Genomic DNA, 56718 nt, shown 5'->3' on the forward strand with positions numbered 1-56718 from the left:
ATCGGAATGGACGGAGCCCACAAAAGAGAGCACTTTTTGAGGGCGATAATGGAAGGCATCACATTCTCTTTATATGAATCAATTGAACTATTCCGCGAAGCGGGAAAATCAGTTGATACGGTTGTCTCTATTGGCGGGGGAGCTAAAAATGAAACGTGGCTTCAAATGCAGGCTGATATTTTCAATACAAGGGTGGTTAAGTTAGAGAATGAACAAGGTCCCGCCATGGGGGCTGCAATGTTAGCTGCCTTCGGAAGCGGGTGGTTTGACTCTCTTGAAGAATGTGCAGAGCAGTTCATTCATGAAGCAGCTGCATTTTATCCAAAAAAACAAAATGTTCAAACATATAAAACACTATTCGAGTTGTATAAGAACATTTACGTTCACACAAAAGATCTCAATACAGCTTTAAAGAGCTTTCGACAAAAATGAAGAAAGAACCTCGCCAAATTGGCCAGGTTCTTTTTGTTTGAAAAGTCATAGTTATCCATCTTATATTATGATTATATCATGCTGAAAAGCTCTTGTCAAATTTTTTTGAAGGGGAGATATAGAATGAGTTCTTTGGTTCTCGGCATTCACGAAATTGAAAAAACACGCCCTTTGCTCGTTGGAGGAAAAGGGTTACATTTAGGGGAATTATCAAAAATTCAAGGAATACAAGTACCGGAAGGATTTTGTGTCACAACCGCAGGATATCAAAAAGCCATTGAACAAAACGATACGTTACAAGCGCTGTTGGATCAACTGACCATGCTGAAAGTGGAGAATCGGGATCAAATTGGTGAAGTCAGCAAAAAAATCCGGCAAACCATTATGGAAACAGAAATTCCTTCAGATGTAGTCAAAGCAGTTGCTTATCAACTCTCCCGGTTCGGCGAAGAACATGCCTATGCCGTACGTTCCAGTGCGACAGCTGAGGATTTACCGCATGCCTCTTTTGCCGGTCAACAAGACACCTATTTAAATATTACCGGCGTCGATGCGATCTTGCAGCATATCAGTAAATGTTGGGCGTCCCTATTTACGGATCGCGCGGTCATTTACCGTATGCAAAATGGATTTGATCACAGCCAAGTTTATTTATCCGTTATCATCCAAAGGATGGTGTTCCCACAGGCTTCGGGAATTTTATTTACCGCTGATCCGATGACCGGAAACCGAAAGCTGCTATCCATCGATGCCGGTTTTGGACTTGGTGAAGCACTGGTCTCCGGCTTAGTCTCTGCCGATTGTTATAAAGTACAGGACGGGCAAATCGTCGATAAGAGAATAGAAACTAAAAAATTGGCTATCTATGGACGAAAAGAAGGCGGAACAGAAACACAGGAGATCGCTCTTGATCAGCAAAAGATTCAAACACTGACTGATGAACAAATTTTACAGCTGGCACGTATCGGGAGACAGATCGAAGCTCATTTCGGCCAGCCGCAAGATATCGAATGGTGTTTGGACCGCGATACTTTTTATATTGTCCAAAGCCGGCCGATCACAACGTTATACCCCGTTCCTGAAGCGAACGATCAAGAAAATCACGTCTATATCTCTGTTGGTCATCAGCAAATGATGACGGATCCCATAAAACCCCTTGGATTGTCTTTTTTTCTGTTGACGACTGCTGCACCTATGCGTAAAGCCGGCGGAAGGCTATTCGTTGATGTCACACATCAATTGGCATCTCCTACTGTCAGAGAAGTTTTCTTAAAAGGCATGGGGCAGCACGATCCGCTCTTAAAAGACGCACTTATGACCATAATAGAGCGAGATGATTTCATTAAGCCGATACCTGATAAAACGGCACCGATTCCCGGCAAAGGCAATGCAGATATGCCGGAACAAGCTGAAAACGATCCGGCAATTGTTTCTGATTTGATTAAGAGCAGTCAAGCATCGATAGAAGAGTTAAAACAAAACATCCAGACGAAATCAGGAGATGATTTATTTCGTTTTATTTTGGAAGATATCAAGGAATTAAAGAAGATTCTATTTAACCCAAAAAGTTCGGTGTTGATTCGAACTGCAATGGATGCTTCATCATGGATTAACGAAAAAATGAACGAGTGGTTAGGTGAAAAAAACGCAGCAGATACGCTTTCTCAATCTGTACCCCATAATATTACTTCAGAAATGGGGCTTGCGCTATTGGACGTCGCCGATGTGATCCGCCCTTACCCAGAAGTCATTGCCTATTTAGAGAATGTAAAAGATGATCACTTTTTGGATGGGCTGGTGACGTTTGAAGGCGGGCGGGAAACCCGTGACGCTATCTATGCTTATCTCAACAAGTACGGAATGCGATGTGCCGGAGAAATTGATATGACAAGAACTCGATGGAGCGAAAAGCCAACTGCACTTGTCCCTATGATTCTTAATAATCTCAAAAACTTTGAGCCAAATGCCAGCCAGCGGAAATTTGAGCAAGGGCGGCAGGAGGCGTTGAAGAAAGAACAAGAGTTATTAGACCGATTGAAGCAATTACCGGATGGTGAACAAAAAGCCAAAGACACTAAACGAATGATCCGCATCATCCGGAACTTCAGCGGGTTCAGAGAATATCCAAAATACGGCATGATCAGCCGCTACTTCCTTTATAAGCAGGCTTTACTGAAAGAAGCCGAACAACTCGCAGATGCGAGCGTTATTCATGAAAAAGAAGACATATACTATCTCACTTTTGAAGAACTTCAGGAAGTCGTACGCACACATAAATTGGATTACCAAATCATCAGCACACGAAAAGGCGAGTATAAAGTATATGAAAAACTAGCTCCGCCGCGTGTTATCACGTCTGACGGTGAAATCGTTACAGGCGAGTACAAACGAGAAAATCTCCCGGCCGGAGCGATTGCAGGGCTGCCTGTTTCCTCGGGAGTCATAGAGGGGCGGGCACGGGTTATTTTAAACATGGAAGATGCCGATTTGGAAGATGGGGATATATTAGTTACCTCCTATACTGATCCCAGCTGGACACCATTGTTTGTATCCATAAAAGGCCTGGTCACTGAAGTTGGCGGACTGATGACCCACGGAGCGGTTATCGCGCGTGAATACGGCTTACCTGCAGTTGTCGGAGTTGAAAATGCAACCCAATTGATAAAAGATGGGCAGCGAATACGCGTTCATGGAACAGAAGGCTCTATTGAAATATTATAATAGCGGGTGTGTGCAGCACGTCACCAGATATTTCCCGCATTTTACTAAGAAAAGCCGGAACCTCTTAGAGGAGGAATCCGGTTTTTTTTATGTGAAAATGACTTAATGTGTGAACACCGCATTTTGTGGACGGACTCTTTTTAAATGAGTGTGGAAGGCCGCTAAGATACCAAACAAAAAAGATTCAGTGACTAAATCTAACAAATGACAATTTTATAAAGGTGAGTAATATCCTTTTTAAGTTCACAACATCTGTAATCCTGATGAATTAATAACGCCTTAGTTTTTTAACAACTATTTAGGAGTTTTGTTCATGAACAAGTTTTTATTCCGAATTGGATTGTTCGCCTCATTCTTTATAGCGGCAATATTGGCGCAGGCAGGGGTGGAAACTCCCCCGCTTACCAGGTAAAAATAAAAAATGTTTATCTCAGATTGGTTTTTTTAAAAAGTAAAAACGCCATAAAACTTCTTATGGCGTCTGTCCGAACTAAGGGATGCAATGTTTGGGAGACGAATATAAATCGTCAATGTGCTAGAAAAGGAATGCAGCACCTACAATGATTAACAAAATGAACAGCACAACAATCAATACGAAAGAGTTTCCGCCATAATTTCCACCGTAGTTCCCCATATTATTGCCACCTCCTGTTGTTAGGATAGTACATAATATGCCGGACGATAAAATTCGACATAGATTTAAGTCTAAATAAGAAAAAATGGATGTTATCTCTAAAATGAAGAGCTTCTAAAAATGGGAGGTTAACTGAAAGAGAGAAATGGATGGGACGGTTTGCTGTTTAAAGAGGAGGGATATGGCTAAACATGCAATAAAACTGTGTATGAAAGTGGTGAGCATGAAGTTACTTCATCATGCAGAGTCACATACGAAGAGGTACAGGGAAATTATAGTTAACGAAAATATTCATCATTTCCCGGGCAAGCGCAGTATACGACAAATCAAAACAAATCACAAAGGAACGGAAGGTACGATACAAGGAGGCTGCTTGCGGGTTTGTGGTGCAGATAAAGTTTCCGTTTCAAAAAGGTCGTATGTTTATTCGGAACTTTACGTTTATTCCTGAAGAATGCTTGTAAAAGAAAGTCGGCAAAACTGCCGACTTTCCTAACGGAATTTAGATCTCAACAGATCTCTAAAGAAACCATCGACACTATCACCGGTGCCGCTATCATATTTCAGGATGTATTCTCCTTTTTGGTTAACGCTGAATTCCTGAATGAACGTTTTCCCCGCATTTAATGTCGTGGAGGATATAAGGAAGAAGCTTCCTGATTGAGCGAGGGTATAACGATGCCGGGGCGGCTGCGGATCAACTGAAACGAAGTATATTCCCAGGCAAGGAGTATTTCTTTAACCTGAAACTTTTATAAAGCATTAACGTATTACTTTATAAAGGTAAATAAGGAGGCTTATGAATGGGATTAAAAAATTTCTTTAATACTGAGTTAAAATGCTCTATCTGCGGAAAAACATTAAAATCAGGGGATGAGATAACAGCTTATCTTACACTTCCGAGTGAGAAGAAGATGCCTGTGGGGAGAATGGATAAAGTGTTAAGCAAACACTCTGATAAGGTCTGCTGTAAAAAGTGCAGTGAGTAGGTTTTTAGTGTTATGAGGAACCTCTGGCGGGTTTCCTCATAACAAATATCAACCAATTAAATTAGAAAAAAGCGAAATTGTGATGATTAAAGTAGATAAAGAACTGAGGGATACCAAAGGGATCATTTTTCGTTTACTTTGCTTTTTTGAAGGTTTGTTTAGCTCGTGGATCACTGCACCCCATAAAAGCATGGATGCTAAAATGATAAGACTCATATGTAACAACACTCCTTTGTTTCTATAAATTTTACCATATTTATCACAAGGATGTCGATAGAACGAACATCTCTATAAAAAGAAGATGTTTATCTAAAATTGTTGAGAGATTCAGTGAACTATTATGTAGATTAAATTAGAGAAGTTCGAAAAAGGCCTCAAATTACGTTCAGTCACATCTGCGCGGTGGATGTTATGTGGCTGCAAGTGCTTAAAGGGATAGACATGCAGGAAGCATTGGAAGGTTCTATGGCTTATGCGGAAAGGGCTCATTTATATTCTGCAGATGAATTTGCGGCGTCTTATGAAGAACTGGCTTCACAGTTTGAAGAATGGATGAATAGCCAAACAGATGTAGAACAAAAAATGAACTTAAATAATTCTTGGTTAGGTTACAGAGAAACTGCTTACTCAGAAATTTTATTCCATGTTGCCAATCACGGAACTTATCATCGGGGCAGCATAACAACTATGTTAAGACAGCAGGGCTACGCTTCGGCAATGAATGACCTTGCATTATATTGGTATCAGGATTAGTTCAGAGAGTACTTGCAAAATGCATAACCGCCGAATGGTCTGTAGAGCTTCTTTTCTGAACTAAATGACAAAGTCTCATTCAGTCTGGGTGGGGCGCCGAGCAAGAATCGAGATCAAAGGCTGCCGTATCATTCCCGGCAGCCTTAATGATTAGGAAGTAAAATCGATAACCATGCGGCCGGTCACTTTACCTTGCTCCATTTCTTCAAAAATATCATTCACATCTTCAATCGGGCGTTTTGTCACTTTAGGTACAACTTTACCGTCTGCAGCAAATTGAAAAGCTTCCTTCAGGTCTTCTCTGGTACCTACTAATGAACCTACTACCTGAATTCCATCTAACACGAGACGGGGAATATCTAAATCCATTTTGTCCACCGGTAAACCGACAGCGACTACACGGGCTCCTGCTTTTACAACATCAATCGCTTGATTAAAAGGGGCTTTAGAGACAGCCGTGATGACCACAGCATCAAGCCCTAAATCGTTAGTCACTTCTTTTGCTTTAGCGACGGGGTCTTCGTTTAAACTGTTTACAACCGCATCAGCGCCTAAGCTCTTAGCAAAATTCAATTTTTCGTCGCTAATGTCGAAAGCAATTACTTTAGCGTTAAAGACATTTTTTGCATATTGAACAGCCAAGTTGCCTAAACCGCCGACTCCAAATACACCGATCCATTGACCTGGTTTAATTTCACTGACTTTAACCGCTTTATAAGTTGTTACACCTGCACAAGTAATGCTGCTTGCTGCTGCAGGATCTAAATTTTCCGGCACCTTTATTGCATAATCAACCGCTACGATTGCTTCTTCAGCCATTGCGCCGTCAACTGTATAGCCGGCATTTTTTACATCACGGCACAAGGTCTCACGGCCAGTTAAGCAATATTCACAGCAGCCGCAGCTTTCAAACATCCAGGCAATAGAGACGCGGTCACCTTTTTTCAGGCTTGTTACGCCTTCACCAATCTCAGTTACAATGCCTATTCCCTCATGACCTAAAGTGACGCCTGTAACATCCCCGAAATCAGCATTTTTAACATGCAAGTCAGTATGACATACACCACAGTATTCCATCTTAACTTTGGCTTCACCATGTCGCAAAGGACGTAATTCTTTTTGTACGATCGCTATACTTTTGTCTTTTGTTGCTACTACTGCTTTCAAATCATGCACCCCTTTCGAATATTAGCAGAAAATTTTTACTTATCTTACAATTTAGCACACTGCTCTCCTTTTGAAAACCCTTACATTTTTTGCGGACAAGTGTCTCTACAAAAGTTGAGGGAGCTATGCAGGGAGGATTATATGGATATTATGTGTCATCTCCAAATGCACAGAATTTACATATATACATAAATAGATGCGTTTTCAAAGGAGGCTTTTTTTGAGCGATAAAAAGCTGACGGAAGATAAATTTGACAATCACCGGCTCACTAACTTTTTGCCCTTTATCAGCCCTAACCCTGTTACATCATGTAATCCGGTTCAAAGATACCTTAAAATCGATAAAACTTCGTTCATAAGTCCGTTTTCCAGCGTGAAAGGAGACGTGAGTTTAAGTAGCGCCAAATGCTGCTATTCGTGCGATTGGTTCAAATACAAATCTTCAAGAGGGAGTCATTTTACATGATTTGTTAAAACAATTTGTTTCAGTCAAAGATAAGATGATCTCATTCATGGCCCTTGTTATCTTGGAAATCACACGTTCATCGGACGAAAAGCAAAATGCGAATATCCTGAATTAAATTGATGCATGAGAATTGGGGCTCCACGATGCAAGGCCAGATCAGTTTTGGGAAGAGTCAGATTTCGCTCAGGGATCCACAAAGGGAAGAGATAAAAGCTGTTCATCGGATATTTGTGGGGGAGCTGCAAGAAGGGTCGAAGGTGAGCAGGGCGGCGGATTAAAACTGACCTTCCCGCAAATTTATTCCAGAAGGACTGACAGGAGGATACAATCATAAAAATAAAATGATAAAGCTGCGGGAATGAGCCTAAAAGCTGCTCTTTTATGATGCTTCTTTAACGCTTTAATGGGAAACGCAGCACTCATGGTTCTACTGGATAAGACAACTTTTCTTATACAATTAGCATATTGCAGTTACTTATTTTTACATAACTGTTGGAAATGGTCTTTCCATCTGAGATAATAAAATTCGTCTTGATTGATACATGGGGGAGTAAGGATGGGCTGTTTTTATCAAGCGGCACGCAAACCATTTTACAAACAAATTCCTCAAGCGGTTTTTTATAACCGAAGAAATTAGTGCTTTGGATAAACGCTGTAAGAAGGACTCTCTGTTTAAATAAACGAGGTGAAAATCAATGAATGGTATAGAATTCTTAGAATCTGTGTCGCGACTTGGACAACTCATTTTGGTGTTTTCCTGCTACGCCGTTTATTGGAAATTGGGTAAAACGAAAAGGGAGCGAAGACTTACAAAATTCGAAGCTTTGCTTAGGTTCTTTGTAATGTTGGGTCTATCCGCATGGGGGCTGTCGTTTCTTGCTTTGAATTTGTGGTCGTAATCTTTCTGCCGATAGCTGAGCTTAAACTGCAGAGAATTACACTGGCAGGAGATGATTTTACCCTTAGTGAAAAGAATTTCACGGGTAATCATTTGAACTTGAGCGCGGCTGATAAGGTGAATGGTGATGCAAACAGAAATCATTACTTATTGATCACAAAAGGAGCCGGCTGCGGAGATGTGTGGATTAAAGGCTTTTACGGATTCGAACACGATGAGCCGGATGCAGATTGGTGAGCGATACACAGTCAAGGTATTTCCTTGACCTTTTTTAATGGCAATAAAATTTCTGGATATTAAGATAGTGAATTGATGATCTGCCAAAAAAACATAGATCTTTTAAAGTGATGGATATATACTGATTTTAAACAATAGGAAAAAAATGAAAAATGTATTTTTATAAAAAGCAGGTGAAATATATGGGAGCGGCGTCTTGGAGCAAAAGTCAAAGCTATACTTACACATTGGCTTTTTCAAGTTTGTCGTATGGTTTGATCTTCGGGCTATATATGTTTGTATACTCGGGTTTTGTGCCATTTGCATTGGTTACTGTAGTTATCATTGCTTTTTACGCATTTATTACTTACTTTTTGTTTGCTGTTCCTGTGCAACTATGGTTAAGAAAGAAGCCTAAAAAGTTTAGTTTGGTTCATCTTTTCATTTATACAGCAGTCGCTTTTTTAGCTGTGTTCTTGTTCTGGTACATAGATAATCCGCCAATTGATTTCACAGTTTTCAGAATGCCCATTTATTACATAATGAGCATTGTTGCTGCGTTCATATATTGGTTCTGGGACTCTATATTTCTGAGAAATTACAATGTTCACTGCAAGTAAAGCTGATGTTTCCAAAAGAAAGCGGGTGAGGAAAAATGGAGTACATTGAGTTGACTAGGGACAATATTGATGACAATCATATTTGCTGTGCATTAGGTACGAAACAATATGAGGATGCGGTAAATGAAAAGAAGAGCTGGCTCAAAGATCGGATGATTGATGGCTTGGTGTTCTATCGCCTAAACGAACGGGCAAAAGTTTTTATTGAATATTTACCTGCAGAAGAAGCGTGGGTTCCGGTAAGCGCACCTCATTTTATGTTTATTAATTGTCTTTGGGTCTCAGGTAAATATAAGAATAACGGACATGCGAAACACTTGTTAGAAAAATGTGTGTCAGATGCAAAATCCCGCGGTATGGATGGGATAGTTCATATAGTGGGGAAGAAAAAGCTCCCTTATTTAAGTGATAAGCATTTCTTTGAACATATGGGATTTGCTGTGCAAGATGAAGCAGAACCCTATTTTCAGTTGATGTCACTGACGTGGAATGAACATGCACATCCTCCTGTATTTAAAAAACAGGTGAAAAGTAATTTCGTTAATGATGAGGGAATCACAATATTTTATACAGCCCAATGCTCATTTGCAGTCGGATTGTTAAAGGATTTAAAGGAACTGACTGAAAAGAAAGGACTTCATTTTCAGGCCCGGCGAATAACGTCAAAAGATATGGCGCAAAAATCCCCGGCAGTTTGGACGACTTTCAGCGTGTTTTATAATGGGACATTTCTCACTCATGAGATGATGAGCGTGAATAAGTTTGAAAAAAAACTCAATAAGCTTGTAATGGCTTAACTTTGTTTTATTACTATTCCTCGTTTCTATATTCGATACTGAGGGTTTTTCACGAAAATTGTTCAGTACTTTTCATCGCGGGCGGCAAATGAATGATTATTGTTTTTGACAAAGATGATAGCATCCATCATTATAGTAAAAATAGATTGAGACAAGTTCTTCAACAAACGAAGAAGTTCTTTTCAAAGATCGATAACAATGAAACAGGAGACTGCAAATGCAAAAAATTGAAACCCTTCGCTTAATTTTAAGAAATTTTACCGAGAGAGATGCGCAAGGTCTGTTGGAATATTCGGCACATCCGAGAGTGAATTGCTTTCTTGATGACAGAATATCTACGTTAGAAGAAGCTGCAGCAAACGTTCAAAAAAGAAGCCGAGATGACTCTTATATTGCAGTTTGTTTAAAAGACAGTAATGATCTAGTCGGAGAACTATTTTATTTAAAAGAAGAGCCAGATACCTATTCCGTTTGTTGGAATTTCAATGCCCGTTTTGAAGGGAAGGGATACGCAAGTGAAAGTGCGAAGGCTTTCTTTGAGTATCTCTTTATGCAAAAAGAAGCAAGAAGGCTTTATGCATATGTTGAAGATGATAACTGCAGGTCACAAAAACTATGTGAAAGATTAGGAATACGTAAAGAAGGTTATTTTCTTGAATTTATTTCATTTACTGCACACGAGGATGGAACACCTAAATATGAAAACACTTACCAATACGCATTGCTAAAGAAAGAATGGTTAAAACAAAAACATAGTTAATAGAATTTGTGGGAAATAACCTCTCCTTTACTGAAAAAACCCTGCTGAAAGCAGTTTTTTTTGTATTTAGGTTACCTAGTAACGATCAAAAAGATTCAGCTTGAAGGTTGGGAAAAACATGAAAATCATTATAGCAATGTTGTAAAATTAGAGAGAGGATGATTGTGATGAACATTTTGCAGTTTAGCGACAGAAGGTGCAGGAAGTAATTCGAATCAGCAATGTTCAATTCATTTTGATGAATTTAAAGAAGCGCTTGAGAATGGAAAAGTGGTTGATACTCAAAATGTGAAAAGCTGTTCAGAGTTTAGACCTATTTTACAGTGAGACCGGAAATATTCTCTTAAACTTCTGATGTTGTTCAAAGCTGACACCTTTTGATGCTTATGTATAAGAAAATAAACCCATTGAATTATATGTATAAGGTTGGAAACGGAGGGGTTCAAAGTTGGGGCGATCTTGTGTAAAAGAAAGGATCAGGATGAATGTGACCAGCATCCACCCTGATCAATGGGGTTCACAGTGTTCTATTTCATTGTATTCCAATCGGAATAATATTACAAGGGTGAAAAAGAAATAAGCGGAATGTTTTCGGCTTCTTCTGCTTCTGGAGCGGGAAAGGGAAAGTGAGATGTTTGAATGAAAATAAATGATTATCTGAAGGAAAGGTTTCCGACTTTAAAATTAGTGCCCGGCATTTATCATCAATGGGATGTGGGAATTCATTTTTCTCTCGGCGGCAATATGTATCAATTTAATGAAAGCGGTGCTTTGAATCTTGAGTATTTTCAGCTTGTTCATCATCAAACCGCCGCACTTTTCAATGAGCTGTTTGAACATAGCGATGACTTGTTTCTTGTTGCCAACGTGTATAAGCACAAAACTCAAGGTAATCATGCGAGAAAATTAAAGGTTTATCAGCCGTTTCTGAAGTGTAAGGATGATTTATATCGGATTCAAGTGAAGACCTGTCCATGCCCGGTCGAAGAAGAATATGAAATACAGCAGTTTTCTTTATTATGTAAACGGAAAAATCTGCGTATCCCCCAATTACTTAAGGCAGCCGTCCACGAAGATTTTCCGCTGAAGCCAAGGTTCGGGGGCTGTTCCGTTGGGTATCCTGATGTTTTCTTTGTGAATATGACAAAAGATATTATTTTCTTTCTGTATGATGACAGAGGGTGTGAAGTCATTGCTCTTGATGCCGGAAGAATACGAAAGCTTTATGATCAATATCACGATTGGATTGAATTGGACTGAAAATGAACACATGAATTCGAATCCGCTTGTGCCGGCTTTGTTCTTGCCTAGTCCGGCTGCATGAGTATAATGGGCAGAATTGAAGGACGCCTGAAACTTTTTTTTCTCTCATACCGACCTTCTGCATGTTAAGCTTCTGTATTTATTTTGAACGAATTCCTATTTGTAAAACGGCTGAATAGAATAACATAAAAGCTTTTTTACACAGTGCAGGAGGAGAGACATGTGAGGGCTGAACACCGTGATTGTATGGAAATTGGAATTTATTCATTTGCAGAATTATATCCCGATCCTCTGACAGGGAAAACAGTCAGCGCAAAGCAGCGGATAGATGAATTGATGAAGCTGGCGAAACTGGCTGACGACGCAGGGCTTGATGTATTCGGTGTAGGCGAGCATCATCGTCTTGATTATGCGGTATCTTCGCCGCCGGCCATCTTATCAGCGATTTCACAGATCACTGAAAATATTAAGCTGACCAGTGCCACGACTGTATTATCCACCGCAGATCCCGTCCGTTTATTTGAGGATTTTGCAACGCTTGATCTGATTTCAGACGGCCGGGCGGAAATCATTGCGGGACGGGGCGCATTTTTAGACTCGTTTCCTCTTTTCGGTTATGACGTAGGCCATTATAAAGAACTTTTTGAAGAACACATTGACCTTTTTTTGAAATTAAATTCCGGGGAAGAATCGGTTACCTGGAAAGGACGTTACCGGCCGCCGCTGCGCGAGGCAGAGATTTCTCCGCGGCCTTTTCGCGGAAGCATTCCGCTATGGTTAGGTGTTTCGGGGACTCCGGAAAGCGCAGAACGGGCCGGGCGTGCAGGTGCGGGGTTGGCATTAGCTGTACTGAGCGGTGATCCGGTGTCATCTAAGCCGCTTGTTGACAAATACCGGGAAGCGGCTTCTAAAGCCGGTCATCCTCCGGAAAATGTGAAGGTTGCCGTAACCGGACATATGTTCATTTCAAAAACGAATGAACAGGCAATACAAGAATTTTACCCGTATCATTCAAATTACTGGTCTCACGTTCATTCATATCACGGGATCGATGAGCCTTTAACGAAGGAAGATTTTGAGCGGGCGTCCGGAAAAGAAACAGCTTTATTTGTGGGAAGCTCACAGCAGATCATTGAAAAAATCATGCATCAATACGAGTTGTTCGGACATCAGCGATTTCTCGCGCAAATCGATATAGGAGGTATGCCGTTTAAAAAAGCCGCGGAAAACATAGAACGATTAGCAGCGGAAGTAGCACCGGTTATCCGAAAGGAAACCGGCAAATCCAGCGAATGAAGTTCTGAGCAAAAGGGGCGGGCCGGTCAACCGCGGATTCGATAACAGAATCGGCCCGGCTTTTTCTTTATGATTATAAAAAACAAAGGGAAAAGCGCCAATCTCATTGCTTTTTCCTATCAAGAAAAGGAAGGTCATTTCATCCTCCATCGTGAAGTGTATACACTGAAGGGTTTTTATTAACAAAAGAGGGAGGATGATGCAGTAATGAAAGGTTTAGTAAAAGCTGCAGTTTTAACTGTTACTCTTGGTATTGGAGGCGCTTTCTATTCAAGTGATGCATCTGCACACGGGTATATAAAAGAGCCCGTCAGCAGAGCGTACATGGGAGCATTAGAGAAACAAACATTGGGCTGGACGGCCGCGGCGCAGAAATATGGCTCCGTCATTGATAATCCTCAGTCTGTAGAAGGGCCGAAAGGATTTCCGGCTGCAGGTCCGCCGGATGGAAGAATCGCGTCTGCAAATGGGGGATCGGGACAAATTGACTTCGGTTTAGACAAGCAGACTGCAGATTATTGGGTGAAACAAAACATCCGCGGCGGTTTTAACACCTTTACTTGGTACTACACGGCCCCTCATGCGACATCAAAGTGGCACTATTATATCACCAAGAAAAACTGGAATCCGAATAAACCTTTGTCAAGAGATGAATTCGAATTAATCGGAACGGTAAACCACGACGGTTCCAAGGCAGATACGAATCTGACTCATAAGATTTTTGTGCCGACTGATCGAAGCGGGTATCATGTCATTTTAGGGGTATGGGACGTTGCGGATACTTCCAATGCCTTCTATAACGTCATCGATGTAAACCTTACACAATAATCTATGAATTACTGATCGGCTGCATGTTGATACATCGGCCGATCTTTTTAATTTTAATGTGTGAATGAAAAGGGGAAAAACAGCAGAGCGCCATAAACATTTCATTTATGGCGCCGTACGATCATGGAGGTGCTGCTGACATGGATGCGGAGGTAAGAGGATTCTTAATAACCGCCGAGGAAAGAAGCCCCAACGATGATTAATAAAATGAATAGCACCACGATTAACGCAAAGGAGCTACCATAACCACCTGAGAATCCCATATAATCTCACCTCCTAAAGAGGATTAATACATATTATGCCGAAATGAAAAGTTTGATAGGGATGCTAGTTTACTTTTTGAAAAAAAGTTTTTTTAGTCTGCATATATTTTCTTCTCACATTTCTTTTAAAGGGGGACCGTAAATGCTTCCTGTAATAGAAACGGACAGACTTATTCTTAGAGAAGTTGAAAAGAAAGATGCAAAGCAAATATTTGCTTGTTTTTCAAATGCAAATGTAACACGCTATTATGGTTTGGAACCTTTTGATTCAATGGAACAGGCTGAAAAAATGATTGGCTGGTTTAAAGATCAATATCATGATAAAAAGGGAATGCGATGGGGAATCGAGAGAAAAGATGCGAAGGGAATAATCATCGGAACTATTGGTTTTAACTCTTGGGTGCCCAAGCATAAGCGGGCGGAGGTCGGTTATGAGATTCATCCGAATTATTGGAGGAATGGCTATGCTTTTGAAGCGTTGGAGAATGTTCTTTCTTTTGGGTTTGAAAAGCTTGGGCTGCACCGTATAGGCGCTGTTGTTTTCATTGAGAATGCAGCGTCTCATCAATTACTGATAAAGGCGGGGTTTCAATCTGAAGGAATTCTGAGAAGATATATGTATCAAAACGGACTGCCCCATGATACACGTGTATATTCTATACTGAATGAGATCGTTAACGAATAAATTGAAAATTCGTCGTTTTGTCAAGTGTTCTGCGGTAAATAAAAAAAGCCGATGAAGGCTTAACATTGATTAGACGCTGTAAAGCATTTTTTTTGCTGCGCTTTCTGCAGACGGAGTTTGATTGTAAGAAACGATTCCGATAATCACTAACAAGATGATGAACACCAATATGCTCCACAACACTATTTTTAAAGACTTTGACATGGTATACCCTCACTTTGAAAGACTTTACCGGGGCTGCGATCGGAGCCCGCACTTCAAGTATAGTCGTTATAACGGTGAAAAATGTGCAGTCCAGTTAAAAAAAACTTGCGGGCGCTGCCGCAAGTTTTCTCCGTATTAAGGTCTGTGGAATTCAATATGCTGATTATCACGATCGAACCACCCTCTGAATGCCCAATTGATCCAGCCCCCGTCTCCTTTGTTATCGAAGGACCCGTCTTCGAAGACCCAGATTCCGTAAGTAATACCGTCATAAACGGCTGATCCGTAAAATTGAACGCCGTTAAACCGGTCTTCATATTCTTGATTTAAATTGAACACCATGACATTGTACTTCTGTCCTGATGCGTAAAATGTTGTTTCCATGACATTTTTTACCCAGCCGGTTCGGTTTTGATCTGACTTAACCGCTTCAGCAATGCGATCTGAGATTCCGAGAACATCTACGTTTACGTTCAGCCCGGCATCAACACCTGCTGCTTTTACGTTTTGGTCTGCTGTTTGGGATAATTTACTTTCTAACGGATTTGCAACGGGTGAAACGTGAGGCGCGTTTGCGTGTTCAGACTGACTGGCTGCTGAGGCACTGGCTGTGAAAGGAATTGTTAGAGATAAAGCTAAGCATGATCCGACAATCGTTCTGGCGATTTTCATGGCTATGACCTCCTGAGGAAATTTTTAAAATTGTTGCAAATTCATGTTATCGCAGAAAAATTGACCAAGCAAAGAGTAGATTTTCTCAAAAGTCATGTCATTCTATTTGTGTTGTTTTCTGTAAATGAAATACTTTTCATTAGGCGAAAAGGGAAGAAAATAATAGAGTCTTTTTATGTATTGTGATAGGATGACCGGATTTTGGGTGAAAATAGCCCGGAGAAACGCCATAATAAGAAAAACACCCGGAGTTTACCGGGTGTAAAAAGTGTTGATATGTCAAGTTAGCAGCATTTTTTACATTTTCTTTTATAAACAACGATGTAATCATAATCAAGATGCTTTTTATCTTGTTTCTTCTTTTTTTGTTTAGGCTGTTTTGGGTGGTGATCATAATGTCCGTTCATATCCATATCCATTCCCATACCCATATCCATACTCATATTCCTCCTTTTTTCATCTGACGGTAGTATTCTATGACAGAAAGCATGGATGGCTTGGACAAATGAAACGGTATGCTGAAAAAGAGGCATCTCATTCGGTATAAAAAACAGGATCATACCCGCCCGATAGAAAAGAGAGGAGATGATCCTGATATTGAGACCCTATTTGATAACCGCAATTGCAATGCCGTACCCTTTTTCAGAACTGTATAAGGCTGTCAGTTTCAATACCTTCCAGCCTTCCGCGGCTTTAGTCCCGATTCCGTTATGAGCCGTGATATAATCTCCCGGGCTGACCGTACTGTCGACCCGTACGTAATGCCGGCCGTTGAGTCCGACAATGTGCCATTCGTCTCTGGCCGCGCGTGCTTCATAGTCAGCTTCAAGAGCCGGACTGCAGTCTGGGTTTTGTTTCGGCACGCGTACCGTTTCTCCTGTTTCCTCGTCAGTCACATTTTCGTATATGAAACCGCCGAACTCGTTTGTCAAAAAGCGGCTTTGCCATCCGAAGCTTGCGGCTCCTGAGATAAAAGCGGCTGTTTCTGAAATGACGCCGAGCATGTAATCTCCGACGTGAGCCGATTCAATTTTTTCGCCTTTCACTGTGACGATTGTCCCGGCGGGAATTGTCTGGCCGGTTACACTTTCAAAATATTCTCCGTACCCTGACAGGGAAGAGGTGACAGCTCCGGCGAACGTACCGTGGCCGCCCGCTGAATCCAATTTCCATTTGATGGACTGATGCCCTCCGGCAACCGTGTATGGTTCTTCCAATGTAATGCTTTCTGATGACAGAATCGTTCTGGAGACTTTGCTGCCCGTAATATGGGCATTGTTTGAAGCGGCGATAAATGCCCTTGAACCTTCAGAACTTGAACCTCCGGAAGAGCTGATGATCGCATTTCTGTCACCTCTGGCCGTAATATCGCCTGTTCCCGCAATAACGGCGCTTGTCGGGTTGAATGCAAAACCGGAGCTGGTCGCGAGCTGTGCGCCTCCCTTTAAATTGACGGGGATCTGATCATAAGTCTGTCCTTTTATAGATGCGGCCGCGCTGTAACCTTCCGCTTGCACCCCGAGAATGACGGCCTGACTGTTAGGGGACGTAATTCCGACGGAACCGCCGTCTCCGATCATCGTACCGTTTATAATATTTACGTTATATTGGCCTCCGCCGATTGAGATGCCTTTAGGAGATGACTTGTATATATCAAAATTTAAAATTTTAACATAATCGGTTTTATTTGATCCGCCGGATATATTGATGTCAACACCGGCTTGTGTAAAGCCGCGTATTTTAATGCCGTTGATCGTAATATTTTGACTGCGGTATTGAAGAGCTACGACTGGATTCCCGCCATAGTCGTATGAGGGATCACCAATAGCTGTGAATCCGTTTACATTAACGTTTTTATAGGCAGAGATGACCAGCGCCCTCGGGGTCACACCGTCATAGAGAGCATTGAATACCGGTTCAATCGCGGTGCAATCGGTTAAAGTAACATCATAAGCCGTCGTGCTTTCGGGATCTGAGGCCTGATGATGGCCGATATGACGAATATCAAATGAACGTACATCACGATACGAAACATGACCGATAATATGAACATTTTGAGAAGCCGGCCACAGGCTGTGCGCCTTTACCTCAATCCCGCGGATATTACCGCTCGTATAGTTATTTAAAAGCCAAACATGTTTAGAGCCGTCGTCAATTTCAATGCCGTTCGAGTTTGCGCTGCCCTCAGCATGCTCTGTGCCGCGGGGGTTTCCGGAATGGCAGTTGGAAATGAAAATATACTCGCTGTAATGGGTGGTAATGCCGTCGTCTCCGGCGCCGTATGCCACACAGTTATCAATCCATATATATCGGCAGCCGTCTTTCGTCCATTCTGTTTCAGGCAAATGATCGTAAGTCGGAGATGTAATATCAATACCATGGAGACCCGCGTTAACCGTTTCAACATTCTTAATCCAGCCGTATTGCACATTAGCAAACGTTAAACAGCTGGAAAACTGTCCTCCGGGGTTCCTGACCCCGCATTGACGATCAGGATTCCAGTCTAAAGTCATGTTCTGGACAAAAATATTACGGTTTCCATTTTCGTAATCATCGTTAGTAATGACCCATTCGTATGCGGGAGTGTCCTCATGAAGCTTAAGCACGGTAATCCCTTGTCCCTCACCGGAAATGGTAGTCCATGAGGGGAGTTTTATCCCTTGAACCAAAAATTCTCCTGCGGGAACATTTACTTTGACCCGGCCGTTCCCGATCGCTCTCCGAAAGGCTTCCGTATTGTCCCGGCCGTCAGGGACCGCTCCGTAGTCCTCCACATTCACTTCCCGGGTGATTTTATTCATAAGCATTTCGTATTCTGTATCAAGCCGTTCTTTTAAAAGTGAGGTGACCATTCCTTCCGCCGTCACCCGGGCATCTGCGATCTCAAGATTATCATCCGTTGCGGAATGCTTAATAAAATTCTGCATCCTTGCTTTGAGATGCTCCAATTCAGAGGGCTGTGCAGGGCGAGACTGCAATGGGGCGTTTAAAGACGGATCAGGAAAGTTTTTAAATTGAACCATTCTAAAGACACCTCTTTCTTTTGATATAAGCGCCCGAGGCAGGGGACAGAAAAGAGTCGCGCGCCCTTTAAGCGCTTATTCTTCAAATTCTTTATTCAGAACGAAATTCCTTTTGAAACCAAGGTGAAATTTTAAAAAAGCTCTGTTGAAAGAACGGATATAAAGCTTTGCATTATTGTAATTGCAGCTGTCATGTGAAAATGGAGGAAAAAACTGATAGGAGGGGCCCTCATTTTAGGTTTATTCTCATTGGCTTCGCAGTGCTTCCTCTTCGGCTGCATATACACCAAAATCAACATTCTTATCAGTTAAATGATATAATGGGGCACGGATTGGTCATCAATACGACTGAAATAGGGAAGCAAAAGGAGCAGCGAACATGACTTTACAAATCAAAATTAAATATTCAGATGATACGCAAACGAGAATCAGTAAAATTGAACAGGGCGATTGGATTGATCTGCGGGCAGCTGAAGATATAACAATCAAAAAAGGTGAATTCAAACTTATCCCGCTTGGAGTTGCGATGGAACTGCCGGAAGGATATGAGGCCCATGTCGTTCCGCGTTCAAGTACATATAAGCATTTCGGTATCATTCAGACAAATTCAATGGGAGTCATTGATGAATCATATAAAGGCGACAATGACTTCTGGTTTTTTCCTGCATTCGCGCTTCGGGATACTGACATTTCCAAGGGGGAGCGGATCTGCCAATTCAGAATCATGAAGAAAATGCCTGAAGTGGAGCTGATCGAAGTAGACAAGCTCGGGAACAATGACCGCGGCGGACTGGGATCAACAGGCACGAAATAAAACGAAAAAAGACTGCTTAACAGCAGTCTTTTTTTATGGAAACAGCAGTTACATTCAATTTGTGTCGGGGATTCTTGAATTGAGAAATCATACGTCACGTTCGAATTTGGCTTCGAAATAACCGGCCGCTCCGTAACCGTCTATGCCGGAGCAAATATTTGAGCCGGACGTCAGCCCAGCTCAGCATATTGATAAAATGATTTCCCTGCAGTCTTCACTCTCCTCCAAAACTGGAGAAGGGTTTCATTTTTATCATTTAAGCCTTCCGTCTCTTTGAACAGAAAGACTTTTTTAGGTTAAAGGATAGAAGTTGTTTTGATGTTTTTATTCTTCAAGATGAACGGAGGTTTTGTCCAACGTATATAATATTGTGACAAAAGTGTAAACAAAAGAAAGGATGATGTTATGGCAAAAAGGGTTAGAAGAATAGGCCGTAAAGCAGCTGGCAAAGAGGCAGAGCAGAAGAAACCGTCCAAAGTCACCCTGTTCTGCCGTTCGCTTCAAAGACTGAAGCATTTGTATTGTAACATAAACATACAAATGCCATCAATAACCAAAAAAGGAATTTTAGTTTTAATTTTACCGTTTTTGCTTCTGCCGTTCTTTCGGGCTGATGCCGCTTCAGATATTTACGGCAGTTTCGAGGAATTAAAGCTGAATGAAGATCCTTCCGATTTCTCCATTTCAACGCGAGAGCATGACCCTTCTGTCCTCATATTAGCTATACACGGAGGAGGCATAGAGCCGGGGACCAGTGAGTTAGCCAGAGAAATTGCCGAAAACCGGAGTTTATATTTATTTGAAGGGTTAAAATCAGCCGGTAATGCGGCTCTGCATTTGACAAGTTCGCATTTCGATGAACCTAAGGCCGTGCAAATGGTGAAAGAGCACTCTCATGTCATTTCATTGCACGGTTACGGCAGTGACGATAAAAAGATAAAAATCGGCGGTACGGACAGAGAACGGGCCGAACTTTTGACCGATGTGCTGAAACGGCACGGGTATCCTGCCGTTCTTCTTGGCATAAATGATCAATATGCGGGCGTCAGTCCGAACAACCTTGCCAATCAATCTTCATCCGGATTGAGTATTCAAATCGAAATGAGCACCGGCTTCAGAAAATCACTATTTGACACTTTTACGCTGAAAAGCAGAGCATCCACACAAAATGGGACCTTTTATCAATTCACAAAAACGGTTTCTGATTTTATCAGTGACAATTATTAATAAGCTCGCCTATTTTGCCGGCGGGGCTTTTTCTTTTGAAATTTATGAAACTTTAAGTTCTTAAGATCGTATACATAATTGACAGGATGAAAGAAAAGAGGTGGGCAAATGAAAGTGATGATCGGGTCTATCATTCTTCTTGTCATCATCGGATTCGGTTTATGGCTGATGCTTAGTCCAATCTTTAAACAAGTGGGAAGCGGAGCCAAAAAATTCAAAAAGTCATGGGAGGAAGAAGATCAGCATGAGCGAAAATAAGCGCGGAAACACAAAAAAAATTATCGGCGGTGTGATTATAGGTGCAGCCCTTTTAATTGCGGGCGTTACAGCGTCACTATTCATTGAAAAAATACCGAACGGTTATGTCGGGGTTGTATACTCACCGAATGGCGGGGTAAAATCCGACACATTGGACCAAGGCTGGCACTTAGTCGGGTTATTTAATAAAGTAACGGAATATCCGGTGCGTATGCAGACAGTGAATAATGAAAATATAAAAGTGGCAACCTCAGACGGTAAAAATATAGAAATGGATATCGCTTACAACTATGTCGTGCAGCCTGATAAAGTAGTCGATCTGTTTAACAAATTCGGAGCGGTAGACGTTGAAACGATTGAAAATACATATTTAAAAACAAGGCTGTGGGATGCGGCGCGAAAATCAATCAGCAAATACTCGGTTATTGACACATACGGGCAAAAATCTGCAGAAGCCGCTGCCGATGTTCAAAAGAGATTTGCTGATGATATGAAGAGTCTTGGATTTTTAATTGATGATCTGACGCTTGGCGTACCGAAGCCGGATAAAGCCACACAGGAGGCTATCGATGCAAGGGTGAAGTCTTCACAGGAACTTGAACGGACACAAACTGAAATTAAAATAGCCGAAGCCGAAGCGAAAAAGAAAAAAATTGAAGCGGAAGGGATCGCTGATTATAACGAAATCATAAAGAAATCAATGTCCGATGAAATGATCAAATATAAATGGATTGAAAAATGGGACGGAAAAACGCCGAAAGCGACAGGCACAGACTCACTGCTGCAGCTGCCGCTGGACGATCAGAAGCAAAAATAAAAAGAGAAGGAGGCGATTGCCTCCTTTTTATGTTTTTTCCTGAGGGTCTTTTTCCGGCACTAATTCTTCAGACGCCTCGGTTTGATAGCTCCATAGCGTGCTATCCGTCTCTGTTGTGTCCTGATAATCTTCGGGAAGTACATATTGCTGCAAATACCGGTGAAAAAATGCCTCAAAAACAGAAATGCAAAGTGCAGAGATAACCGATGCCGCGGCAGGCGAGACATTAAATCCGCCAATGTTCATAAGGAATATCCATAATATAATGAATGAAATCCCGAAATCAGCTGCAACGGCTGTGAAATTGCTTGTTCTCGGCAGAATCATGCAATCACCCGCAAAATAAGTGATTAAACTTAAGATCACTGTAATAAACAGAACGTTTAAAAAGGTTACTTGGTACATAAGATCCAGAACAATGTACAGTAAAGCAAGTGTGAGCGCCGTTTTAGAAGCGAAAGCAATTACGTGTTTCATTTGAACCACCTTCGTTATTTCGTTTAGTCTTCATTGTAAGCAATCCGCAAATTTTTAAACTGGTATATAGTGGTTATAAAGTATACGTTTTAATAAAATGTGAATAGACATCACAGGATTCACAAGTTAAAATATGTAAAAAGGGGGATGCAAATGAAAAAATACTGGTTATGTATTGCTGTTTTTTTATTATGTTTTAGCGGAATACACTCAGCTGAAGCGGCTACCACTGAATTCGGCTCAAAAACAAGCTTCACTTTGGAGGGAAATGCAAAAGAGTTTCATATTGAAAATCCGGGGGCTGTAGCTGCCGACGATTACTTTTTAGGATATAAGTTCACCATAATGAACAACTCTTCGTGCGGTTTAAGCATGAAACTCCAGCGGATGGCGCTGAACGGGAATTTTTATACATTAAGTTCTAAAAACTACAGCGGCAGCTGGTTAAACCTCAGTGCCCAGGATAAAAAATCAATTGATCCGTATCACAAATACAGAATTCTGGTTGAAAGTTCTTCAAACGTCTGTGGCCCCGTCTATATTAAAGGGTTTTACGGTGTAGAATATTATCATTTTGATTGAAAATAGATACTCGCTAAAGGCAGCGGGTTTTTTTATATTTAAATATAACTTATTGCACTATGTACTAAATATTCATAGATAAATTTTAATGCATCCGCCCAAAGGAAACATAAATAAAAGTAAATTCATCACGCACAAATATACAAAGTTAAAAAATGAATGAAAAGTTTCTCTAAGGAAACATTATTAGTTGACTTCAAAAGTGTGATGTCGGATAATAAGGATGTAAGTTTTTCCTCCTTAGCAGATTCGTTTCTTAAGCCAGGGCGAATCTGCTTTTTTTATGCAAAAAAAACCCCTCTTTAAGGGGTTTTTTACAATAAATGAAGTTTAATAGAATTAATGTACGGCTCTGAATACGCCGATAACTTTCCCCAAAATGCTTACGTTTTGCAGGATAATCGGCTCCATCGTCGGATTTTCCGGCTGCAGCCGCACATAATTGTCTTCTTTATAGAAGCGCTTGACCGTCGCTTCATCATCTTCGGTCATAGCTACGACGATTTCTCCGTTATTGGCCGTGTTCTGCTGTTTGACAATGACGTAATCTTTGTCAAAAATACCGGCGTCGATCATACTTTCTCCCATGATTTCTAACATAAAGACATGTTCGCCCGGAGGAACCATCCGGTCAGGAAGCGGAAAATACTCGTCGATATTTTCAACAGCCGTAATCGGAATACCCGCCGTCACTTTCCCGATGACCGGAACGTTTACGACCTGGCTTTTCGGAATGTGGACTTCTTCTTCATCCAATACCTCAATCGCCCTCGGTTTAGTTGGGTCCCGTCTGATCAGGCCTTTTGTCTCCAGCCGCGCCAAATGGCCGTGCACGGTTGAACTGGAAGCCAGTCCTACTGCTTCTCCTATCTCTCTTACAGAAGGCGGATATCCTTTCGTTTTTACCTCTTCTTTAATAAAACGCAGGATATCAAGCTGCCTTTTTGATAGCTTCGTCATATTTCGCACCTCAAAACGTCGATTTTAAGTAGATTATAGCATGATTTTCCTGACAGTACAAACATAGGTTCGAAAAAAACGATTGACAGAAACGTTTGTTCGTATATACTGAAAGGTATAAAAAGCGAACAAACATTCTTATCGGAGGTTGTTTACATGGCGAAAGAATCTATTATATTTGTCGGGCTGTTTACTGCGATTTTAAGTGCCGCTATTTTACTTGTCTCATGTGCGGGAAATGATCAGTCCCTCAGCCAATATGTTAAAATAAAGGTTCAGGACGGCGATACACTCTGGTCACTTGCGGATCATGTAGCAGAAAAGAAACACATTAATAAAGAAGATTTCATTGAGTGGGTGACGGAGAATAATCATCTCCAAACTGCTGATATAAAGCCCGGAGACGAACTTATTCTTCCGGTTAAGAAAAAGCATCCGGCCGTATATCAGCTGGCCATTGTCAATTAGAGAGGAAAGAGAGAAATGAAGGCGCTCATTTATGCCCGCGTAAGCACAAACAAAGAACAGCAGCAAACGTCATTAAAAAGACAGGAAGAGGAGCTCAGTGAGATCGCTGCTGCAAACGGCATGGAAGTCGTGAAAGTCATTTCTGAGAAAGCCAGCGGTTACGAAATGGATCGCGACGGAGTATTTGAAATGCTTGATGAAATTAAAAAATCACATATTGACGCGATATTGGTGCAGGACGAAACGAGATTAGGAAGAGGAAACGCCAAGATTGCGCTTTTGCATTGCATTTACAGGGAGAACGTAAAAATATATACGACGGCTCATAAAGGTGAACTGGCGCTTTCCGAAGCTGATTCGATGGTACTCGAAATCGTCAGTATTGTTGAGGAATATCAAAGGAAAATTCACAATATGAAAATCCGGCGGGGAATGAAAAGAGCCGTGAAAAACGGCTACAAACCTGAACGGAATCTGAAAAACAGACATGAAAACAGCGGAAAAGAAAAAAAAGAGGTTCCGGTTTCGGAAATTATCAGGCTGAGAGCCAACAAGCTTACCTTTGCAGAAATCGCAGCGACCTTAAGGGGATTCGGCTACGATGTGTCCAAAGCCACGGTTCACCGGCGGTTTCAGGAATATACCGCAGACACAGAAGGCAGCTGACGCGCATCAGTTGTAAAAAAGACTGCGTTTTAGTAGTATATAATCAACACGCACCAAAGGAGCTTATTATGATTTCTAAAGAAAAAATCGCAAGAATTAACGAATTGGCTCAAAAAGCTAAATCAAACACGATAACGGATGAGGAAAAAGCTGAACAGCAAAAGCTTCGCCAGGAGTATTTGAAAGGATTCCGCTCCTCAATGAAAAATACGTTAAAGAGCGTAAAAGTGATTGATCCGGAAGGCAACGATGTCACCCCTGAAAAATTAAAAAGAGAACAACAGAAAAATAATCTTCATTAAACAGAAAGAATACGGCAATACGTATTCTTTTTTCGTATATACTAATATCAGGATGTGATTTACGACAATTTTCAACAAGTTTATCTCAAATTTAAGCTGAAAGAGTTGAGAAAAAGTCAGCATCGCTTTATGATGAAAAGGTACAACAATAAGGAAGGGGATTATAATGGATACAATTGAAAAGAAATCAGTTGCCACCATTCGTACACTATCTATAGACGCAATTGAAAAAGCGAATTCCGGACATCCGGGCATGCCGATGGGAGCCGCTCCGATGGCATATACGCTGTGGACGAAATTTATGAATGTAAACCCGCAGAATCCGGGCTGGTTTAACCGCGACCGCTTTGTTTTATCAGCAGGCCACGGTTCAATGCTTTTATACAGCATGCTGCATTTAAGCGGATATGACCTCAGCATTGAAGACTTGAAACAGTTCCGTCAATGGGGAAGCAAAACACCGGGACATCCGGAGTTCGGGCACACAGCCGGAGTAGACGCAACGACCGGGCCGCTTGGACAGGGTATTGCAATGGCAGTGGGAATGGCAATTGCAGAACGCCATCTGGCTGAGACATATAACCGTGATTCTTTCAACGTAGTTGATCATTATACATACAGTATTTGCGGAGACGGTGATTTAATGGAAGGCATTTCTTCCGAAGCCGCTTCTCTTGCAGGCCATCTTGAATTAGGCCGCCTGATCGTATTATACGATTCTAATGACATTTCCTTAGACGGCGATTTAGACCGTTCTTTCTCTGAAAATGTAAAGCAGCGTTTTGAAGCAATGAACTGGGAAGTTCTTTATGTTGAGGACGGAAACAACATCGCTGAATTGACGGCTGCAATTGAAAAAGCGCGCCAGAATGATAAAAAACCGACTTTGATTGAAGTGAAAACCACGATCGGTTTCGGCTCTCCAAACCGTGCGGGCACATCCGGCGTTCACGGCGCTCCGTTAGGACTAGAAGAGAGCAAGCTGACAAAAGAAGCGTATGCTTGGACGTTTGAAGAAGATTTTTATGTTCCGGAAGAAGTATACGGGCATTTCAATCAAGCTGTAAAAGAAGCCGGCTCGAAAAAAGAACAGGAATGGAATGAACTGTTCGCGGCTTATAAAGAAAAATATCCTGAGCTTGCTGAACAGCTGTCACTCGGCATGAAAGGCGAGCTTCCTAAAGACTGGGATCAGGAAGTTCCCGTTTATGAAAAAGGCAGCAGCCTTGCTTCCCGCGCATCTTCAGGTGAGGTGCTGAACGGGATCGCCAAGAAAATTCCTTTCTTTGTCGGGGGATCTGCTGACCTTGCGGGTTCAAATAAAACGACAATCAAAAATGGAGGAGACTTCACGGCCAAAGACTACGCCGGGAAAAACTTCTGGTTCGGTGTCCGTGAATTTGCGATGGGCGCTGCATTAAACGGAATGGCGCTTCACGGCGGCCTCCGCGTATTCGGCGGCACATTCTTTGTGTTCTCTGATTATTTAAGACCTGCCATTCGTCTGGCGTCATTGATGGGTCTTCCCGTCACTTATGTATTCACGCATGACAGTATTGCCGTAGGAGAGGACGGGCCGACTCACGAACCGATTGAGCAGCTTGCTTCTTTACGCGCACTTCCTAACCTTTCTGTGATCAGACCTGCTGACGGAAATGAAACCGCAGCTGCATGGAAGGTTGCCGTTCAAAGCCAAGATCATCCGACAGCTCTTGTATTGACACGCCAAAACCTGCCGACGATTGATCAGCAGGCTGAAGAAGCGTATGCGGGCGTGGAAAAAGGGGCTTATATCGTTTCAAAAGCCCAAACGGAATCACCGGCCGCTCTTCTTTTAGCGACAGGTTCTGAAGTCGGACTTGCGATCGAAGCTCAAGCGAAACTGGCTGAAGAAAACATTCACGTATCTGTAGTCAGCATGCCGAGCTGGGACCGCTTTGAAAAACAATCGGCCGAGTACAAAAACAGCGTGCTTCCTCCGAATGTGACGAAACGTCTTGCGATCGAAATGGGTTCAAGCTTCGGATGGGGCAAATTTACCGGTCTTGAAGGAGACGTTCTCGCAATTGACCGTTTCGGTGCTTCAGCTCCGGGAGAAACAATTATGAAAGAATACGGGTTTACTGCAGAAAACGTGGTTGACCGCGTGAAAAAACTTTTAAACAAATAACGAGACAAAAGAGGATGAGTCAAATCATCCTCTTTTTCCTGTTTATGCGACAAAAATAGAAGGGGCGGCGTAACAGTAATAGACAATTCTTTCTTTTCTCCTTTTGTATAATAGAAAGCAATAACGAAGCGCTGTAAAAGGGGATGAGGAAATGGAACGTCATTACTATACGCACCTGATAAAGGATGAGTTTGCGAACCACTACTTCGGGCGGGAAACGGCTATGTTTGAGTTGTTTCGAGACTATCATTGGACAGACCTGACACCCCAGGAATATCAAATGACAGAAAAGCAAGTTCAATATATAACGGAACCGATTCCGGTGATACATATGCATCAGCGTCTCCAGCTGCATTTAAACCGAATGAGTTACAGCCGTTTGGATTCCATTTACCGGCTTACACTGCCCGGAGAAAAGGGCCGCGCCACCTTCATGATGAAAGACAGTTTAATTGAGATTGCGGCTTCGGGAGATTATGAGGCGGAAACGATTTTCTTTGAGATTCTGCGTAAAATCAGCCCCTGTTTTCTTGCAATGGATTTCAAGACACGGCGCTACGGGTGGTTAAATCCGGTCAGAGAAAGAAATTTTGTCTAAAAACGAGGAAAAAGAGATGTAAATGTTGTATAATAGCCTTTGGTTTAGTACACTTTAAACTAGACAACATGAAGGAGGAAATAAAATGACTTTATGGGTTGGCATCCTAGTGGGCGTTGTCGCATTGCTCATAGGTGTTGCACTCGGGTTTTTTATTGCTCGTAAATATATGATGAGCTATTTGAAAAAGAATCCGCCTATTAATGAACAAATGCTACGCATGATGATGATGCAAATGGGAATGAAACCTTCTCAAAAGAAAATTAATCAAATGATGAAAGCCATGAATAATCAAGCGAAATAATACGTACAGATTATGATATAGAGATACATGGTTATAAAAATAAAAAACCCGGAGAGGGTTTTTTATTTTGGCGTCATGTTTCACCCCAACTGCCGGTGTGCAGTTCTTTTTGATATTGTATGAGAAGGTGGTCAAGCTCCTGGCTGAGTTCTATCGTAATGTTTGATGTCATTCCGTTTGTCATGACGATTTTAAGCAGCTCTGCCCGTTTTTTTTCAATTTCATTTAATAGATGCTCTCTAATCACAGGGATATATCCTTTCATACATAAATCTTTCACCTGAGTCGCTATTATTATATCCACATTTATACTGTTTTTCAAATAAGAAGGAGTATAATATCTCGATGTCAAATTAAATTATATAAGCTTTTTCTATAAAAAGTAATCCTTCTCGGGAAAGTGTTAAAAAAATGAAATGATTTTGTCATAACTCGAAGGGAGTGTGTCATCGTGAGTTTTAATTACTTTTTGACGTTTGGGGCCGGATTTTTGTCTTTCATTTCTCCATGCTGTCTGCCGTTGTACCCCGCCTTTTTATCTTACATAACTGGTGTCAGTATGGACGAGGTGAAAACAGAAAAGGTGATGCTGCAAAAGCGCGGCCTCGTGCATACACTTTGTTTTTTGCTTGGTTTCTCCGTGATTTTTATCGCATTGGGATATGGAACTTCGTTTATCGGCAGTTTTTTTACCCAATATCATGAAGCGATCCGCCAGTTTGGCGCTATCATGCTGATCCTTTTCGGGCTGATTACTGCCGGTGTGTTTCAGCCGAAATTCATGATGAAAGAGCGGCGCATTCACTTTAAGCGCCGTCCGGAGGGGTTTATCGGTTCGGTTCTGATCGGTCTTGCATTTGCAGCCGGCTGGTCGCCGTGCAGCGGGCCTATTTTAGGAGCCGTGTTTTCGCTGGCCAATACAAATCCTTCTTCAGCAGTGCCGTATATGTTTTTATATGTTCTCGGGTTTGCGATTCCTTTTCTTGTTCTTTCATTTTTTATTACCAGAATGAATTGGATTCGCAAGCATCAGCTGCTTATCATGAAAATCGGCGGCATTCTTATGATTCTGATCGGAGTTATGCTGTTTTTTAACTGGATGAGCTACATTCTGATCGTTCTGTCAAATCTTTTCGGAGGATTTACCGGTCTGTAACGGATTAATAACTTTTGAACTATTATATACCCTTTTGTTTTTGGTACAATAAGACTAGTTAATGTTAAATATGTGGAGGGGAATATGACACGAGTTTTAGTTGTAGATGACGCCAAGTTCATGAGGGTGAAAATCAGAGAGATTCTGGAATCGGCGAATTACACAGTGGCCGGGGAAGCGGCTGACGGTGAGGAAGCTCTGGCAGTATATCAAAAAATCCGTCCCGACCTGGTGACAATGGATATTACCATGCCGGTCAAAAACGGTATACAGGCCCTGCAGGATATTTTAGCTTTTGACCCGAAAGCCCGGATCATCATGTGCACCGCCATGCGGCAGCAGCGGATCGTTCTGGAAGCGATTGAATTAGGCGCTAAAGACTTTATCGTTAAACCGTTTGAAGCATCTAAAGTGCTGGAGGCCGTTGGCCGGGTAACGGGAACGTAAACGTGTTCTCTTTTCAAATTGGTTTTTTTTATGTTTTTGGAGTATAGTATATAGTATCAAACTCCGTGCAAGCAAAGGAATGATAAAGATGATGATTATAATTTCATCCGTTATTGCAGCGGCCATGGCAATTTCCGTGATGATCGTCAGGATTAAATCCTCCGACAAGCCCGCTTCACCTAAAAAAATAATTCTCCCGCCGATTTTCATGAGTACGGGAGCGCTTATGTTCCTTTTTCCGATTTTCAGAGTGACGGGCGAAGAATTTTTGGAGGCCATTACGCTGGGCGTGATCTTCTCTATTTTTCTGATTAAAACATCTAAATTTGAGATTAAAAATAATGAAATCTATTTAAAACGGTCAAAAGCGTTTGTGTTTATCCTGATTGGTCTCTTGGTTATCAGAATCGCTATGAAATCCATTTTGAGCACGACGATTGATTACGGAGCTTTAAGCGGAATGTTTTGGATTCTGGCTTTCGGAATGATTGTCCCGTGGCGCATCGCGATGTTTTTGTCTTACCGCAAACTTTCGAATGAACTGAAGACCGCTGATATTCAGATGAATTAAAACCTTTCCGTCCGCCGGAAAGGTTTTTTATTTGAGCAGGGCTTGATAAGGAGTAAGATCAATCTGTTTTTCACGGAGATGCTTTTTTAAAAATTGATGATCACGCTTAGGAGTGGCCAGTATGTAACCCCTGATGATTAAATCACGGTTTATTTGTTCAGCTTCCTCCGCTAAGGAAAGTTCACCGATTTTTCCGGCGATTTTCGCTTTGGCTACATCCCGAAAGAGCTCCGGTACGGGGGCGACCAGTTCATCCAAAAACACCTTGTCACCCTCATTCCATAAGTGCCTGCTTTTTTCAATATAATAGTCCTGCCAATCCAGTTCTGACCGGCCGTCTTCTTTCGGTAAGCGTTTTAAAAATTTTCGAAACATAAAAAACCCGCCGATAGACAGCAATCCGATCATCACGATGACCCAAAATAAAATAAACCACATAAACCAGCCTTCCAGCATTGTTCTATCTCCTCCTTACTTTAACCATATTGTAAACGAAGACAGAATAGAAGAACACATGAAAAAAAGAATAGAAAAAATGATAGATGTCCAGTCATTTCAGTTGCTAGAACATATTCTATCGTATAGTGATTCTGCTATTTGGCCATGGGAGATTCACTTTGAGGGTATATGACTGATATGACCGGACAAAAAAAGCCGCTTCCATTGAGGGATGAAAGCGGCTTTTTTATGTTATAGAGGAAATTGAAAGGAAAAAGAGGCAGGAGTCTCATTTGGCTCCTTGTTCATGGAGACGGTCAGAATATGGTTGGTGAAATCAGTGAAAATATGTTTGTCATTCAGATAAAAAGGAAGCATCATTTGTTTGTTTAACGTCCGTTCAAGCGTTTTAACAGAGAGCATAAACTCATTCCCCGAAAGAGTGACGGTTATCGCTTGCACCTGCTTCAGCGCCGTCAGGTCGGCTTCAATGATATATTGACGGCTTGTTTCATATAGATCGATCGGCAGCGTCTCGTCATACCAAGCATACGGGTCCTCGTAAAACTGCCGCAGCCATTCTTCCGTATCATCAAATTCTTCAGCGTTTTTTGAGTGATTCATGGAAGCATCCCTCCATATTAAAAAGCCTTGCTATAACGTATGCAGAAGCTTTGAATGGGTGAATGGCACAAAAAAACAGACACGGGGTCTGTTTTACATATCGTGGCTTGTATTATGTTTTTGTCTTGTATGGTTGCGGTTTTTCACTTTTTTGCTTCCGCTCAGCGGTTCCGGCTGGCCGGGGTTATGGCCCTTCGGAGCATTTTTATGCATATCTTTACTCGTATTTTTATTTGTCATGTTAAAGCCTCCTTTTTAAGGTGTTCCGGCTATTGGTTTGTTTTTCTTTTTTTATTGTTCTGCCGTTCTTCTTCCGTCAGGACGAGCTGGTCATTTTCTATATAACCCGCGCCTTTGCCTTGGCTTTTCGCATCATTCATGCCGTTAATGACATGATTGGCTTTCCGTTTTACCATGATCATCACCTCAACATTAATATGGCTCTTTACAGCCCGTTGTATGAGGCGGAAAATCGGACAAAATTTACCGAAAATCATGCTGATAAGACGATCTTATTGTATTTAATAAAAACATTGATATTTACTTATGTATGATTTTATACTAAGATGAAATTGTGAGAAAATTGTGATGGAATGTGAACATTCATCTAAAGAACGATCTTGATCATTGAAGGGGGATTTTGGAGAATGACAAATCAGCAAAAAGTCGCAACACAAGACGTTTTCCAAGCAAGAAAAACATTTTCTTCAAATGGGAAAACATACAACTACTATTCATTAAAAGCATTGGAAGACGCAGGGGTCGGCAATGTTTCAAAGCTTCCTTATTCTATTAAGGTTCTTTTGGAATCCGTTTTGCGTCAGGTAGACGGACGCGTCATTACAAAAGAACATGTTGAAAATTTAGCAAGATGGGGTACTGCTGAATTAAAAGATATCGATGTGCCGTTTAAACCGTCACGGGTTATTCTACAGGACTTTACAGGCGTTCCGGCCGTAGTTGACCTGGCATCTTTAAGAAAAGCCATGGCCTCTGTCGGCGGAGACCCTGATAAAATCAATCCTGAAATACCGGTTGACCTGGTCATTGACCACTCCGTACAAGTCGACAAAGCCGGTACGGAAGACGCGTTAGCCATTAATATGGACTTAGAATTCGAAAGAAATGCAGAACGTTATAAATTTTTAAGCTGGGCAAAGAAAGCGTTTAACAATTATCAGGCCGTTCCGCCTGCAACAGGTATCGTTCACCAGGTAAACCTTGAGTTTTTGGCAAGTGTCGTTCATACGAAAGAGGAAGACGGAGAACTTGTGACATATCCTGATACATTGGTGGGAACAGATTCCCATACAACAATGATTAACGGAATCGGCGTCCTCGGCTGGGGTGTCGGCGGTATTGAGGCGGAAGCGGGAATGCTCGGCCAGCCTTCATATTTCCCTGTTCCTGAGGTCATCGGCGCGAAACTTGTCGGAAAATTGCCTAATGGAACGACGGCGACTGACTTGGCGCTGAAAGTCACTCAAGTGCTGCGCGAAAAAGGCGTAGTCAATAAATTTGTTGAATTCTTCGGTCCTGGTGTTGCTGAGCTTCCGCTTGCGGATCGTGCGACTATTGCCAATATGGCGCCGGAATACGGAGCGACTTGCGGATTCTTCCCTGTTGACGAGGAAGCACTTTCTTACCTGCGTCTGACCGGCCGTGAAGAAGAGCAGATCGATATTGTGGAAGCATACTGCCGCAACAACGGTTTATTCTATACGCCTGACGCGGAAGAGCCGATTTTTACAGACGTTGTGGAAATAGATCTGTCAAAAATCGAAGCGAACCTTTCAGGACCGAAACGTCCGCAGGATTTAATCCCGCTTTCCGTTATGCAGGAAACGTTTAAAAAACATCTTGTCAGCCCGGCCGGCAACCAAGGATTCGGAGCGGATGCTGCTGAAGAGAACAAAGAAATTTCATTTAAACTTAACAGCGGCGAAGATGCGGTTATGAAAACAGGGGCGATTGCAATCGCCGCTATTACAAGCTGTACGAATACATCAAACCCTTATGTATTAATCGGTGCCGGATTGGTAGCCAAAAAAGCGGTAGAATTAGGCTTGAAAGTGCCGAATTATGTTAAAACATCACTTGCACCGGGGTCTAAGGTTGTTACTGGATACTTAGTCAACTCGGGCCTGCTTCCTTACATGAAGGAGCTCGGCTTTAACCTCGTAGGGTATGGCTGTACGACATGTATCGGGAACTCCGGCCCGCTTTCTCCAGAGATTGAAGAAGCGGTTGCTAAAAATGATCTCTTGATCACTTCTGTCTTGTCGGGTAACAGAAACTTTGAAGGCCGGATCCATCCGCTTGTCAAAGGAAACTACCTTGCGTCACCTCCGCTTGTTGTCGCATACGCATTAGCAGGCACTGTGAATATCAACCTGAAAACGGATCCGATCGGTGTCGGAAATGACGGACAAAATGTTTATTTCGATGACATCTGGCCGTCCATGGATGAAATCAATTCTCTCGTCAAACAGACTGTTACGCCGGAATTATTCCGCAAAGAGTATGAAACGGTATTTGACGACAACCAGCGCTGGAACGAAATCGAAACGACGGATGAAGCGCTGTACAAGTGGGATCAGGATTCCACTTACATTCAAAACCCGCCGTTCTTTGAGGAAATGTCTGTAGAGCCGGGAAAAGTTGAGCCTTTAAGAGGACTTCGCGTTGTCGGCAAATTCGGCGATTCTGTGACGACTGACCACATTTCTCCGGCCGGAGCGATCGGAAAAGACACACCGGCGGGCAAATACCTGCAGGAAAAAGGCGTTTCTCCTCGTGACTTTAACTCTTACGGCTCACGCCGCGGAAACCATGAAGTCATGATGAGAGGAACATTCGCCAATATCCGCATTAAAAACCAAATCGCACCGGGTACAGAAGGCGGATACACAACACATTGGCCTACCGGGGAAGTGACATCTATTTATGATGCCTGCATGCGGTATAAAGATGATAAAACGGGTCTTGTCGTCCTGGCCGGAAAAGATTACGGAATGGGCTCTTCACGTGACTGGGCTGCAAAAGGAACAAACCTGCTCGGCATCAGAACAGTCATTGCCGAAAGCTTTGAAAGAATTCACAGAAGCAACCTCGTCTTCATGGGTGTGCTGCCGCTCCAGTTTAAACAGGGTGAAAACGCGGATACACTCGGCTTAACCGGTAAGGAAGTCATCGAGGTGGATGTTGATGAATCTGTACGTCCGCGCGACTTGCTGACTGTCAGAGCAATCAGTGAAGACGGTACGGTAAAAACATTTGAAGTTGTTGTCCGTTTTGACAGTGAAGTGGAAATTGATTACTATCGCCACGGCGGCATTTTACAAATGGTGCTTCGCGATAAAATGAAACAGTAGCAGAATGAACAAAGGAGAGAAAGCAGTCTGCTTTCTCTCTTTTTATGCGGGAGGCCTTGAGATGCTTGCGAAATGGCTGGGCGGAATGTTACTTATCGGGTTGTTAGTGTATGCGGGCTGGAACATTTATTCTGTACAAAAAAGTCCGAAAGAAGGGACAGAAGAAGGGATGAAAGCCCCTGACTTTACACTTGATACATTGTCAGGAAAAAGTATCTCCCTTTCTGATTATAAAGGAAAAAAAGTGCTCCTCAATTTCTGGGCGACGTGGTGCAAGCCGTGCCGAATGGAAATGCCCGATATGCAGGAGCTGCAGAAAGAATATCCTGATATTGCGGTAGCAGCCGTTAATTTTACATCCTCTGAAAAAAATATAAAGGCTGTGAAATCATTTGCTGATCATTATCAGCTGACATTTCCTATTCTGATTGACAAAAGCGGAATTAACGGAGATTTCAACGTGCTTTCTTATCCGACAACATACATATTAGACGAAAAAGGAACCATTCAGCACATTCGCGTAGGCACGATGACAAAAAAAGAAATGAAAGAAAAACTGGATCTCAAATAGAGGTTCAGTTTTTTTATTGTGAAGGGCTTAGGTTTTGAAAAATTGGAAAAAATGAATGAAAACACGGAGGTGAGAAGATTGAAAAAAATGCGAAAACGTTCTTTTCATGAATTGGTTATGGAAAATAAACGTGAGCTGATGACCAATACGGAATATTTGAATCAGCTTGAAGAAAAGCTGGAGCAGCGGTTCAAACAAAAATAACCTTTAATTTGCAGTCATGTTTGCACCTCCTTTTGCAAAATATACTCTTAAGGAGGGATGAACATGGGCATAAACAAGAAAGACGGCCAGCCGCAATACGCTCCGAGCCACTTAGGGACAAAACCCGTTAAATATAAACGCAACAAAGGGGAAAAGTTTCATGACAAGTCAAACGGACATCCGATTGTCATGCAGACGAAAGGCGAATAACATCAACAAAGGAGAGCAGACATTATGACAAACAATGATCAAAAACCAAATCCGGATGACCGTTCCGATAACGTTGAAAAGCTGCAGGATATGGTCCAGAATACAATTGAAAATATAGAAGAAGCCAAAGAATCAATGGAATTTGCGACAGATGAGGAAAAACAGCGCATTCAAGAGAAGAATGCCAGACGCAATGAAAGCATTGAATCGTTCCGCAGTGAAATCCAGGATGAATCGGCTGCAAGAGAAAACGGCTATCAATCATAATAAAAACCAGGGAAACCTGGTTTTTTTCTCTTTCCGGCTTGTTGTGATAAAATGGGGCTAATCTGATAATAAGGGAGCAGAGAACGTTGCATGTGTCAAAAAAAGAAATAGAAGTGCGTTATGCGGAAACAGATCAAATGGGCATCGTCTATCATGCCAATTACTTAGTCTGGATGGAGGTCGGCAGAACGGCGCTGATTAAGGAACTCGGATTCCTTTACAAGGATATGGAAGACAGAGGAGTGCTGTCCCCTGTATTGGATATCAGCATTTCTTATAAAAAGCCGCTCCGCTACGGAGAAACGGCTGTCGTACATACTTGGATTGAAGAATATAACGGATTTAAAACCGTTTACGGCTACCACATCTATAATCCGGATCAAGAACTTGCCATCAAAGCGACATCCTCTCATATATGCGTTGATAAAGAGAGCTTCAAACCGATTCAGTTTCGCAAGGCTTTTCCTGATTGGCATGCCGCTTACGAAAAGGCAAAAAAATAAGGAGCGGCTGCAGTTATGGCATTTGGAATTACGCGTAAGGAACTGGAAAGATGGAAGCGGGATGTATCGGAAGGGAAAATCGCTTTTTTAACGCATTACTGGCTGGACGACCGCTTTCCGGAGGCTAAGACCGTGACGAAGGCCGGTTCAAGCGATCTCAATAAACTGATCAGATGGGGAGCGGAGTACGGGCTGAAGCCGGAGTGGATTCACCATAAAAATGAATTTCCCCACTTTGACCTGCTCGGTGATACGCAAAGAAGCATATTAGAAAAAGAACATCTGACTGATCATCTCAAAAGGTTCAGGCTGTAAAAAAAAGAACGCATCCGCTGCGTTCTTTTTTTCTTACACGTAATCAAATACCGGCTCTTCTGCCTGATCTGAATATGTGACTGACAAATCGTGATTATCAAAGTACCATAAGTCGCTTTCTTCAATAAAAAAGGTAATGCCTTCAACTTCCGTGCTGGTGCCGATGTTCATCGGCCGGTCTTTTAAAATGCCGAGAGAAAAGCCTTTCTGAACGTTGCTGCATCCCCCGTAACGGACAAAGAAACGGACATGGTCGCCTGTTTCCAGATCGAGCTCTTCTTTGTACCAATCCAGCGCGCCTTTCGTTACTTTCATGTTCATCCGGAACACTCCCTTTTTGTTTCTCATATAAAGAAATTATCTCTATTATAAACGCATATGGCATTTTGATGTCAAAATTGAAGTTTCATCAAAACCATTTGATCTTCGGTTCTGTTTTGTTTATAATCCGTTTGATGTTTGCCCTGTGTCTGTAGATAACAAACGCGGTCAAGAGCGTCACTACGACTAATAAATAAGGGTCTTTTACAAACAGACAGTAAATAATCGTATAAATCCCTGTTAACATTGAAGACAGAGAAACAAATTTCGTAAGGAATAAAAATACGAAAAATACTGCAACCATCGTAACGAATAACAGCGGAGCATAAAACAGCAGGACGCCCCCTGATGTGGCTACGGCTTTGCCTCCCTTAAACTTTGCGAACACGGGGAATACATGGCCGATTACTGCTGCCACCCCTGCGAGAAGAGGATGAATGGGGACGTGCAGTAAATATGGGAGCGCCGCGGCCAAGGTGCCTTTTAAAATATCGGCTGCGATGACAACAGATCCCGCTTTAACGCCAAGCGTGCGAAAAGCATTTGTAGCGCCCAAATTGCCGCTTCCGTGTTCTCTAATATCGATCCCTTTCGCAAGTTTGCCTACGATTAAACCTGACGGGATGCTGCCTATTACATAGGCCAAAATAATCAATAAAGCAATCAACATCTACATTTCTCCTTTTCAATGTCCCTTCACTCTATTTTAACACGAGTTGTTACCGTCTGATGACAAGTTTTTTGAGAATTAAGCTGACAAAGCGCTTTTTTTGATTCCGGTGAAGCGGTCATGTACAATATATCAAAAGGAGATGGTAAAGATGCAAAATCCTTCAAAATCAGAGATTAAAGAAATTCTGGACCGGAGCAAACGGATCGCAGTCGTCGGGCTGTCAGACCGTCCCGACCGGACTTCTTACATGGTTTCCAAAGCGATGCAGGATGAAGGGTATGAAATTATTCCCGTCAATCCAACGATTGATGAAGCGCTTGGCGTTAAAGCCGTCGCTTCATTAAAAGACGTGGAGGGACCGATTGATATCGTGAATGTGTTCAGACGCTCTGAGCAGCTTCCCGGCGTCGCTGAAGAATTTTTACAGACGGACGCTCCCGTTTTTTGGGCGCAGCAGGGCCTTGCAAATGAAGAAGCGTATCGCATGATTACAGACAAAGGACGGACGGCTGTTATGGATTTATGTATAAAAGTCGCCCGCGCTGTTATAAAATAGGAACAAAAAAAGCAAAAATCCTTGGCAAATCAGGGGTTTTTGCTTTTTTATTGAAAGAATACTCTTTGCGTATGATGATGAAACAGATACAATAAAGCATGAACAGCTTTTTTAGAAACCCCTTTATACAGGGGTTTACAGTCTGTTTGCGATGGCCGGCATAAAGCTATATAATAGAAAGCGAACTCATGTTCTTATTCGCCAAAAAGGGCACCAAAAAGATGAAAAGCCGTTCGAATGTATGTCTTGCGGCCTAAAAAACGAGCCATTCGCTTAAATATGTTGCGAAATCAAGCATATTGGTTATAATTGTGAGTCCGAGGAGAATTGGACCGAAGCTTGCGCATACTGAAAAACAAAGACATGAAAACATTTAAAAAAGAAAATGATTAAGAGCAGGTTTTTTGAAAGGGGTTTGTACGTTTGGCTAGAAAACAGCAATTTGATTACAACGAAGATGCCATACAGGTGCTTGAAGGCCTGGAAGCCGTCAGAAAACGACCGGGAATGTACATCGGTTCGACGGACGCACGCGGCCTGCACCATCTGGTATATGAGATCGTCGACAATTCCGTCGATGAAGTTCTTGCCGGCTACGGAGATCATATTATCGTAACGATACATAAGGACAACAGCATCTCTGTACAGGACAGAGGACGCGGAATGCCGACCGGGATGCATAAGCTCGGAAAGCCGACGCCGGAAGTTATTTTCACCGTGCTGCATGCCGGGGGGAAATTCGGACAGGGCGGCTATAAAACAAGCGGCGGTCTGCATGGTGTCGGCGCATCTGTCGTAAACGCATTATCGGAGTGGCTGACGGTTACTATTGAGCGTGACGGATATGTGTATAAACAGCGGTTTGAAAACGGCGGCAAGCCCGTGACTTCACTTGAAAAAATCGGAACGACCAAAAAAACGGGAACGCTTACCCATTTTAAACCTGATCCGTCAATGTTCAGCGCAACGGTTTATAATTTTGACACGCTGTCAGAACGTCTGCGCGAATCGGCTTTCTTGTTAAAAGGTTTGAAAATAGAATTAATTGATGAACGGAACGGCGTAAAGGAAGTATTTTATTATGAGAACGGAATTGAAGCATTTGTCGCTTATCTAAACGAGGAAAAAGACGCTTTATGCGAAGTGGTTTCCTTTGAAGGCGAGCATCATGACATTGAAGTCGATTTCGCGTTTCAGTTTAATGACGGGTATTCAGAAAATATGCTGTCATTCGTTAATAACGTCAGAACAAAGGACGGCGGCACCCACGAATCAGGAGCCAAAACGGCAATGACAAGAGCGTTTAACGAGTATGCGCGAAAGGTCGCCCTTTTAAAAGAGAAAGACAAGAACCTTGAAGGCGCCGATATCAGGGAAGGTTTGTCCGCAATCATTTCCGTGCGTATCCCGGAGGAACTGCTGCAATTTGAAGGCCAGACGAAAGGGAAGCTTGGCACAAGTGAGGCGAGATCCGCCGCGGATGCCGTCATTTCCGAGAATCTTGCTTATTTCCTGGAAGAAAACCGCGATACGGCAACCCTGCTTGTCAAAAAAGCGATTAAAGCAAGCCAGGCCCGTGAAGCGGCCCGTAAAGCGAGAGAAGAAGCGAGAAGCGGCAAAAAACGCAAAAAATCAGAAGCGACGCTGAGCGGAAAACTCACACCGGCCGGTTCCAGAAATCCGGCGAAGAATGAATTGTATCTTGTGGAGGGAGACTCTGCGGGAGGTTCTGCAAAACAGGGAAGAGACCGGAAGTTCCAAGCCGTGCTGCCCCTTCGCGGAAAGGTCATCAACACAGAGAAAGCAAAGCTTGCAGACATCTTCAAAAATGAAGAAATCAATACAATTATTCATGCGATCGGAGGCGGTGTCGGCGCAGATTTTGAGATAGACGACATCAATTATGACAAGATCATCATCATGACGGACGCGGATACCGACGGCGCGCACATTCAAGTCTTGCTGTTAACGTTTTTCTACCGCTATATGAAACCTTTAATCGAGCACGGAAAAGTCTTCATCGCCCTTCCGCCTCTTTACAAAGTGAGCAAAGGGAGCGGTAAGAAAGAGATTATTGAATATGCCTGGTCCGACGAAGAAATGGACGGCGTTTTAAAGAAAGTCGGCAAAGGATATACCATCCAGCGCTATAAAGGTCTGGGAGAAATGAACGCAGACCAGCTCTGGGAAACGACGATGAATCCCGAATCGCGAACGCTCGTCAGAGTCAAGATCGACGATGCGGCACGGGTAGAGCGCCGTGTAACGACATTAATGGGAGACAAAGTAGAACCGAGAAGAAAATGGATTGAAAAGAATGTTGCCTTCGGATTAGATGAGGAAAGCAATATTTTAGAAAATGAAAACTTGTCGGTCGCTGAGGAGGTTTAATAGTGGCACAGCCAGAATTATTTCATGATTTACCGTTAGAAGAAGTAATCGGCGACCGTTTCGGACGCTACAGTAAATACATTATTCAAGACAGGGCGCTGCCCGACGCTCGTGACGGTTTAAAGCCGGTGCAGCGGAGAATTTTATACGCCATGCACGCAGACGGAAATACATTCGATAAAAATTTCCGTAAAGCGGCGAAAACGGTCGGAAACGTTATCGGTAATTATCATCCGCACGGTGACAGCTCCGTTTATGAAGCGATGGTGCGGATGAGCCAGGATTGGAAAGTGCGGAATGTGCTGATTGAGATGCACGGCAACAATGGAAGCATTGACGGTGATCCGCCGGCTGCCATGCGTTATACGGAAGCGAGATTATCTTCTATCGCGTCAGAGCTTTTGCGTGATATTGATAAAAATACGGTTGAATTCGTTCCGAACTTTGATGACACTAGTAAAGAACCGGTTGTTTTGCCCGCCATGTTCCCTAACTTGCTTGTCAACGGATCAACCGGGATTTCAGCGGGCTATGCGACTGATATTCCCCCTCATCATCTGGGTGAGGTCATTGATGCCGTCATTAAACGGATTGAATCTCCGGATTGCACCGTCGATGACTTGATGCAGGTGATTAAAGGGCCTGACTTTCCGACAGGAGGCATTATTCAAGGAGTCGACGGCATTCGGAAGGCTTATGAAACCGGGAAAGGCAAAATTATTATCCGCGGCAAGGCTGAAGTGGAATCCGTAAGAGGCGGACGGGAGCAGATCGTCATTACAGAAATTCCGTTTGAAGTAAACAAAGCCAATCTCGTAAAGAAAATGGACGAATACCGCATAGACAAAAAAGTCGAAGGCATTTCTGAAGTCCGGGATGAAACTGACCGCACGGGGCTTCGGGTGGTCGTTGAGTTAAAGAAAGAAGCCGATGCAAAAGGCATCCTGAATTTCTTATATAAAAACACTGATCTGCAGACAACATATAACTTTAATATGGTCGCCATACATAACCGCCGGCCGATGCTGATGAGTCTTACAGCCATCCTGGATGCGTATATTTCCCACCAGAAGGAAGTAGTGACAAACCGCTCCGTCTTTGAATTGCAAAAAGCAAAAGAGCGGCATCACATCGTTGAAGGACTGATGAAGGCACTGTCTGTGTTAGATGAGGTCATAGCGGTCATCCGGGCAAGCAGCGACAAGAAAGATGCGAAACAAAACTTAATGTCTAAATTCGCATTTACGGAGCCGCAGGCCGAAGCGATCGTATCCTTGCAGCTGTATCGTCTGACAAACACGGATATTACGGCGCTAAAAGAGGAAGCGGAAGAGCTCAGCAAGAAAATTCAGGAGCTCGAAGCCATTTTAAGTCATGATAAAAAGCTGTTAAAAGTCATTACAAGCAGCCTGAAAAAATTGAAAAAGACCTATGCTGACAGCAGACGGTCTGTCATTGAAGAAAAGATTGAGGAAATTAAAATTAATCTTGAAGTCATGGTAGCCTCTGAGGACGTATATGTGACAGTCACAAAAGACGGCTATGTAAAACGAACAAGCCAGCGGTCATTTGCCGCTTCTAACGGCCAGGATTTCGGTATGAAGGATACTGACAGGCTGATTCACCAATTTGAAATGAACACAACGGATGTTCTCCTGCTCTTTACCAATAAGGGAAGCTATGTTTATTGTCCGGTTCACCAGCTTCCCGATATCAGGTGGAAAGACATGGGGCAGCACGTAACGAACATCATCACGATTGACCGTGATGAAACCATCGTGAAAGCTATACCGGTAAAAGAATTTGATCCATCTTCATATTTATTGTTTATGACGAAAAACGGCATGGTGAAAAGAACTGAAATGACGCATTACAAAGCGCAGCGTTACTCGAAAGCGCTTGTTGCCCTTAACCTTAAAGGGGACGACGAGCTGATTGATGTTCATGTCACAGACGGCGGCAGCCAGCTGTTTATCGCCACCCGCCTCGGGTACGGTTTATGGTTCGGTGAAGATGAAGTAAATGTAGTCGGTGCCCGTGCGGCCGGCGTAAAGGGCATAAATGTAAAAGACGGTGATACCGTCGTATCAGGACAAATTCTGCATGAGACAGATTCGCTTGTCCTTGTCACACAGCGGGGAGCAATCAAGCGGATGAACCTATCTGAATTCGAAAAAACATCCAGGGCGAAGCGCGGTGTCATCATGCTGCGTGAGCTTAAAAAGAACCCGCATCGCGCAGTCGGCGTATTCGCGTGCGCTTTAGCCGACATGATCGCTGCGGAAACAGAAAAAGGCGAGAGAATCGAAATCGCCGTGAAGTCCTTGCGGGCGAATGACCGATACAGCAACGGTTCCTTCTTTACCGATGAAGATGAGACAGGGCCGGTAACAGATGTATGGCGTATCCCCGCGTCTGATGTTTAAGAGTAAAAATAAAATAAAAAAACCTCCGCTCATTGAGCGGAGGTTTTACTATTTAGCTTTCATGGCTGCCGAATAAGTCAGTGATAGCGTGAATGACTTCGATTCCCTGCCATACAAATAAATTCAGTGCAGTGAATGAAAACAACCCTAAAATCACCATTCGTAAGATAAACAACATGTTTAACAACCTCCTCATTTTATGTTACATAGATAGGCGATGTTGAACATGAAGCTCATCGAAATACGAGGACTGATAAAATTTAGCGATTAAAAAGCTTTTCTTTCGCTGTCTTCTCCGGGAAGCGGGGCGTCTCCTGTCTGATATCACGATCAGCGAGACAGAAGCGGCAAAAAGCGCCGTCAAGATATATGAGCCCGTCAGCGATTTTTTCTCATCATCAGCATTTTGGCCGGCCTTCATTTCGTGCATTTCCTGCTGGTCGGCTACCGCTTTAAAATGATGAGCAGTATCGAACGCATGGGGAATGGAGAGCAAATGAAAGCTTGCAATCGCTAAAAATAAAATAGAAGCTTTTAAAAACAAGATTTTTTTCAAATGTTCTCCCCCCTTCATAAGTCTGAATATTTTTATTATAATACCCTAATTTAAATGTAAAGTAAACATATTTATTAAATTTAAAAAATTATTATCCTGGTTAAGTATATACCATTCCATCCATCTTTTCATCTCTTTTTTCTTAAAGACCTATTTGTTATGATATGCACGCATTCCTTATGACGTGACAACATTTTTCGGGCTGTAAGATAAAAAACGGGGCATGACAGCAAAAGACGTGATGAAGAAACCGAAACATTTTCTTAAAAAAACTTCTCAACCACGGTCGTTGTGATATAATAATACTCGTTGTGTTAAAAGATCTAACATATGCAGCAAAAATGACAGTAAAAGATACGTAAAAGGGAGGTTAAACATGGAGGCTTTCATCAGTGAAATCATAAATGTTCCAAATGATTTTATTTGGAAGTATCTTGTTTATATTTTAGTCGGGATCGGATTGTACTTTACGTTCCGTTTTCGCTTTATTCAATTCCAATACTTTATTGAAATGTTCAGAATCGTCGGGGAGAAGCCGCAAGGAAATAAAGGAGTGTCTTCAATGCAGGCATTCTTTATCTCAGCCGCTTCTCGTGTCGGAACCGGAAACTTGACCGGCGTCGCGCTGGCGATTGCAACAGGCGGTCCCGGCGCAGTATTTTGGATGTGGATCGTAGCGATTGTCGGTATGGCTTCCAGCTTTGTGGAAAGCACCTTGGCGCAGCTGTATAAAGTGCGTTCCGGTGACGAATTCCGCGGCGGTCCGGCATATTACATGGCAAAGGGACTGGGCGCCCGCTGGCTCGGTATTTTATTCGCCGTATTGATTACCGTTTCTTTCGGACTTATCTTTAACGCCGTGCAGTCAAATACGATTTCTGTCGCGTTTGACGAAGCATTCCATGTGAATAAAACAGTTATCGCAATCATTTTAGCTGTATTAACGGCTTTCATTATATTCGGCGGTCTGAAACGTGTTGTTTCCGTCTCGCAATTAATCGTTCCGGTCATGGCGGGTATGTATATTCTGATCGCGCTGTATGTCGTGATTGTAAATATTACAGCGGTACCTGAGCTGTTTGTTACGATTGTGAAAAATGCGTTCGGTCTTGAACAGATCGTCGGCGGAAGCTTAGGAAGCATCATTATTATCGGTGCGCAGCGCGGCCTGTTTTCAAACGAAGCGGGTATGGGAAGCGCGCCGAATGCCGCAGCGGCTGCACATGTGTCGCATCCGGCTAAGCAGGGATTAATTCAGACCCTCGGTGTGTTTTTTGATACATTTATCGTTTGTACATCGACTGCCTTTATCATTTTATTGTACAGCTTTACGCCTAAAGGCGACGGCATCCAAGTGACACAAGCCGCACTGCAGCACCACCTCGGCGGATGGGCGCCGACATTTATTGCGATTGCGATGTTTTTATTCGCATTCAGCTCAGTCGTCGGCAACTATTACTATGGTGAAACGAATATTGAATTTATTAAAACAAGCAAAACATGGCTTAATATTTACCGCGTATTCGTCGTAGTGATGGTGGTATACGGATGTTTGGCTGACTTCCAGATCGTCTGGGACATGGCAAACTTGTTTATGGGACTCTTGGCTCTCATTAACTTAGTGGCAATCTTATTGCTGAGTAATGTAGCCTACAAGATCTATAAGGATTATGCCGCTCAGCGCAAAAAAGGTCTTGATCCTGTATTCAAGGCCGAGAATACGCCGGAGCTCAAGCATATTGAAACATGGGCGGAAGAAGAAGGTACAAGCCCCGAACGTAAGACTGCTAACTAAGGAAACATGCATACAATTTTCAAAAAACCCCTTACATTTTGTTGTGAGGGGTTTTTTTATGTGAAAAACCGGGTTATTTTTGCCGAAAACAGATTTTTTTGAATTTGTTGTATTTTTCTCTTGTGTGTGTAAGGGCTTTCATATAAAGTTTAACTAAACCGGTTTACCAAACCGATTTAGTCTTAAAGGAAAGGAGTATTAATGTGGCTTCTGATTATGGCATTTTTACGATCGGTGATGCGATGATCACCTTAAATCCCGCAAGCACAGGGCCTTTGCGTTTTGTTACCCATTTTGAACGAAAAGCAGGAGGAGCTGAACTGAATTTTGCGATTGCATGCGCCAGATTGAATCTGCACTCAAAGTGGGTCAGCAGGCTGGGGAAGGATGAGTTCGGCAGAGTGATTTATCAGTTTGCCAAAGGAGAAGGAATTGATGTGACTGACGTCTCCTATGTTGAAGGCTTTCCTACATCTTTAAATGTCAAAGAGATCAGAAATGACGGTTCAGGCAAGACGTTTTATTACCGTTTCAATTCACCAATTCTAACTCTTGCACCGGAAGATATAACAGAGAATATGTTTGCCGGCATTCACATCGTTCATCTTACCGGCGTGTTCCTCGCGCTTGATAAGAAAAACCTTGAAATTGCTGAAAGGGTGCTTTCCATCGCCAAAGCAAGGGGGATTCCCGTATCTTTTGATCCGAATATCAGGCTGAAGCTGTGGACGATTGAGGAGGCGCGTGCGGCATTTCATCAAATCTTTCCGCATACTGATATTCTTCTGGCGGGCCGGGACGAAATGAAACAGCTGACAGGTCTAGGGGAAAATGAGGCATTAGCCCGGTTTGCAGAGACCTATTCAATCAGTCAGCTTGTCATAAAAGACGGTGAAGCAGGTTCTGCGCTGTATCATGATCATAAGTGGGTTCACAAAGAGGCTTTCCCGGTTGCGCCTGTTGACACGGTAGGAGCGGGTGACGGCTTTAATGCCGGTTACCTGTACAGTTATCTGCATGGTTTTGAACCGGAAAAACGTCTGGAGTTTGCCAATGCGGTCGGTGCGCTCGTCACCACAGTTTCCGGTGACAATGAAGGGCTTCCCTATCTAGAAGAGGTTCTGTCATTTGTAAACAAAGAGACTGTGATTGAACGTTAGCAAGCACAACTTAAAAAGCGGGTGAGAAAATGAAAGCGGTTCTAGTACGGAAAGCATTTGATCTGGTGGTGACGGAATGTGAGAAACCGTCTGTTGCCCATGCGGATGATGTTCTTGTCAAGGTGAAGCGGGTCGGAATTTGCGGATCAGATTTGCATATTTATCATGGGACAAATCCGTTAGCGTCCCTGCCGAGAGTAATCGGTCATGAAGTCACAGGGGAAGTCGCAAAGACCGGTTCTCTTGTCCAGCGTTTCAAGCCGGGTGACCGGGTAGTGATTGAACCGATATCTTATTGCGGAACATGCTATGCCTGCCGGAAAGGACGTCCGAACGTCTGCAAAGCGCTTTCGGTGTTCGGCGTTCATGAAGATGGCGGAATGCGGGAATATATCGTGCTTCCGGAAAAGCAGCTGCATGCCGTTTCGCCCGATCTGCCCTGGGAGGAAGCGGTCATGGCAGAACCATATACGATCGGCGCCCAGGCCGTTTGGAGAGGCCGTGTCGAGAAGGAAGATACCGTTTTGATTCAGGGAGCGGGACCGATCGGAATCTGCATATTAAAAATGGCAAAGTTCAAAGGCGCTTCTGTCATGATAACTGACTTGAATGATGAACGCTTGGCATTCGCTGAAAAAAACGGTGCGGACGTTACCGTCAACGCGCAAAAAGAAGATCTCGTTTTGCGGGTGAACGAATGGACAAAAAATGAAGGCGCCAATGTCGTCATTGATGCCGTCTGTCTCCCCTCAACGTTTGAAACGTCCATTGACGCAGTGTCTCCGGCCGGTCATGTGGTTGTGCTTGGTTTTGATGAGAGGACTGCCGGCATTTCTCAGCTTCCGATCACAAAAAAGGAAGTCACGATAACCGGTTCAAGATTGCAGACGAATCAGTTTCCGTACATTACAGACTTACTGAATAAAGGCCTGTTAACGCACGGCGGTCTTATTACACATACATTTTCAGCAGATGACGTCCATCAAGCATTTCAGTTGATCGAACAGCACCCGGGCAAGGCGGGAAAAGCAATCATTACGTTTGATTAAAGGAGGAGCGAGAATGCTGCCTAAGTACGCCATTTACGAAAAACTTCTGCATGCACAAGTGGTGGCTGTCATAAGGGGACAAAACAGCCAAGAGGCGCTTGAAGTTTCAAAAGCGGCCATTTCAGGAGGTATCAGCGCCATTGAGCTTACATACACAACTCCTGAAGTGGAAGATGTCTTTAAGGAACTCCGGCATCAAGATATTCTTCTTGGAGCCGGTTCTGTAATGGATACAGAAACGGCGAGACACGCCATTTTATCAGGCGCCTCATTTATCGTCAGCTCTCATTTTGTAAAAGAGATAGCATCTCTATGCAACCAGTACAGCGTACCGTATCTTCCGGGATGCATGAGCGTGTCTGATATGGCTTTGGCGCTCGAAGCCGGATGTGATGTGGTAAAGCTGTTCCCCGCTAATTCGTTTGACCCTTCATTTATCAAGTCGGTCAACGGCCCTCTGCCGAATGTCCGCATTATGCCGACCGGGGGTATCTCATTAAACAGCATGAATGACTGGCTCTCTGCCGGAGCGGTCGCGGTCGGTGTGGGAAGCGACTTGACAAAAGCATATCAAAAGGGCGGCTATGAAGCTGCCGTATCCCTCAGCAAAGAATACGTCTGCCGAAAAAACGAATATACGGGGGTGTAACATGAATATCACGTTTCGCTGGTACGGCCAAGGTAATGATACGGTGACCCTTGAACATGTCAGACAAATTCCCGGGGTCAAAGGCATCGTCTGGGCTCTTCACCAGAAGCCCGCGGGTGAAGTATGGGAAAAGGAGGACATTGAGGCGGAAGTCAGATACATTCAATCCTATGGGTTTCATGCAGAGGTCGTGGAAAGCGTGAATGTTCATGAAGCCATTAAACTCGGTCATGAAGAACGCGGACAATATATTGAGCACTATAAACAGACCATTCGCAATCTGTCCGAATTCGGCGTGAAAGTCATCTGTTACAATTTCATGCCGATATTTGACTGGACGCGTACCGATATGTTCCGCGCGCTGGAAGATGGGTCAACCGCTTTGTTTTTTGAAAAAGCGAAAGTGGAAAGTCTCCCTCCGGAGGAACTGATCCGCACGGTTGAAAAATCTTCTGATTTGACGATTCCCGGGTGGGAACCGGAGAAAATGGCCCGGATCAAGGAACTGTTTGAGGCCTATCAAACGGTCGGTGAAAAACAGCTTTGGGCCAATCTAGAATTTTTTTTACATGAAATCCTTCCTGTAGCGGAGGAACACGGCATTCAAATGGCCATTCATCCGGATGATCCGCCCTGGTCAATTTTTGGCCTGCCCCGTATTATCACCGGTGAGAAAAGTTATGAAAAGTTGCGAGAGATTTCAGATTCACCCGCCAACTGTATTACGTTGTGCACGGGTTCGATGGGAGCGGATCCCGCCAATGATATGGTGAAGATCGCCAAACACTATGCGGGAGTTGCGCCGTTTGCCCATATACGAAATGTGAAAATCTGCGATAACGGTGATTTTACGGAAACTTCGCATCTTACCAGTGATGGGTCCATTGATATTACCGGTGTGTTAAAAGAATTGCACGGCCAAGACTATAAAGGATATGTACGGCCTGATCACGGCCGTCATATCTGGGGCGAACAATGCCGGCCGGGTTATGGTTTATATGATCGTGCTTTAGGAATTATGTACTTGAACGGGCTGTGGGATGCGTTCTCGTCTCATGAGAAAGGGGTGAAGGGATGAGACCGATTCATGAACGTTTATCAGGAAGAACCGCTGTCATAACAGGCGGGAGCGGTGTTCTCTGTTCAGCAATGGCAAAGGAGCTTTCAAGGCAGGGGATGAAAATTGCGATCGTCAGCCGGAATGCTGATAAAGCAGAGCGTGCGGCGAACGAGATTGCTGATGCTGGAGGAACCGCGGTTTCTGTACCGGCTGATGTTTCAGCCCGTGATTCGCTCGAAAAGGCAAAAGACGAGATTATCAGCCGGTTCGGTTCTGTCAATCTTTTAATTAACGGAGCCGGGGGAAACCACCCTGATGCGATCACTGCCAGCGAGACGTATGAAGAGGATGAGCAGGGCACATCATTTTTTGATATGGACGAAACGGGGTTTTCCAGCGTATTTTCAACCAACTTTACCGGTGCATTTCTGGCATCGCAAGTGTTTGGAAAAGACCTTTTGAAGGCGGAATGTCCCGCGATTATTAATATTTCTTCTATGAGTGCGTATACACCGATGACAAAGGTGCCCGCCTACAGCGCGGCCAAGGCGGCGATTCAGAATTTTACGATGTGGATGGCTGTTCATTTCGCAAAAAAAGGGCTGCGGGTGAATGCCATCGCCCCGGGTTTCTTTTTGACTGCGCAAAACCGTGGGTTGTTATTACAGGAAGATGGAAGTCTGACAGACCGATCCAATAAGATTATGGCACATACACCGATGAAACGTTTCGGGAAACCGGAAGACCTTCTGGGAACGCTCCTGTGGCTTTCGGATGATTCATGCTCAGGCTTTGTCACCGGGGTCACCGTTCCCGTCGACGGTGGTTTTATGGCTTATTCCGGAGTATGACAGAATCCATGTCCCTGTCAGATTGTAAACCATTTACTTCTGACTTATACTAGTGAAAAATGAAGGCAGACGGGGATGAGTCTATGAAAACCATTACAATTTCTGATGTGGCGAAATATGCAAACGTATCTAAAAGCACCGTATCTCAATTTTTAAATCAGCGCTATGACTATATGAGCGAGAAAACGAAACAAAAAATAGAAGCGGCCATTCAAGAGCTGAACTATCAGCCGAATTTCGTCGCCCGCAGCTTAAAACAGAAATCAACATTTACGGTAGGTGTGGTGGTGGCTAATATTCTTCACACTTTTTCCACTCAGGTCATCAGGGCGGTGGAAGACTATTTTCATGAACAAGGATTTCATATTATTGTCTGCAATGCGGATGATGAACCGGAAAAAGAAAAGAAATATATTGAAATGCTGCGGGCTAAGCAGGTGGACGGAATTATTATTTTTCCGACGGGCGAAAATCTCTCTTTATATGAAAAGATGAAACGTGATACGTTTCCGATCGTGTTTATGGACAGAACCATTGAAGAACTCGGGATTCCGACAGTGATGCTTGATAACCATCATGCAGCCGGTCTTGCCGTTGACCGGTTTATCGAGAGCGGCATTAAGAGAATTGCGATTATTACGACGTCCATTATTCGGGAAATCAGTCCGAGGGTAGAAAGGATTGAAGGGTATAAGAAGGCGCTTGACCGCCACGGAATGATGGTGCGGGACGAATATATCAAAACAGCCGATGCGGCTGATATTTCCAATGTTTTGTCAGAGCTGTTCTCACTTGAGGAGCCTCCGAAAGGGATATTGGCGGCAAACGATATCGTTCTTGTTGAGGTGCTGAAGTATATGAAGGAGCATGATATGGCAATTCCGGATAAGGCAGCCGTCATCGGAATTGATGAAGTTCCTTTTGCTGGTTTTTTTACTCCTCCAATTACGACGATCGTCCAGCCTGCGGCAGAAATGGCGCGAAAAGCGGGAAGCCTTCTTCTTCGTCAGATACAAGAAAAAGATGGCGGTGAAAAACGGATTCACCGCTATAAACCGGCGCTGCTCGCAAGGCAATCCGGATAACCGGTTTCATTGCATAAATCGGTTTACTCCGGCAATTTAAATGTCTGAATGTTATGAAATGAGAGGGGGATTTTATGTTCTCAAAAGATAGATTCCCTATTATTCTTCTTTTATTTTCAGCCGGGGTGATTAACTATTTAGACCGCTCAGCGCTGTCTATTGCAGCGCCGTTCATACAGCAGGATCTCACATTGTCGGCAACCCAAATGGGGCTGATTTTCAGCAGTTTTTCTGTCGGATACGCTGTGTTTAACTTTCTCGGCGGTGTTGCATCTGACCGGTATGGGGCTAAATTGACATTGTGTACGGCGATGATCGTTTGGTCTCTTTTCAGCGGAGCGGTTGCGCTTGCTTTCGGATTTGTAAGTCTATTGATTATCCGTGTTTTATTCGGTATGGGAGAGGGGCCGCTGTCGGCTGCCATAAGCAAAATGGTCAACAATTGGTTTCCTCCGTCTCAGCGCGCCACGGTCATCGGCCTGACAAACAGCGGCACGCCGCTCGGCGGGGCGATTTCCGGCCCGATTGTCGGGATGATTGCTGTGGCGTTCAGCTGGAAAGTTTCCTTTGTCCTGATCATGATCATCGGTTTAGTCTGGGCGGTCATCTGGTTTAAATTTGTCAAAGAACGGCCGGCGCCGACGGAAGACGCCCCGGCAATGAAAGCGGAGATTCAACCGCATGAGCAGCATATCCCGATGACCTTTTATTTGAAACAAAAAACGGTTCTCTTCACGGCTTTTGCCTTCTTCGCCTACAATTACATCTTATTTTTCTTCTTAACATGGTTTCCGAGCTATCTGGTGAAAGAACGCGGTTTAAGTGTTGAATTTATGAGCGTGGTGACTGTTATTCCCTGGATTCTTGGATTTATCGGTTTGGCGGCAGGCGGAATGATTTCTGATTATGTATTCAAAAAAACTGCCGGAAAAGGGGTTTTGTTCTCACGGAAAGTCATTCTTGTCACTTGTTTGTTCGCTTCCGCTGTACTGATCGGATTTGCCGGACTTGTTACCACTACCGTAAGTGCCGTTATTCTCGTTGCTTTATCAGTCTTCTTTTTATATATAACGGGCTCTATCTATTGGGCGGTGATTCATGATGTGGTTGATCAAAGGAATGTCGGATCAGTCGGCGGCTTTATGCATTTTCTTGCAAACACGGCCGGTATTATCGGGCCTGCTTTAACCGGCTTTATCGCGGACAAAAGCGGATCATTCTCCGGGGCGTTTTTGCTTGCAGGCGGATTAGCCGTTTTGGCCTCGGCTGCGGTAATCCGTTTTGTGCGCCCGATTATCATTCAAACCGCTTCTGAAGATAATAAAGACACGATACCTTATTCATAAGTCATCAAAGCCACTGAGGCTGTCCTGCCGATAACGGGATGGCCTTTTCGTTCTGCCGCTTGATCTGTTCCTATGATAATATAGGAATTGTTTACAAAAGAAGGGAAGAGGAGGGGACATGAAACAGAAGCCGATATATGTTGAAATCAATATTGCATCTGATATAGAAACGCTTTGGGAATATACGCAAAACCCGCATCTTCATAAGGAATGGGATCTGCGGTTTTCTGACATTACATATCTTCATAGGCTGCCAGATGAACCGCAGAGATTTCTATATGAAACCCGAATCGGTTTTGGGCTGAAGGTATCCGGCACGGGCGAATCAATAGGTGACATAAGGCCTCGCTCGTCAGAAAGAGTGTCTTCGCTCGCTTTTGCCTCTGATCATCCGCTGTCACTTATAAAAGAAGGCAGGGGCTACTGGAAGTATATAGAGCGGGATAACGGACAAACCGCATTTTTGACTCAATATCAATATGAAACGGCCCGCGGTCTGCCGGGAAGTTGGATAGACCGGTTTTTATTTCGTCCTCTGCTAAGCTGGGCTACCGCATGGAGCTTTGATGCGTTGCGGCTTTGGATAGAACAAAACAGACATCCGAAGATATCAGTCCGTTTCGGGTTTGTCTATGTCTTTATGTGTCTCGTATTCAGTCTGTATTGGTTTTTTCAAGGCTTTCATGATGGCTGTGCCGATGCAGAGATCGTGAGGGGAGCGCTGGAGACAGGGTTAGGGGTATTATGGCTGCTTCCCATGCGGAGAAAGTGGCTGATTCACACCGGGCAGTCAGTCTTCTTTTGTGTAACGGCACTGCTATATTCGGGCGGCGGATTCTTGATCTCATTAGGAGTACTTACAATAGCCGGCATGATTCTTAAGCTCAAGCTGCCGAGCGCCTGGCATACAAAACGAAAGAGAGAAGTGAAATGACGGATTCAATGTATGAAAAAGCGATTACTCATTATCAATCACTGCACCCGATGCTGCAGAAGCGGTACAGATTTGACGGATCACGCACGTTTTGCGGAGAAGGAGTTATGTCAGAAATAAAGGGAGGTTCTTTTCTTGTCAGAATGCTTTTAAAGACAGGTGTTTTTTTCAGATGTTTTTTCTCAGAGAGGGGAAACGATATCCCTTTCACTATCGAAAACAAAAACAGGCAAAATAGCGTGGAATGGAATCGTACCTTTTTCTTTAAAAGCAAAACGCGTTTTTTTGATGCAGTCATGGAATATGATGAGCGGGAAAACAGAATTCTTGATTACTTCGGCAAACCCCGCATCCTACTGTCTGAACTGCATTTAGAAGCGTCTTCAGACGGAGGGCTTGTTATTACATCCGGAAGGCAGTGGCTCCTGATAGGCGGAAAGAAAATCCCGCTTCCGGCATGGCTGTGCGGCAGTTCAACCGTTTATGAGGCTTATGATGAGGAAATGAATAGCTTCAGCATAAAGGTTCATGTGAAAAATCGGATACTCGGCACGCTTTTCTCTTACCGGGGGACTTTCCGGGAAACAGAGGGAGAAACATGCTGAAGCGTCATCTCATGGTAAGCGTGATTTGCTTTTTGGGATTTGCGGCGGCTGAAGCTCCGCATATATCAGCTGCTGAGACGTTTGTTTTATTTTCCGTACTTTTTTTCGTTCCTGCTGTATTCGATTTTGCTTTTCGGCCGTCAAAGACCTTAGAGAATGTGTTGTTACGGAGTTATCCTGTTGCCGCTTTATGTGCGGTGCTTGCGCTTGTCACAGACTTCAGTTTTTTTGCCGTTGTGTGGCTCATTTATACGTTTGGGCTGGCACTGTATGCTGTCCGGCGGCTGATGAAAACAAATATTCACAGAACAGAAGAGATGTCTGTTATGGCGGGTTTCATTTATTTGGCCGGGGGCGGATTCTGGTTCTTCGCATATGTCCTTGAGATTCCCGTCATGAATTTCGGCCCGCTTATCGTTCTGCTGACGGCGGTGCACTTTCACTATTCCGCTTTTCTCATTCCGATCTTTAACGGATTGCTCGGCAGGATCATACGGGAGAAACGCGAACTTTACCGGTGGAGCACGGTCATTATTTTGATTTCGCCGATCCTTATTGCCTTGGGGATTACATTTTCAAAGACACTTGATGTGATTGCTGTCGCTCTGTATCTGGCGGGTCTGTATGTAAATGCATATCTCGTCTTTAAGGCGCCGTTTGTTACGAAAACAGGCAGGATCTTGATCAGGAGTTCTTCGGCTGTGTTAATGATCACAATTGCTTTTTCTTTGATATATTCGTACGGTGTCTACCGCGAGGAGGCAACGCTCACGATCAGCCAGATGATTTGGATTCACGGGGCCGTCAATGCATTCGGCGTTATCCTGCCGGCTTTGGCGGGGTGGAGGTTGGAAAATCCGAGACCGTTTGATGAGGGCAGTGATAGAACGTTCAGCCGTATTTACGGGAAGAGAACGATAGGCAAAGAATTTTTGACTGATATTCATGCAGCAAATGACATCCATTATACCGGCCTTCTGAATCAGATGAGAGAACTGCATTCTGAAGACTTTTCAATTGAAAAACTGGCGCCGGCCGTTATTTCCTTTTATGAAGAGACAATTGATTATGACATCATGGCAAAAGTGACGTGGAGCAGATGGTTTCGTCCGTTCGCGCGCGTGTACGAGCCGTTCAGCAGAAGAGCGGGGCAGATTCACCTGTCCATGAATCCGGATTGGTATATTATGCACAGTGATATCATAGGCGTTGACTCTGACAAAGACGGCAGAAAAAATGTCCGTGCGTGGATCAGAACAAATGAAAAGCAGAAAACCGTTTTTACTGCGCTGTATTCAGAGTACAGGGCAAAAGGGGAAGGATACATGAATATATCTCTCCCGCTGCCGTACGGCCAAATGACGGGCATTTTAAAACCTTATGCGCGTAAGCAGAATCTTGTTTTGACAAGCAGACGGCGAAAAAGCGGAGCGGGTGATGAAGGGATTTACCTGCAGACGAAATGGGGGGCGTGTCATCTTCCGCTGGCAGAGACATTTCTTATTTCAGCCCAGAGCGAAACAAGCCTGAAGGCCGTTCATCATATGTGGCTGTTCGGACTGAAATTTTTAACTGTGCATTATCGGATCACTCATGCTTCCGCAGGTAACCGAATGGAAGAAAAAAGACGAAGGGTATACCTACGCTTCCGTGTATCAAACCCTTTTTGGAAACAAGGCTTTTTGGGATACAAAATAAAGAAAACGATAGCAAAGTGATTTTTAAATTTATCTTCCGGTGTGGTCAAACTTGAATACAAGACAGCACCGGATTTCTTTTTATGGAGGCTGTCCAATGAAGAAAACAATCTACATATTGTTCATTTTGGTTTTGCTCTCAATGAATATGTCAAGCTATCATTACACTCTTAACAAACAAATCTATTACACTTTATTCTCAAATAAAGAAGCATTGATAATCAATTATACTTCAGAATTTAAAAGTGAGGACTTTGTAAAGAGATTGGCCGCCTTCTCCAAAGAAAACAAAGTGAATATTTCTCAATACAATTTCTTAGATGAGAAGAGCTTAAACATCTATTCTACAAACCCTGAAAATGAACCATCAATACATAACGGCAATAAACTTGTGTCAAATTTTCTAAGAGATCATTCAAATCAGAAGATGATCGGCAGCATTTCTTTTCCACTCTCGACATGGAAAATCAGATATTTTGATTTTAACCAAATAAAGAATATAGGCATAGGAAGCAAATTTTATATTTCATCTAACGATGAAAAGGTATTGGAAA

At 43.2% G+C, this 56718-nt stretch carries 63 protein-coding genes and 3 pseudogenes (2 of these 66 running past the window's edge); 49 read left to right on the forward strand and 17 right to left on the reverse strand.

What is annotated here, in order from left to right; all coding sequences use genetic code 11:
- Positions 1 to 432: the end of a xylulokinase gene (gene xylB, locus NYE68_RS10550; RefSeq protein ID WP_324635824.1), read on the forward strand. 1068 nt of this gene lie to the left of the window's left edge; only the last 432 of its 1500 coding nucleotides appear in the window; the start codon falls outside the window, past its left edge; it ends in the stop codon at positions 430 to 432.
- Between the two features lie 123 nt (positions 433 to 555).
- Positions 556 to 3153: a phosphoenolpyruvate synthase gene (ppsA, locus tag NYE68_RS10555; RefSeq protein WP_324635823.1), complete on the forward strand. Its 2598-nt coding sequence runs from the start codon at positions 556 to 558 to the stop codon at positions 3151 to 3153.
- A 535-nt stretch (positions 3154 to 3688) separates the two neighbouring features.
- Here the strand turns inward: ppsA and NYE68_RS10560 are convergent.
- Complete coding sequence (locus tag NYE68_RS10560) at positions 3689 to 3787, reverse strand: YjcZ family sporulation protein (RefSeq protein ID WP_072589120.1); 99 nt, start codon at positions 3785 to 3787, stop codon at positions 3689 to 3691.
- Positions 3788 to 4590: 803 nt separating this feature from the next.
- Between NYE68_RS10560 and NYE68_RS10565 the strand changes: the two genes are divergently transcribed.
- Both NYE68_RS10565 and NYE68_RS10570 read left to right on the forward strand, forming a co-directional pair.
- Positions 4591 to 4776, forward strand: coding sequence for a hypothetical protein (locus NYE68_RS10565; protein ID WP_003154035.1), 186 nt, complete (start codon positions 4591 to 4593; stop codon positions 4774 to 4776).
- A 381-nt stretch (positions 4777 to 5157) separates the two neighbouring features.
- Positions 5158 to 5529, forward strand: a pseudogene (locus NYE68_RS10570) (DinB family protein); the annotation flags it as partial.
- Positions 5530 to 5679: 150 nt separating this feature from the next.
- Here the strand turns inward: NYE68_RS10570 and adhP are convergent.
- Complete coding sequence (gene adhP / locus NYE68_RS10575) at positions 5680 to 6696, reverse strand: alcohol dehydrogenase AdhP (protein WP_015417537.1); 1017 nt, start codon at positions 6694 to 6696, stop codon at positions 5680 to 5682.
- A 1161-nt stretch (positions 6697 to 7857) separates the two neighbouring features.
- Here adhP and NYE68_RS10580 point away from each other — a divergent pair.
- The 8 genes and pseudogenes from NYE68_RS10580 to NYE68_RS10615 all read left to right on the forward strand — a co-directional run bounded on the left by NYE68_RS10580 (position 7858) and on the right by NYE68_RS10615 (position 13840).
- A complete protein-coding gene (locus NYE68_RS10580) occupies positions 7858 to 8061 on the forward strand; it encodes a hypothetical protein (RefSeq protein WP_076982905.1) in 204 nt (67 codons plus the stop codon).
- Positions 8062 to 8081: 20 nt separating this feature from the next.
- Positions 8082 to 8297 (forward strand): annotated as a pseudogene (locus tag NYE68_RS10585) (hypothetical protein); the annotation flags it as partial.
- A 182-nt stretch (positions 8298 to 8479) separates the two neighbouring features.
- Complete coding sequence (locus NYE68_RS10590) at positions 8480 to 8896, forward strand: UPF0715 family protein (protein WP_032865299.1); 417 nt, start codon at positions 8480 to 8482, stop codon at positions 8894 to 8896.
- Positions 8897 to 8931: 35 nt separating this feature from the next.
- Complete coding sequence (locus tag NYE68_RS10595; protein WP_039251413.1) at positions 8932 to 9693, forward strand: N-acetyltransferase; 762 nt, start codon at positions 8932 to 8934, stop codon at positions 9691 to 9693.
- Between the two features lie 217 nt (positions 9694 to 9910).
- The gene (locus NYE68_RS10600) at positions 9911 to 10453 is read left to right on the forward strand and encodes a GNAT family N-acetyltransferase (RefSeq protein WP_324635822.1); all 543 of its coding nucleotides are present in this window, start codon (positions 9911 to 9913) and stop codon (positions 10451 to 10453) included.
- Positions 10454 to 11092: 639 nt separating this feature from the next.
- The gene (locus tag NYE68_RS10605) at positions 11093 to 11713 is read left to right on the forward strand and encodes a DUF3885 domain-containing protein (RefSeq protein WP_060674232.1); all 621 of its coding nucleotides are present in this window, start codon (positions 11093 to 11095) and stop codon (positions 11711 to 11713) included.
- Between the two features lie 225 nt (positions 11714 to 11938).
- Positions 11939 to 13012, forward strand: a complete 1074-nt coding sequence (locus NYE68_RS10610; RefSeq protein WP_014418008.1) for an LLM class flavin-dependent oxidoreductase — start codon at positions 11939 to 11941, stop codon at positions 13010 to 13012.
- A gap of 207 nt (positions 13013 to 13219) precedes the next feature.
- Positions 13220 to 13840: a lytic polysaccharide monooxygenase gene (locus tag NYE68_RS10615; protein WP_003154023.1), complete on the forward strand. Its 621-nt coding sequence runs from the start codon at positions 13220 to 13222 to the stop codon at positions 13838 to 13840.
- A 164-nt stretch (positions 13841 to 14004) separates the two neighbouring features.
- On the opposite strand, the gene NYE68_RS10620 is transcribed toward NYE68_RS10615, so the two are convergent.
- Positions 14005 to 14103, reverse strand: coding sequence for a YjcZ family sporulation protein (locus tag NYE68_RS10620; RefSeq protein WP_003154022.1), 99 nt, complete (start codon positions 14101 to 14103; stop codon positions 14005 to 14007).
- Between the two features lie 142 nt (positions 14104 to 14245).
- Here NYE68_RS10620 and NYE68_RS10625 point away from each other — a divergent pair, with 142 nt between their 5' ends.
- Complete coding sequence (locus NYE68_RS10625) at positions 14246 to 14788, forward strand: GNAT family protein (RefSeq protein WP_007410340.1); 543 nt, start codon at positions 14246 to 14248, stop codon at positions 14786 to 14788.
- A 339-nt stretch (positions 14789 to 15127) separates the two neighbouring features.
- Here the strand turns inward: NYE68_RS10625 and NYE68_RS10630 are convergent, their stop codons facing one another.
- From NYE68_RS10630 to NYE68_RS10640, 3 genes are all read right to left on the reverse strand, one after another.
- Positions 15128 to 15664 carry a hypothetical protein gene (locus NYE68_RS10630; protein ID WP_007410338.1) on the reverse strand — a complete coding sequence of 179 codons (537 nt, stop codon included), beginning with the start codon at positions 15662 to 15664 and terminating at the stop codon, positions 15128 to 15130.
- 284 nt (positions 15665 to 15948) lie between these two features.
- Positions 15949 to 16101 (reverse strand): hypothetical protein, encoded by a 153-nt coding sequence (locus NYE68_RS10635; RefSeq protein WP_324637009.1) that lies wholly within the window; start codon positions 16099 to 16101, stop codon positions 15949 to 15951.
- Positions 16102 to 16269: 168 nt separating this feature from the next.
- The gene (locus NYE68_RS10640) at positions 16270 to 18687 is read right to left on the reverse strand and encodes a peptidase G2 autoproteolytic cleavage domain-containing protein (RefSeq protein ID WP_324635821.1); all 2418 of its coding nucleotides are present in this window, start codon (positions 18685 to 18687) and stop codon (positions 16270 to 16272) included.
- A 379-nt stretch (positions 18688 to 19066) separates the two neighbouring features.
- Between NYE68_RS10640 and NYE68_RS10645 the strand changes: the two genes are divergently transcribed.
- The 4 genes from NYE68_RS10645 (at position 19067) to NYE68_RS10660 (ending at position 21803) form a co-directional block, all read left to right on the forward strand.
- Positions 19067 to 19501 carry a dUTP diphosphatase gene (locus NYE68_RS10645; RefSeq protein ID WP_003154017.1) on the forward strand — a complete coding sequence of 145 codons (435 nt, stop codon included), beginning with the start codon at positions 19067 to 19069 and terminating at the stop codon, positions 19499 to 19501.
- 405 nt (positions 19502 to 19906) lie between these two features.
- On the forward strand, positions 19907 to 20728 hold the full coding sequence (locus tag NYE68_RS10650; protein WP_324635820.1) for a poly-gamma-glutamate hydrolase family protein: 822 nt from the start codon (positions 19907 to 19909) through the stop codon (positions 20726 to 20728).
- Positions 20729 to 20836: 108 nt separating this feature from the next.
- Positions 20837 to 20986: a hypothetical protein gene (locus tag NYE68_RS10655; RefSeq protein ID WP_007410334.1), complete on the forward strand. Its 150-nt coding sequence runs from the start codon at positions 20837 to 20839 to the stop codon at positions 20984 to 20986.
- Positions 20973 to 21803 carry a prohibitin family protein gene (locus tag NYE68_RS10660; RefSeq protein WP_007410333.1) on the forward strand — a complete coding sequence of 277 codons (831 nt, stop codon included), beginning with the start codon at positions 20973 to 20975 and terminating at the stop codon, positions 21801 to 21803. Before NYE68_RS10655 ends, NYE68_RS10660 begins: the two co-directional genes overlap by 14 nt.
- A 27-nt stretch (positions 21804 to 21830) precedes the next feature.
- Here NYE68_RS10660 and NYE68_RS10665 read toward each other — a convergent pair whose 3' ends face one another.
- Complete coding sequence (locus tag NYE68_RS10665) at positions 21831 to 22280, reverse strand: YndM family protein (protein ID WP_003154009.1); 450 nt, start codon at positions 22278 to 22280, stop codon at positions 21831 to 21833.
- A 153-nt stretch (positions 22281 to 22433) separates the two neighbouring features.
- On the opposite strand from NYE68_RS10665, the gene NYE68_RS10670 reads away from it, so the two are divergent.
- Complete coding sequence (locus NYE68_RS10670; RefSeq protein WP_015417546.1) at positions 22434 to 22862, forward strand: hypothetical protein; 429 nt, start codon at positions 22434 to 22436, stop codon at positions 22860 to 22862.
- A gap of 339 nt (positions 22863 to 23201) precedes the next feature.
- Here the strand turns inward: NYE68_RS10670 and lexA are convergent, their stop codons facing one another.
- The gene (gene lexA, locus NYE68_RS10675) at positions 23202 to 23822 is read right to left on the reverse strand and encodes a transcriptional repressor LexA (protein WP_003154004.1); all 621 of its coding nucleotides are present in this window, start codon (positions 23820 to 23822) and stop codon (positions 23202 to 23204) included.
- Positions 23823 to 23978: 156 nt separating this feature from the next.
- Between lexA and yneA the strand changes: the two genes are divergently transcribed.
- From yneA to NYE68_RS10705, 6 genes are all read left to right on the forward strand, one after another.
- The gene (gene yneA, locus NYE68_RS10680; RefSeq protein ID WP_003154001.1) at positions 23979 to 24290 is read left to right on the forward strand and encodes a cell division suppressor protein YneA; all 312 of its coding nucleotides are present in this window, start codon (positions 23979 to 23981) and stop codon (positions 24288 to 24290) included.
- A gap of 15 nt (positions 24291 to 24305) precedes the next feature.
- On the forward strand, positions 24306 to 24956 hold the full coding sequence (locus tag NYE68_RS10685) for a recombinase family protein (protein WP_015417547.1): 651 nt from the start codon (positions 24306 to 24308) through the stop codon (positions 24954 to 24956).
- A gap of 68 nt (positions 24957 to 25024) precedes the next feature.
- A complete protein-coding gene (locus NYE68_RS10690) occupies positions 25025 to 25258 on the forward strand; it encodes a DUF896 domain-containing protein (protein WP_003153997.1) in 234 nt (77 codons plus the stop codon).
- A gap of 166 nt (positions 25259 to 25424) precedes the next feature.
- Positions 25425 to 27428: a transketolase gene (gene tkt, locus NYE68_RS10695; RefSeq protein ID WP_007611727.1), complete on the forward strand. Its 2004-nt coding sequence runs from the start codon at positions 25425 to 25427 to the stop codon at positions 27426 to 27428.
- A gap of 151 nt (positions 27429 to 27579) precedes the next feature.
- Positions 27580 to 28026, forward strand: coding sequence for a sporulation inhibitor of replication protein SirA (gene sirA, locus NYE68_RS10700; protein ID WP_003153995.1), 447 nt, complete (start codon positions 27580 to 27582; stop codon positions 28024 to 28026).
- Between the two features lie 85 nt (positions 28027 to 28111).
- Positions 28112 to 28330, forward strand: a complete 219-nt coding sequence (locus NYE68_RS10705; RefSeq protein WP_003153994.1) for a YneF family protein — start codon at positions 28112 to 28114, stop codon at positions 28328 to 28330.
- Between the two features lie 73 nt (positions 28331 to 28403).
- Here NYE68_RS10705 and NYE68_RS10710 read toward each other — a convergent pair whose 3' ends face one another.
- A complete protein-coding gene (locus tag NYE68_RS10710; protein WP_012117647.1) occupies positions 28404 to 28577 on the reverse strand; it encodes an aspartyl-phosphate phosphatase Spo0E family protein in 174 nt (57 codons plus the stop codon).
- A gap of 201 nt (positions 28578 to 28778) precedes the next feature.
- Between NYE68_RS10710 and NYE68_RS10715 the strand changes: the two genes are divergently transcribed.
- The 3 genes from NYE68_RS10715 to NYE68_RS10725 all read left to right on the forward strand — a co-directional run bounded on the left by NYE68_RS10715 (position 28779) and on the right by NYE68_RS10725 (position 30504).
- A complete protein-coding gene (locus NYE68_RS10715; RefSeq protein ID WP_088056486.1) occupies positions 28779 to 29486 on the forward strand; it encodes a cytochrome c biogenesis protein CcdA in 708 nt (235 codons plus the stop codon).
- An 84-nt stretch (positions 29487 to 29570) separates the two neighbouring features.
- Positions 29571 to 29933, forward strand: a complete 363-nt coding sequence (locus NYE68_RS10720) for a response regulator (protein WP_007410327.1) — start codon at positions 29571 to 29573, stop codon at positions 29931 to 29933.
- A gap of 79 nt (positions 29934 to 30012) precedes the next feature.
- A complete protein-coding gene (locus NYE68_RS10725) occupies positions 30013 to 30504 on the forward strand; it encodes a CcdC protein domain-containing protein (protein WP_007611735.1) in 492 nt (163 codons plus the stop codon).
- Positions 30505 to 30531: 27 nt separating this feature from the next.
- Here NYE68_RS10725 and NYE68_RS10730 read toward each other — a convergent pair whose 3' ends face one another.
- The 4 genes from NYE68_RS10730 to sspO all read right to left on the reverse strand — a co-directional run bounded on the left by NYE68_RS10730 (position 30532) and on the right by sspO (position 31982).
- Entirely contained in the window at positions 30532 to 30960 is a 429-nt protein-coding gene (locus tag NYE68_RS10730; RefSeq protein ID WP_015417549.1) for a DUF2621 domain-containing protein, read from the reverse strand.
- 234 nt (positions 30961 to 31194) lie between these two features.
- Entirely contained in the window at positions 31195 to 31566 is a 372-nt protein-coding gene (locus NYE68_RS10735) for an Hsp20/alpha crystallin family protein (RefSeq protein WP_007410324.1), read from the reverse strand.
- A gap of 93 nt (positions 31567 to 31659) precedes the next feature.
- Complete coding sequence (locus NYE68_RS10740; protein WP_003153984.1) at positions 31660 to 31806, reverse strand: small acid-soluble spore protein P; 147 nt, start codon at positions 31804 to 31806, stop codon at positions 31660 to 31662.
- Positions 31807 to 31835: 29 nt separating this feature from the next.
- Positions 31836 to 31982: an acid-soluble spore protein SspO gene (gene sspO / locus NYE68_RS10745; RefSeq protein WP_003153982.1), complete on the reverse strand. Its 147-nt coding sequence runs from the start codon at positions 31980 to 31982 to the stop codon at positions 31836 to 31838.
- Positions 31983 to 32213: 231 nt separating this feature from the next.
- Here sspO and acnA point away from each other — a divergent pair, with 231 nt between their 5' ends.
- The 7 genes from acnA to NYE68_RS10780 all read left to right on the forward strand — a co-directional run bounded on the left by acnA (position 32214) and on the right by NYE68_RS10780 (position 37010).
- Positions 32214 to 34940, forward strand: a complete 2727-nt coding sequence (gene acnA, locus NYE68_RS10750) for an aconitate hydratase AcnA (RefSeq protein WP_015417550.1) — start codon at positions 32214 to 32216, stop codon at positions 34938 to 34940.
- 61 nt (positions 34941 to 35001) lie between these two features.
- On the forward strand, positions 35002 to 35511 hold the full coding sequence (locus NYE68_RS10755; RefSeq protein WP_060674238.1) for a redoxin domain-containing protein: 510 nt from the start codon (positions 35002 to 35004) through the stop codon (positions 35509 to 35511).
- Between the two features lie 78 nt (positions 35512 to 35589).
- Positions 35590 to 35715, forward strand: a complete 126-nt coding sequence (locus NYE68_RS10760; protein WP_012117651.1) for an FbpB family small basic protein — start codon at positions 35590 to 35592, stop codon at positions 35713 to 35715.
- 63 nt (positions 35716 to 35778) lie between these two features.
- Positions 35779 to 35925, forward strand: a complete 147-nt coding sequence (locus tag NYE68_RS10765) for an acid-soluble spore protein N (protein WP_003153977.1) — start codon at positions 35779 to 35781, stop codon at positions 35923 to 35925.
- A 24-nt stretch (positions 35926 to 35949) separates the two neighbouring features.
- Positions 35950 to 36192, forward strand: coding sequence for a small acid-soluble spore protein Tlp (gene tlp, locus NYE68_RS10770; RefSeq protein WP_003153975.1), 243 nt, complete (start codon positions 35950 to 35952; stop codon positions 36190 to 36192).
- An 86-nt stretch (positions 36193 to 36278) separates the two neighbouring features.
- Positions 36279 to 36695 (forward strand): YbgC/FadM family acyl-CoA thioesterase, encoded by a 417-nt coding sequence (locus NYE68_RS10775; RefSeq protein WP_003153973.1) that lies wholly within the window; start codon positions 36279 to 36281, stop codon positions 36693 to 36695.
- 15 nt (positions 36696 to 36710) lie between these two features.
- Positions 36711 to 37010, forward strand: coding sequence for a hypothetical protein (locus NYE68_RS10780; RefSeq protein ID WP_007410319.1), 300 nt, complete (start codon positions 36711 to 36713; stop codon positions 37008 to 37010).
- Between the two features lie 33 nt (positions 37011 to 37043).
- Here NYE68_RS10780 and NYE68_RS10785 read toward each other — a convergent pair whose 3' ends face one another.
- Both NYE68_RS10785 and plsY read right to left on the reverse strand, forming a co-directional pair.
- A complete protein-coding gene (locus NYE68_RS10785; RefSeq protein ID WP_007410318.1) occupies positions 37044 to 37331 on the reverse strand; it encodes a HesB/YadR/YfhF family protein in 288 nt (95 codons plus the stop codon).
- Positions 37332 to 37419: 88 nt separating this feature from the next.
- Positions 37420 to 38001 (reverse strand): glycerol-3-phosphate 1-O-acyltransferase PlsY, encoded by a 582-nt coding sequence (gene plsY / locus NYE68_RS10790; protein WP_007410317.1) that lies wholly within the window; start codon positions 37999 to 38001, stop codon positions 37420 to 37422.
- Positions 38002 to 38152: 151 nt separating this feature from the next.
- Between plsY and NYE68_RS10795 the strand changes: the two genes are divergently transcribed.
- The 3 genes from NYE68_RS10795 to parC all read left to right on the forward strand — a co-directional run bounded on the left by NYE68_RS10795 (position 38153) and on the right by parC (position 43377).
- Complete coding sequence (locus tag NYE68_RS10795) at positions 38153 to 38560, forward strand: CoA-binding protein (protein WP_007410316.1); 408 nt, start codon at positions 38153 to 38155, stop codon at positions 38558 to 38560.
- Between the two features lie 423 nt (positions 38561 to 38983).
- Positions 38984 to 40951 carry a DNA topoisomerase IV subunit B gene (gene parE, locus NYE68_RS10800; protein ID WP_007611767.1) on the forward strand — a complete coding sequence of 656 codons (1968 nt, stop codon included), beginning with the start codon at positions 38984 to 38986 and terminating at the stop codon, positions 40949 to 40951.
- Positions 40952 to 40953: 2 nt separating this feature from the next.
- Entirely contained in the window at positions 40954 to 43377 is a 2424-nt protein-coding gene (parC, locus tag NYE68_RS10805; protein WP_259425573.1) for a DNA topoisomerase IV subunit A, read from the forward strand.
- A 52-nt stretch (positions 43378 to 43429) separates the two neighbouring features.
- Here the strand turns inward: parC and NYE68_RS10810 are convergent, their stop codons facing one another.
- On the reverse strand, positions 43430 to 43555 hold the full coding sequence (locus NYE68_RS10810; protein WP_003153957.1) for a hypothetical protein: 126 nt from the start codon (positions 43553 to 43555) through the stop codon (positions 43430 to 43432).
- Between the two features lie 24 nt (positions 43556 to 43579).
- A complete protein-coding gene (locus NYE68_RS10815; RefSeq protein ID WP_003153956.1) occupies positions 43580 to 43933 on the reverse strand; it encodes a hypothetical protein in 354 nt (117 codons plus the stop codon).
- A gap of 376 nt (positions 43934 to 44309) precedes the next feature.
- Here NYE68_RS10815 and NYE68_RS10820 point away from each other — a divergent pair, with 376 nt between their 5' ends.
- The 12 genes and pseudogenes from NYE68_RS10820 to NYE68_RS10875 form a co-directional block, all read left to right on the forward strand.
- Positions 44310 to 45728 (forward strand): alanine/glycine:cation symporter family protein, encoded by a 1419-nt coding sequence (locus tag NYE68_RS10820; protein WP_007410311.1) that lies wholly within the window; start codon positions 44310 to 44312, stop codon positions 45726 to 45728.
- A gap of 203 nt (positions 45729 to 45931) precedes the next feature.
- On the forward strand, positions 45932 to 46888 hold the full coding sequence (locus NYE68_RS10825) for a sugar kinase (RefSeq protein WP_029973851.1): 957 nt from the start codon (positions 45932 to 45934) through the stop codon (positions 46886 to 46888).
- 29 nt (positions 46889 to 46917) lie between these two features.
- Positions 46918 to 47937: a zinc-binding alcohol dehydrogenase family protein gene (locus tag NYE68_RS10830; protein WP_324635813.1), complete on the forward strand. Its 1020-nt coding sequence runs from the start codon at positions 46918 to 46920 to the stop codon at positions 47935 to 47937.
- Between the two features lie 13 nt (positions 47938 to 47950).
- Complete coding sequence (locus NYE68_RS10835; RefSeq protein ID WP_012117658.1) at positions 47951 to 48586, forward strand: bifunctional 2-keto-4-hydroxyglutarate aldolase/2-keto-3-deoxy-6-phosphogluconate aldolase; 636 nt, start codon at positions 47951 to 47953, stop codon at positions 48584 to 48586.
- A gap of 1 nt (position 48587) precedes the next feature.
- On the forward strand, positions 48588 to 49664 hold the full coding sequence (gene uxuA, locus NYE68_RS10840) for a mannonate dehydratase (protein ID WP_324635812.1): 1077 nt from the start codon (positions 48588 to 48590) through the stop codon (positions 49662 to 49664).
- A complete protein-coding gene (locus NYE68_RS10845; RefSeq protein WP_040238100.1) occupies positions 49661 to 50497 on the forward strand; it encodes an SDR family oxidoreductase in 837 nt (278 codons plus the stop codon). The genes uxuA and NYE68_RS10845 overlap by 4 nt, the downstream gene beginning before the upstream one ends.
- An 83-nt stretch (positions 50498 to 50580) precedes the next feature.
- Entirely contained in the window at positions 50581 to 51582 is a 1002-nt protein-coding gene (locus NYE68_RS10850) for a substrate-binding domain-containing protein (RefSeq protein ID WP_015417557.1), read from the forward strand.
- A 74-nt stretch (positions 51583 to 51656) separates the two neighbouring features.
- A complete protein-coding gene (locus tag NYE68_RS10855) occupies positions 51657 to 52928 on the forward strand; it encodes an MFS transporter (protein WP_053573351.1) in 1272 nt (423 codons plus the stop codon).
- A 118-nt stretch (positions 52929 to 53046) separates the two neighbouring features.
- Positions 53047 to 53862, forward strand: a complete 816-nt coding sequence (locus NYE68_RS10860) for a hypothetical protein (protein WP_094032679.1) — start codon at positions 53047 to 53049, stop codon at positions 53860 to 53862.
- On the forward strand, positions 53859 to 54467 hold the full coding sequence (locus NYE68_RS10865) for a DUF4166 domain-containing protein (RefSeq protein ID WP_324635811.1): 609 nt from the start codon (positions 53859 to 53861) through the stop codon (positions 54465 to 54467). Before NYE68_RS10860 ends, NYE68_RS10865 begins: the two co-directional genes overlap by 4 nt.
- Positions 54461 to 56062 (forward strand): annotated as a pseudogene (locus NYE68_RS10870) (YndJ family protein); the annotation flags it as partial. The gene NYE68_RS10865 and the pseudogene NYE68_RS10870, both read left to right, overlap by 7 nt.
- A 199-nt stretch (positions 56063 to 56261) precedes the next feature.
- Positions 56262 to 56718, forward strand: the beginning of a protein-coding gene (locus tag NYE68_RS10875) for a DUF1430 domain-containing protein (RefSeq protein WP_324635810.1). Its footprint extends 1709 nt past the window's final position; the window shows 457 of its 2166 coding nt (coding positions 1-457); it begins with the start codon at positions 56262 to 56264; its stop codon lies beyond the right edge, outside the window.

It is taken from the genome of Bacillus sp. FSL R5-0447, from assembly GCF_038606125.1.
In the GTDB taxonomy this organism is placed as follows: domain Bacteria; phylum Bacillota; class Bacilli; order Bacillales; family Bacillaceae; genus Bacillus; species Bacillus velezensis.

Bases quoted from the DNA above. Each gene is read 5' to 3' on its own strand.
- ppsA (WP_324635823.1), top strand. From the start codon at position 556: ATGAGTTCTTTGGTTCTCGGCATTCACGAAATTGAAAAAACACGCCCT.
- NYE68_RS10560 (WP_072589120.1), bottom strand. From the start codon at position 3,787: ATGGGGAACTACGGTGGAAATTATGGCGGAAACTCTTTCGTATTGATT.
- NYE68_RS10565 (WP_003154035.1), top strand. From the start codon at position 4,591: ATGGGATTAAAAAATTTCTTTAATACTGAGTTAAAATGCTCTATCTGC.
- NYE68_RS10580 (WP_076982905.1), top strand. From the start codon at position 7,858: ATGAATGGTATAGAATTCTTAGAATCTGTGTCGCGACTTGGACAACTC.
- NYE68_RS10590 (WP_032865299.1), top strand. From the start codon at position 8,480: ATGGGAGCGGCGTCTTGGAGCAAAAGTCAAAGCTATACTTACACATTG.
- NYE68_RS10595 (WP_039251413.1), top strand. From the start codon at position 8,932: ATGGAGTACATTGAGTTGACTAGGGACAATATTGATGACAATCATATT.
- NYE68_RS10600 (WP_324635822.1), top strand. From the start codon at position 9,911: ATGCAAAAAATTGAAACCCTTCGCTTAATTTTAAGAAATTTTACCGAG.
- NYE68_RS10605 (WP_060674232.1), top strand. From the start codon at position 11,093: ATGAAAATAAATGATTATCTGAAGGAAAGGTTTCCGACTTTAAAATTA.
- NYE68_RS10615 (WP_003154023.1), top strand. From the start codon at position 13,220: ATGAAAGGTTTAGTAAAAGCTGCAGTTTTAACTGTTACTCTTGGTATT.
- NYE68_RS10620 (WP_003154022.1), bottom strand. From the start codon at position 14,103: ATGGGATTCTCAGGTGGTTATGGTAGCTCCTTTGCGTTAATCGTGGTG.
- NYE68_RS10625 (WP_007410340.1), top strand. From the start codon at position 14,246: ATGCTTCCTGTAATAGAAACGGACAGACTTATTCTTAGAGAAGTTGAA.
- NYE68_RS10630 (WP_007410338.1), bottom strand. From the start codon at position 15,664: ATGAAAATCGCCAGAACGATTGTCGGATCATGCTTAGCTTTATCTCTA.
- NYE68_RS10635 (WP_324637009.1), bottom strand. From the start codon at position 16,101: ATGGATATGGGTATGGGAATGGATATGGATATGAACGGACATTATGAT.
- NYE68_RS10640 (WP_324635821.1), bottom strand. From the start codon at position 18,687: ATGGTTCAATTTAAAAACTTTCCTGATCCGTCTTTAAACGCCCCATTG.
- NYE68_RS10645 (WP_003154017.1), top strand. From the start codon at position 19,067: ATGACTTTACAAATCAAAATTAAATATTCAGATGATACGCAAACGAGA.
- NYE68_RS10650 (WP_324635820.1), top strand. From the start codon at position 19,907: ATGGCAAAAAGGGTTAGAAGAATAGGCCGTAAAGCAGCTGGCAAAGAG.
- NYE68_RS10655 (WP_007410334.1), top strand. From the start codon at position 20,837: ATGAAAGTGATGATCGGGTCTATCATTCTTCTTGTCATCATCGGATTC.
- NYE68_RS10660 (WP_007410333.1), top strand. From the start codon at position 20,973: ATGAGCGAAAATAAGCGCGGAAACACAAAAAAAATTATCGGCGGTGTG.
- NYE68_RS10665 (WP_003154009.1), bottom strand. From the start codon at position 22,280: ATGAAACACGTAATTGCTTTCGCTTCTAAAACGGCGCTCACACTTGCT.
- NYE68_RS10670 (WP_015417546.1), top strand. From the start codon at position 22,434: ATGAAAAAATACTGGTTATGTATTGCTGTTTTTTTATTATGTTTTAGC.
- lexA (WP_003154004.1), bottom strand. From the start codon at position 23,822: ATGACGAAGCTATCAAAAAGGCAGCTTGATATCCTGCGTTTTATTAAA.
- yneA (WP_003154001.1), top strand. From the start codon at position 23,979: ATGGCGAAAGAATCTATTATATTTGTCGGGCTGTTTACTGCGATTTTA.
- NYE68_RS10685 (WP_015417547.1), top strand. From the start codon at position 24,306: ATGAAGGCGCTCATTTATGCCCGCGTAAGCACAAACAAAGAACAGCAG.
- NYE68_RS10690 (WP_003153997.1), top strand. From the start codon at position 25,025: ATGATTTCTAAAGAAAAAATCGCAAGAATTAACGAATTGGCTCAAAAA.
- tkt (WP_007611727.1), top strand. From the start codon at position 25,425: ATGGATACAATTGAAAAGAAATCAGTTGCCACCATTCGTACACTATCT.
- sirA (WP_003153995.1), top strand. From the start codon at position 27,580: ATGGAACGTCATTACTATACGCACCTGATAAAGGATGAGTTTGCGAAC.
- NYE68_RS10705 (WP_003153994.1), top strand. From the start codon at position 28,112: ATGACTTTATGGGTTGGCATCCTAGTGGGCGTTGTCGCATTGCTCATA.
- NYE68_RS10720 (WP_007410327.1), top strand. From the start codon at position 29,571: ATGACACGAGTTTTAGTTGTAGATGACGCCAAGTTCATGAGGGTGAAA.
- NYE68_RS10725 (WP_007611735.1), top strand. From the start codon at position 30,013: ATGATAAAGATGATGATTATAATTTCATCCGTTATTGCAGCGGCCATG.
- NYE68_RS10730 (WP_015417549.1), bottom strand. From the start codon at position 30,960: ATGCTGGAAGGCTGGTTTATGTGGTTTATTTTATTTTGGGTCATCGTG.
- NYE68_RS10735 (WP_007410324.1), bottom strand. From the start codon at position 31,566: ATGAATCACTCAAAAAACGCTGAAGAATTTGATGATACGGAAGAATGG.
- NYE68_RS10740 (WP_003153984.1), bottom strand. From the start codon at position 31,806: ATGACAAATAAAAATACGAGTAAAGATATGCATAAAAATGCTCCGAAG.
- sspO (WP_003153982.1), bottom strand. From the start codon at position 31,982: ATGGTAAAACGGAAAGCCAATCATGTCATTAACGGCATGAATGATGCG.
- acnA (WP_015417550.1), top strand. From the start codon at position 32,214: ATGACAAATCAGCAAAAAGTCGCAACACAAGACGTTTTCCAAGCAAGA.
- NYE68_RS10755 (WP_060674238.1), top strand. From the start codon at position 35,002: ATGCTTGCGAAATGGCTGGGCGGAATGTTACTTATCGGGTTGTTAGTG.
- NYE68_RS10765 (WP_003153977.1), top strand. From the start codon at position 35,779: ATGGGCATAAACAAGAAAGACGGCCAGCCGCAATACGCTCCGAGCCAC.
- tlp (WP_003153975.1), top strand. From the start codon at position 35,950: ATGACAAACAATGATCAAAAACCAAATCCGGATGACCGTTCCGATAAC.
- NYE68_RS10780 (WP_007410319.1), top strand. From the start codon at position 36,711: ATGGCATTTGGAATTACGCGTAAGGAACTGGAAAGATGGAAGCGGGAT.
- NYE68_RS10785 (WP_007410318.1), bottom strand. From the start codon at position 37,331: ATGAACATGAAAGTAACGAAAGGCGCGCTGGATTGGTACAAAGAAGAG.
- plsY (WP_007410317.1), bottom strand. From the start codon at position 38,001: ATGTTGATTGCTTTATTGATTATTTTGGCCTATGTAATAGGCAGCATC.
- NYE68_RS10795 (WP_007410316.1), top strand. From the start codon at position 38,153: ATGCAAAATCCTTCAAAATCAGAGATTAAAGAAATTCTGGACCGGAGC.
- NYE68_RS10810 (WP_003153957.1), bottom strand. From the start codon at position 43,555: ATGTTGTTTATCTTACGAATGGTGATTTTAGGGTTGTTTTCATTCACT.
- NYE68_RS10820 (WP_007410311.1), top strand. From the start codon at position 44,310: ATGGAGGCTTTCATCAGTGAAATCATAAATGTTCCAAATGATTTTATT.
- NYE68_RS10830 (WP_324635813.1), top strand. From the start codon at position 46,918: ATGAAAGCGGTTCTAGTACGGAAAGCATTTGATCTGGTGGTGACGGAA.
- NYE68_RS10835 (WP_012117658.1), top strand. From the start codon at position 47,951: ATGCTGCCTAAGTACGCCATTTACGAAAAACTTCTGCATGCACAAGTG.
- uxuA (WP_324635812.1), top strand. From the start codon at position 48,588: ATGAATATCACGTTTCGCTGGTACGGCCAAGGTAATGATACGGTGACC.
- NYE68_RS10845 (WP_040238100.1), top strand. From the start codon at position 49,661: ATGAGACCGATTCATGAACGTTTATCAGGAAGAACCGCTGTCATAACA.
- NYE68_RS10850 (WP_015417557.1), top strand. From the start codon at position 50,581: ATGAAAACCATTACAATTTCTGATGTGGCGAAATATGCAAACGTATCT.
- NYE68_RS10855 (WP_053573351.1), top strand. From the start codon at position 51,657: ATGTTCTCAAAAGATAGATTCCCTATTATTCTTCTTTTATTTTCAGCC.
- NYE68_RS10860 (WP_094032679.1), top strand. From the start codon at position 53,047: ATGAAACAGAAGCCGATATATGTTGAAATCAATATTGCATCTGATATA.
- NYE68_RS10865 (WP_324635811.1), top strand. From the start codon at position 53,859: ATGACGGATTCAATGTATGAAAAAGCGATTACTCATTATCAATCACTG.